Raw genomic sequence first — 57,671 nt, 5'->3', positions numbered from 1 at the left:
CTGCTCGCTGTATTCGCTCCGTATGGCTAATACGCTCGCCTGTCACCGGATTTGTTGATGCCTCCAAAAAAGTACTGATACCAATTTCCATAACTGGTCGATCTGTCATCGAGTTCGCCCCCTTATACATTAATTATACTATACAATATAAAGTAACATAACTTTTATTAGTTTAAAAGGATACAAAATGGACCTTTGTTGTTAGACCTTTTGGCTAGCAGAAAAAGTAGAGGTTATAACTGCAAAAAGAAAGGCCGTCAGCTGCCGCGATACTGGAGACGACCTGATGGTAATTAGGGCTCCAAAGGCGGCGTGACGACCTGTTTTTGCGATGACAATCTTACGTTACGTTAAAAGGAGCGACAGGAAAGGCCGAAGTTGGTGATGATGTCACCTCTTCGTTTTGATCTGCCTCGAACTTAACGTGTAGTGTTGGCGTTAAATCATGGCCAGGAACGTTCGCCCTTCATAACTTGAGCGCCCATTTCCAGATCACTTGTATTTTTGAAGTTCGGATGAGCTTTTTGCATTGCTGCAATTAGATCAGTAGAATTTTTGGCTTGTTTTGCAGCAGCTTCAAATTCTGCAATATAGTCACGTGTAAAGGTGACGCTGGATGTAGCTTCGGAGCTTTTGCCTAAATAATGGCCTGGAATAACACGCTCCGGTTTTAAGTCAAGAATGCGATCCAAAATTTCACGCCAGTGGTCACGACTTTCTGGAGTTTGGTTGTCTGCCATCCAGACATGCAAGTTTTCGTAGATGGGCACACCACCCAGAATAGTCTTTTTGGACGGAACCCAAAGAACCGTGTGAGACGGATCTGAACTGTCGAGACCGATCACTTGTACGGTTTCACCGTCAACCGTCAGTTTATCTCCGTTAAGGACCTCAGGGACGATTAGTGCGCTCGGAGCGTTTTCTTTTAGAATAGGACTCCAGAAATCGTTTTTGATTTGAATCGTTGCTTTAATTCCTTCCACAGTGGCTGGAGTGGCAACGATTTTAACGTCAGGAAATGCCTCGCGGATCGCGGATAGGCCGAAATAGAAATCGGGATCTTTGTGACTAACATAAACGGTAGTCAGCTTTTTGCCAGTGTCGCGGATCATTTTGACTAGTTGCTCGGCGTTGCTTTTTTCGAACTGAGCATCAACGAGCAGTACCTCGTTTGGTCCTTCGATCAAGCTCGAAGTGACGGAAAAGAGGCCTTTTTCTCCAGGGTTAAATGGTGTAACCTTAAGCTCTGCCGTTGGCGTCTGAGTTTGAGTTTGAGTTGCTTCACTTTCAGTATTGGTCGTATTTGCTTTGCCGGAGCATGCGCTCAACAATAAGGTAAAACAAAGCAACAAAGTAACTCCTATCGATAATTTCTTACTGGACATAGACATCATCAAATCTCCCTTATTTTTAAATGGATAACGATTGTTGAAACGATAACATAACGCTGCTAACATAAGCTGCATGCTCTAATTTGTTCGCGACATTCCACTTTTATTGGCACTAAGCCCAGCTTTTTTTACCATGCGAACTTGCGAACTTTGAACTTTGGCGGAATAAGCATCGCCAGCAAGCACCGTGAGTGCTTTCTCGCGATACAGCCCGACTTTAGACCTGAATTAACCCGTCTTCTGTGGTCGTTCTAATTTGCAAGAAGATTAGGTAAGGTATGCCCTTAACCGTTCTTGTGCATGCGGATGTAGCTTGCACGTCGTAATCTGCATCTCCTTTCTATAGTGCTTCGACATCCTTGGTTGTAACCGTAATTATTACAACTATTCCAAAAAAATTCACTCTTCCGTATAATATGTCCGGCATGCTCGGAAAGTCAGCTCCAATCCAAAATCGGATACGCTGGCTGCCTCGCACCAGTAAGCCGTTGTCGGTGTACAGTGTGCTTCCTTAGCTGTAACAAACTAGGAAAGAAGGTGAACTGCGATGGAAAAGTTGCTGCTGCGTGATTACGGAAACGCTCAAGATGTAACCATTATAGTTACAACTCAAGGTTAGTGTCAAGAGGTATTTAAAAATGGTGTAAATCGTCAAAATAATTAGCCCAGCCCTATATGAAAATCATTAACGGAGATTAAGATGCAAATTTCTATTAATTCCGTTACAATACGTTATAATTATTTGGAAGACGTATATCTTCACTATTTTCAGTAATCTACTTAATTTATCCGTACTAACGAATTTTTGCAGCCCCAATATAAGTTCTCATTAAAATATGAGAGGATGAACTTTATATGTTCTACGATTTAAAAGGTGAAGCTGACATGACACCCATTGTTGGTATGCTGTATTGTGCTGTGAAAGAAAACAGCAATCGCTTACACTTTATTACGGAGGGGATGTCGCAAGCAGAAGTAGACTATAAGGGGCCGCAGAACAAAGATAACAGTACCGCTCAAATCATCAAACATATTTTGTATGTGGACCTCAACTGGGTGTATAGGATCAAAGGAATTACACTTCCTCCAGCTCTAAAGGCACAGCACGGCCCTATGATAGATGCAGATCATAAGCTGCCGATGGTTAAAGGGAAGTCCTTAATTACATTAATGTCTGACTATAAAGATGTAATCCATATGTTAAAAGACACATGTACACAATTAACAGATGACGATTTGGATAAGGTTGTAACTTTCGGACATGAAAATGAAAAGCAAGCAACGATTCGTTGGGGGTTGTGGCATATGGCTGATCACAGCCGTTATCACCAGGCTAATATTAATCAGCTTCGGAAGCAGTTTAAAGAAAATGTTCGTTTATACTCATAAAGGTAGCCCGACATTCGGCACTAAATTTGATCCGAATGTCGGGCTACTTTAATTAAAATGGAAACGCTTCCATTATTGTATTTTTGTTACAATATGGAAGAGAATGCGCGTTGTCTGCGCATATTATTAAATGATAAAATGTACATAAGGTATACAATAGATGTACTGGGAAGGATGGATAACCATATGAAAAAACTTATGAAGGTCACCTCAGCAGCTTTAGTAGCTACCGCTTTTGTCACAACTAGTCTTCTGCCTTCAGCCGTTTTTGCCGCAAACAGCGAGAACGTACATCCATTAGCGGTAACGGAGAACTCCATCCCATTACAAAGTAATATGGAAAAAGCGATTCATGCAGCACTAACAGGTCCTGAAATGAAAAAGTTAAACGTAATGGGTCATGAATTTAACGTGAAGCCTGCCTCGATTACAAAAAAGGACAACATAACGAATGTATTTGGACAACTATCTCATCACTTGAGCTACCGTCCAGATGACCAGTTGTTTTATCGTATTGTGATCGAAAATGGAGAAGTAAAAAATGTGGATATCAAAATTGATCGTGGTGGATGGACGAGCTTATCCGCTCCATTTCTTGCTACGCTAGCCAAACAAAATGATATTCCCGTCACGCTCGATACTTTGCAATCACTCGGGCAGAAACTAGGAAGTTACATGGATGGCAAATGGGAACCAGCAGCAGAAGCTATTATTTCTTCTATTGCTTTATATGTTAAATAGTCGAGTTGTAGTGGTTATTGTACCGTTACCGTCGATCCTCATCTAACGATCTATTCTCACTGCACCTTTCCTTAAAAATGACATAGGATCAGATCAAATAACCTCTTACACGAAGCCTGACGTAAGAGGTTATTCGTTGTTCTCTTCATTGTTTTCCTTTGTTGCAAAAAGCTACAACAGAGAAGAAGTCCAATTACAGATGGGACCCGCCGCTTGCATCAATCCATTGACCAGTTACCCAACGGCTGTCCGGCGAGGCAAGAAAAGCGGCAATATCCGCAACATCTTCAGGCTCGCCCCATCTTTTGAAGGTTGAAAGTCCGGCGGCAAATTTTTGTCCATTCGGATCCTTTAACGTTCCTTCATTCATCTCCGTATTAATAATACCGGGTTGAATGGCGTTTACTGTAATATTTCGGCTACCAAGCTGTTTAGCCAGCACTTGCGTAAAAGTATCAATGGCCCCTTTCGACATGCTATAGGCGAACACACTAGGGGAGGCTACACGTGTCACAAACGATGAGATATTGATGACGCGGCCGCCATCATTCAATCGCGGCAATGCTTGCTGGGTAACAAACAGCGGCGCTTTGACGTTCATGTTCATAACCTCAGTAAAAGATTGTTCCGTTGTCTCTTCCAATGTAACGATCTGACCAATTCCCGCATTATTCACTAAAATATCAAAGCGATTATGACCAGTCCGCTCCTGAAGGATCTCATCTAATGTCGCATATAAGTCTTTAATGCCATTAAGGGTGCTTAAATCAGCACCAATTGCAAATGCACTTCCTCCGGTTTGTTCAATTTGATGAACGACTTCTTTAGCGGCAGCTTGTCTTTTTCCATAGTGTATGGCAACGAGTGCGCCCTCCTGTGCTAAACGCAGCGCAATGCCGCGGCCAATTCCCCGACTGGCGCCGGTTACTACTGCAATCTTACCTTGTAATTTACTCATATGCTCATCTCCTCGTTTATAACTCATAATTATTTTTATCACAAGGTGATGTTTGAAATGTTGCGCTCTCATTCGGAATCCATAACAGATTGTGATACGATGGAAGTAACGAACATGGCTTTATACTACGAAAGGAGGATACAGCATGAAAAAAATCTTGTTTGATTATTTGACTACATTTACTTCCCTTAACGAAGAACAACAGCAGGCTATTGTTCAACATATACAGATCGAAGAATTTAAAAGAGGAACCGTCCTCCTTAGACAAGGAGATGTTCCTACCCGATGTTATTTTGTATTAAAAGGATGCGTAAGGCAGTATTCGATCGATAAAATGGGAAAAGAGGTTACATCAAATTTCTATACAGAAGAACAAGCGATTTCGATTTTTAATCATCACAAGCCAGACAAGTCATCTGAGTACACCATCACGTGTCTTGAAGACTCTGTATTGGTCGTCGGCGACCTAGAGGTGGAACAAGACATGTACAACAAATATACGCAATTGGAATCCATGACACGTAAGATGATTGAACAAAACTTTGGCCAAGTACAAGATGACTTCGCGGCCTTTATTGCTTCCACACCAGAGGAACGCTTCAAAACGTTATTGCTGAAACGGCCTCATTTAATCGATCGTGTGCCCCAGCATCAATTGGCGAGTTATCTCGGTATTACACCGGAGTCATTAAGCAGAATTAAGAAGCGGGTTTTTAACGATACATAATAGAAAGTGATCATCCCTTTACGGTGCATTTTCCTCCTCTTATTAATAGCCATATGCCAAACCCCAATTCTCCTACGATCATGGGCACCGTAAATATGAATTTAAGGATCGTCATGACCTCATTTAATTGTGGAACAAACGTGTTGCAAAGATGAATAACGATGTAGCCAAATGCAGCAATAAATAAGAAAATGCTGATTGCTTTCGGAATGCTGTCTGATTTGAAAGTCAAACTACCAACAAGTAGTAGATGCCCACCAAATACAATTAAACCAATAGACCAGATCGTATCAAATGCTCTCAAATAGAGCATCACTTGAGCTTGAAGTTGCTCTGTTTTTGACCATAATACAGGTTCGGTACTGCTCGTTAGAAGCATCACCCCTATTAGATTCAGGATGGCGATTCCCAATATTGCCGTATAAATAAGTCGGAACCATGCCCCAAGTAGGGAAAGGCTTTTATTGATCGGCTTCAGGAAGTTATAAAAGGCCCAAGCAACCACGATGTCACAGATCAGGATGATGATCCAGCCTAAGATCTCCGCTTTGAAGAGTACATTTGATGAATGGAGGTTTTGATAGGTGGTGATGGCATCCTCTTGCAGCACAAGGTTTCCGTGGACAAAGCCGAATGAAAAAAAGGCGGCAATTGTCATTATGAGTAGGGAGATGGCAGCAGTGAGCGCCATTGTTCGCTGTTCCGGTAGTTCTTTTCTTGAGAAAACCATAGCATTACCTCCTAGATGTGATGTTGTGTTGATTTCATTGTAATAGGTGGTAGATGACGGCTCATTGACTTAAATCAAGAGATTTAGTCTTTCTTAGGGTTATTTACTTTTAACAGACAGAGCTCTCTTTGGTTTTGTGATGTTAAAAGTGGTGGGCACTGATGATGCCAACAATACAGCCATCGATGATCCTGCCCCTACGATTACCATTACGAATACGGATGACAGGGAAATGCGCCATTTTAAAATAACGACTGATTTTACAATTAACAATGCTCCGCATACAGACTATGAAGTAGTGGACCAGTTTGATCAAAACATTAATATGGATTTTAATGCAAGAAACGGCTATTGGAACGGGTCGTATTGGCAAGTTGATTTCTTGAAATGAACTGTCGGAGGGATAACATGATTTACATCGAAACATCAAGATTGAACTTACGTGACTGGGAAGAACGGGATGTGGAGCCATTCTGTCGGCTAAATGCGGATGAACAGGTTATGACCTATTTTCCTAAAACGTTAACCCCAGATGAAACGATCAGTTTCTATCACGCCATTCAATCTGAATTTGAAGCGTGCGGATTTGGGTTATATGCCGTGGAAACCAAGCAAAACAAGGAGTTTATCGGGCTTATTGGATTTCACAAGGCCACATTTGAAGCTGATTTTACACCCTGCATCGAAATCGGCTGGCGGCTGAAAAAAGAAGCTTGGGGGCAAGGGTTTGCAACAGAAGGAGCAGCAGCCTGCTTGCAATACGGATTTAACGAATTAGGCTTTAGTGAGGTGTATAGCTTTACAGCCGAGGTGAATAAGCCGTCGCAAAACGTGATGAACAAAATTGGAATGAGCTATTTGAACACGTTCGATCATCCAAAAGTTGAGCCTAATAGTCCACTAAGAAAACATGTGTTATATCATGCCAAACCTTATTCTATCCGGCTGTAATGACAAGTAAATGAAATGATAACACAAAGCCGGAATAAATGAGAGGAAGAGGTTCTCCGTCTAAACGTACGAGAAGAACCTGATCCAAGCTCCTGTGTCTGAGGATTAAGACAATCTCCGTTGCAGGGGCTTTAGGCGGTTTCAGCTTGAAATCCACTCATATTATTGAAGCAATGCAAGTGTCGCTTTTACCGCGTTATCAACAAATGCTCGTTGAGGGCGAGACTTCATCATGACGGTTAACCCAATTAACGATATAATGAGCGCCTGCGATAATGCTCTTGCGTCTACAGTTGCCTCAAGTTCACCTGATTGTATACCTCGTTCAATCGTTTCTTGGAATATAACAGCTAGGTACATTTGATGTTCCCTGGTCAAAATTTCAAATTTCTCATCATGGGGCGCAAGCTCCACCATCGTATTGATGCAAAAGCAGCCCCGACTGCGGTCCCCTACATACTCCTCCGAAATTACATCTTCAAAAAAAGTGGAAAATGCTTCTTTTACAGAGGAGTGGCTTTGAAGTCTGGCACGTACATCTGAAGCACGGGACATCGTATATTTACGCAGCGCGGCTTCGAACAATTCTTTCTTATCCCCAAAAGCGGAGTATATGCTAGGACGTTGTATGCCCATTCTGGCTGTTAAATCACTTAATGAGGTCGCCTCATATCCCTTCTCCCAAAATAGCTGCATCGCTGCATCCAATACTTTTTCTTCGTCAAATTCGCGAGTTCTCGCCATCTTGAATACCTCTCGTTACGATTTATTTTTCATTTATGACTAGAAATTTAAATCCTAAATCCTGGTCAATATTTACTTACTGAACAGTATATTATTATTGTATAATTAGCAGTTTAATTTGTCAAAGGAAGCCTGCCTTCACGTAATTGGAATAATGATGAAACGTAATGAATCACTTGTTTTACTAAATAAATGTGTTGACACAAATCCCATCTGCGCGTTATATTTACTGGGCGTTATAACGTACTGATTGGTATGTTATTATGCGTATTAGGCAAAGGGAAGGAGGCTATATGTGTATAAAATAGAGGAGGGTATAGACAATGGGGCAGTAAACGTCAATCGAAATGCGGATATGTCGCAGAAGGCGTTAGAAACATCTGACTTGGATCATCGTGTGCCCATGTCTCGCTATGTGACTCTTTTGTTTGCAGTTGCTTGTGGCATGTCAGTTGCTAATATTTACTTCGCACAGCCACTTCTCGATCAACTGTCGAGTGAGTTTGGTATCGATTACTCCACCATTGGTATGGTGATTACCATCACTCAGATCTTTTATGGGGTGGGACTGCTGCTGCTGGTGCCGCTTGGAGATTTACTGCACCAGCGCCGCTTGATTATCGGTCAGATGTTACTATCTATGCTGGCTCTCGTTATCGTGGGAACAGCCTCCACCAGCACAGCGCTATTCGCAGGTATGGCAATGGTGGGACTGCTTGCTGTAGTGACCCAGACGCTTGTGGCGTTTGCAGCAAATATGGCTGCTCCAGCCGAACGAGGACGTGTTGTTGGCATCGTAACAAGTGGAATTGTAATCGGCATACTGCTTGCACGGTCCATTTCAGGCATACTTACTGATCTTGCGGGTTGGCGTTCCGTATATCTGGTTTCAGCTGCGCTTCTGTTTATTATGATTTGTATGTTTTTTAAGGTGCTGCCTCATGTTGAACGTGAGGTGCAATCACTGACCTATCTGCAACTGCTTAGTTCGGTCTTTAGGTTGTTTGTACAGGAAAGGGTGTTACGCATCCGCTCCATTTTGGCCCTGTTGATCTTTGCTGACTTCAGCATTTTATGGACATCACTCGTGCTGCCTCTTCATGCACCGCCCTTATCTCTATCCCACAGTGCCATTGGGGCATTCGGGCTTGTAGGAGTAGCAGGAGCGTTGGCCGCAGCACGGGCAGGGAAGCTGGCTGACCGAGGTTACGGACAGAAAACGACAGGTATTGCTTTGATTCTATTGTTGGTGTCTTGGCTGTTGATCAGTTATACAGAGCAGTCTTTGATCGCTTTAGTGATCGGTATTGTTCTGCTTGACTTGGCCGTACAGGCAGTACATGTAACGAATCAGACGATGATCCTTCCTTTGCGTGCGGAGGCGCGGAGTCGGCTTACTGCCGGATACATGGTGTTCTATTCTATTGGCAGTGCAAGCGGTTCAATTGCTTCAACTCATACTTATGCGCACTATGGTTGGGGGGGAGTAAGCTTGCTTGGGGCGACTGTTAGTGCAGCAGCTCTTCTATTCTGGATTGTGACCAGTCGTTCTACAACCACAGCATCAGCCTAAGCAAGTGTCCTACGCTATTCAGGTGAAGAAACAAGCATCGGGGGGATTGTCCGTGTGCCGCAAAGAACGGATTAATAATTTGAAATAGAGATATATGAAATCGAATTAACGAAAATCAAACTATAGACTGTTATTCAGGTTCATGTACGAAGGAACTTTATGAAGGAGAGATGACTTGTGGAAATTGGGATTACTTCGTTTGTAGAAACAAAACCGGATATTCAAACGGGTGAAGTGATCAGCCACGCGCAGCGATTGCGTGAGGTGGTTGAAGAAATGATTTTGGCCGATCAAGTCGGGCTGGATGTGTTTGGGATAGGCGAACATCACCGTGAGGATTATGCAGCGTCTTCACCAGCGGTTGTACTCGCTGCCGCTGCATCCCAGACGAAACGGATTCGATTGACTAGTGCGGTGACAGTGCTGTCATCAGCTGATCCTGTGCGGGTGTTTCAGGATTTTGCGGCATTGGATGGACTTTCAAATGGACGTGCGGAGATTATGGCGGGGCGAGGCTCTTTTGTTGAATCATTTCCGTTGTTTGGCTATGACCTCAATGACTATGATGCGCTGTTTGACGAGCATTTGGAGCTGCTTCTTAAAATACGTGCGTCAGAAAAGGTAACCTGGAAGGGCGGACATCGGCCAGCGATTAACCATTTGGGCGTATATCCACGACCTGTTCAAAGTTCTTTGCCGATATGGGTTGGCAGCGGGGGAAATCAGGAATCGGCTATTCGTGCCGGTCTGTTGGGACTGCCACTGATGCTCGCTATTATTGGTGGAAGCCCGATGCACTTTGCACCGCTGGTGCAGCTTTATAAGAAGGCAGCGGCACACGCAGGTCATGATTTATCGCAGCTTCGAGTCGGTTCACACTCAATCGGATTTGTGGCAGAAGACACGGAGCTGGCGGCCGACACCTTTTTTCCATCTACACAAGCAGGTATGAATAAGTTAGGCAAGGAGCGTGGATGGGCGCATTATGATCGTGCCAGCTTCGATGCAGCACGCAGCTTTGATGGGGCGCTGTATGTAGGTGATCCGGACACGGTTGCGCAGAAGATTATTCATCTGCGCAAACATGTCGGGATTACACGCTTTATGATGTATGTGCCATTAAGTACGATGCCACATGATCAAGTGATGAAAGCTATTGAACTGCTAGGGACTGAGGTAGCGCCGCGGGTTAGGGCAGAAATAGCCAAGTGGGAATTAGAAACGGGGAGCGAAGCCCTATTGTAAGTTACATTCATAAATGTGGATTTGATTCGACATGACATTCTACTAGTGGAGGAATACATATGCATTTTGAAAAACGGGTGTTACCGGAGTTAAAGTCGGCGTTAGCGCAATTTCCTGGCTTCCAGTTGGAAGCGAACTTGCAGGGGAGCAGAAATATGCTGTCTGGTCCTCCTATTGTGGCATCGGAGCATGTTCGCACGATAAGCAAAATGATTAGGGGCGCAGCAGATGAGATGTTAGTCAAAATTTATGAACCAGCAAACAGAACGGATGCAAAGCTTCCCGCCATGCTGTGGATACATGGAGGTGGCTATGTGCTCGGTCATCCAGATATGGATGACGCATTGTGCGAGCGCTTCGTGCAGGGGGCTAATTGTGTTGTCGTGTCAGTTGATTATCGACTTGCTCCAGAGCATCCTTATCCAGCCGCCATTGAGGACTGTTATGCCGGCTTGGTATGGATGACGGACAAAGCGGAGCTGCTTGGCATCGATGTGGATCGGGTTGCGATTGCTGGTGCAAGCGGGGGTGGAGGTTTGACTGCTGCGCTTGCACTAATGGCGCGGGATAAAGGAGGGCCTGCACTTATTTTCCAAATGCCGCTATATCCGATGATTGACAATCGTAATACGACGGCATCCAGCTATGAAATCACGGCGGAAAACGCTACCTGGAACCGAGCAAACAATTTGGAAGCTTGGCGCATGTACTTGGGCAAGGAGGAGGATACTCACGAATTGTCTCCATATGCGGTACCCGCGCGAGCGGATAGCTTGGCTGGACTGCCGCCGACCTATACGTGCGTGGGGCAGCTAGATCTGTTCCGCGATGAGATTATCGAATATGTGACACGTCTTGCACAAGCGGGTGTTGACGTTGAGTTTCAGATGTATCCAGGGAGCTTCCACTGTTTTGAAGTGTTTGTGCCAGAAGCGAAAGTGAGCCAACGTGCTATTGAGAGCTATGTGGACGCAATGGCCAGAGCGCTTAATCCTTCAATTTGACGCCTCAGAAATAAAACACAATTCGTAATAACGTGAGTTGTGTCTTTTAATCAAGTACATCTAGTTAGCACACATGCGAGGCTGCAAAATAGAACAATTTGGATTGACCTTCTTAACTGCACTATGCTATGCTGACTGACAATAAGTTTGGAAAGGGTGACCAAAAGCCAATGATCTACTAATCCGATTCCACAAAAGAAAAATCGTAACATACGAATTTTCTGGATAGGATTAGTGCGGGCTTTTTTATATGGACGATAAGATAGTTGCTCTTTGACGCGAGCCGTGTATCTTTTTGTTCGTATTTCTACATCGCTGCCTCCTATCCCGTCATTCGTGGATAAGGAGGTTTTTTGCATTTCGAATATCATAAATTCAAAAGTCACATATAGGCAATTAACAGATATTAAAAATTGCTGTGCTGCAAGTGAGGAGGCGTAGTATGGTTACATTAACAAACCATAAAAGTGTACTCGTGATTCTTATGGTTAATATATTTATTGTTATGGTAGGGGTAGGGTTAATAACGCCTATTTTGCCAGAGTTAATTATTGAATTTGGAGCAAGTGGACAGTCGATGGGATTATTGGTGGCAGCCTATGGGATTACACAGTTTTTGCTATCTCCACGCACAGGACAATTATCGGATCGGTATGGTAGGAAGCCGTTTATTATTGCAGGTGTTATTGTCTTTGCTGTAGCCAAGTTTATATTTGCTATTGGAGATGCGCTATGGATGTTGTATGCTTCAAGGCTGCTCGAAGGTGTGGCTGCGGCCTTAATGATTCCTCCAATGATGGCTTATGTAGCTGATATTACAACTACCGAAGATCGCGTAAAAGGAAATAGCCTGTTATCAGCAGCAATGTCCTGCGGATTTGTAATCGGACCTGGACTGGGAGGATTTCTTGCAGGGTATGGAACGAGAATGCCACTCTATGTAGCGACTGGTGCGGCGGTTGCTGCCGTTATTTTTTCACTCCTTTGTTTACCAGAAAGTTTGTCGCCAGATCAAATGAAATCAGCACGGGAAAAGAATAAACCTCGGGAATCTATTTTGAAACAGTACGCCCAATCTATAAAATCCAAGTACGCGCTGCTCTTTGTGCTCGTCCTCGTGATGACGTTTGGCATCGCAAATTTTGAATCCGTGCTAGGTTTGTATGTAACGAATCGTTTCCAGTTTACACCTCAGCATATTGCTATCATTTTAACGACAGGTGCGATTATTGGAGTGGGCATGCAGGCATTAATGGTAACAAAAGTGGTGAAGAAGTTTGGCGAACACAACGTGATAAAAGGATCCTTGCTGTTAACTTCATTTGCCTATATAGGACTTTTATTGGCCGTTAATTTCTGGAGCATCTTTCTGGTCACCTCATGTATTTTTTTGGCTACAGCTATGCTTCGACCTGCACTTCAAACACAGCTTTCTAAAATGGCGGGAAGTGAGCAAGGTTATGTGGCGGGTATGAATAATGCCTATATCAGTATCGGGAATATTGTAGGTCCGACTTTGGCTGGAAGTTTATTCGATGTACATGTATTTGCGCCATTTATAGCAGGGGCTTGTATTCTGTTTCTCACTTTTTTGATGGCGTTTAAATTGAAGTAAAAGCACGTGTGTCACAAAACCATATGGGAACGGAATCTAGTGTGCACAGATAGACGATAATGTTGTAAATTAAGTATAAGCAAAAGTTAAAATGTAAAAAATAGTATAAACATAACAAGCAGAGAGGAAGTGAAGTAAATGATTACTAAAGTGGGTCAAATTATGGTTTATGTAAACAATCAGGATGAAGCAGTGAAATTTTGGACAGAAAAAGTAGGGTTTAGTGTCATTTCGGAAGAGGATAATGGGCAAGGTTTGAGATGGATTGAAATTGCACCTTCTAAAGATGCAGCAACAAGCATCGTCCTGCATAACAAGGAACTGATTGCCAAGATGCAGCCTGAATTAAATTTGGGTACACCTTCGCTGTTGTTCTTTGCAGATAATCTTGATCAACTGTACAAAGATTTTGCGGATAAACAGATTACAGTTGGTGAAATGGTTAGCATGCCTTCTGGTAGAGTGTTTAACTTTGCAGACGAGGAACAAAATTACTTTGCGATCATGGAGAAAAAGTAGTTAACTTTTAGTTTGACTGTCATGGGGTTACTGTTCGTTCTTTTCGAGCAGTAGCCCTATTGCCGTTTCGCATGATATAGTTATATGGATAAATGTGTTAAAAGAAAAAGGGAGTGTATCCCATTCACGGCAGAGCAGCAACTTAGAACAGGAGTGAGACGATGGATTTTCATATTAAGCGTGAATCCAGTAGCACGGACAAGCAATACGTACGAAATGGACTTATTTCATTTAATGCACGGCATTTCCCAGAACATTTAAAAGGCAGAAATGAAGAAGTAAATCTGTTTGTCAAAAATGAGAACGGTCAAGTACACGGCGGTATTGTAGGTGAGATCTGCTTTAATTGGCTAGAGGTGCATTATTTATACGTAGACGAAGCGCTGCGGAAACAAGGCTACGGCAGCAAGCTAATAGCCGAAGTCGAACAGATTGCACGAGATAACAAGTGTGATTTTATTAAGCTAGATACGTTAAGCTTTCAAGCGCTGGATTTTTATAAGAGACATGGCTTTGAGGTGTATGGGTCCATTGAAAATGCGGGGACGTACACACACTATTATTTGAAAAAAGACTTATATTAAAAGGAGCATAAATGATGACTCATAATCAGGAAGTATCCGATTTTCTAGCTGAAATCAAAGAACCTTGGCAAAGGGAATTAGCAGCTCGACTCCGTGAAGTTGTTCATCAAGCACTGCCTGATGTGTTGGAGCGTATTCAATACAAAAAGCCTCATTTTTTGAAAAATGGGAAGTATGCAGCCGTGATCTCAACGTCAAAAGATGCAGTGAGCTTCACCATATTTAACGCAACGGGGCTTATTCTCCCAGAAGGATTGTTTGAGGGGCCTCCAGAACGCAAAACGATCAAAATACGGCAGGGGCATGAAGTAGATACAGATCAATTGTTGAGTTTAGTAAAACAGGCAGCTGAGACACTGTAGTGGTTTACGTGCTATTCTGCTTTCTAAAAGGTGGGGCTTCCATGCTGCAAGTTTAAGCTGGAGCCCCTTTTTAGTTGATTTATATGACGGGGAAATGTAAACAGTTTCGGATAAAAAATAAAAATAGGGGTTGACAACGAAGTAGTTAGGTACCATATTATATATATGACAAATGAACATAATATTCCAAATGAGTATGAAGCCATTCCTTCGCTTGCTCAATTAAAGCGTCAGATCGAACGTTACGATTTGGATGTAGACGCACAGACTGTACTTGTCGCAGCGAGATTAATGGCAGCGGGAACGAAGCTTGGTCATGCGGCGGAAGTCCATTTCTCCAAATTTGGCTTATCGACGGGCAGATACCGTTTACTGGCGGACCTTGAAGATAACGCAGGGGAGGAACTGCCATCGCAATTGGCGGAGCACCTCGGCGTTACAAGAGCTACCGTAACGGGGCTGATCGATATATTGGAGCGCGATGGTCTTGTATCCCGTCGGACCAGTTCTGTTGATGGTCGTCAGCGTTCGGTTGTGTTAACGGAGCTTGGAGCGGAGAAGCTGCAGGACATGGCAGAGGAGCACTTTGCCAGAATGGAAGCGATTGTTGGCCTGCTAAGTGTAGAGGAGCGTAGTCTATTCCTTGATCTGTTAAGTAAAGTGACACATGGAATCTCATCGCTAACGGAATAAGGACCCTAATTGTATTCCATCGCATCAGTAAGCGTAAAATGGGCTAGTGAACCTAGCTCCTTTTTACTCCGATATAGTTAGGTTCCTAATTATATGGGTGAACTAAAGTTGAATGAACCAGAAGGGAGAGAATCAGAGATGAACTACCAAAGCCGTCCAGACATTAGGCGAGTGAAGGCAAGACCATCACGACAGTTCGTATTATGGCGTGAAGTGATGATGGCTTATGCTGCCCCTGCCATTATGGCAGGCATCGGTGGGGTGATAACTGGTGATAAAGGGCTCCAAATAGGCGCATTATCTTCTATTGGGGGGATGTCCGCATGCACAGCTTTGCTGGTTGGATTATGGCTGCAAAGCCGCGGTATTCATAAACGCTGGCTTATAAAGGCACCGCAAGTTGCGGTCGTTGGAGCCATTGCCTGTTTAGGTACCGCATTTGGGCTGATTGCAGCAGAGGCAGCCTCCTGGCTGCATGACTTGTGGTGGCCGCACAGCTACATGATGTGGTTTAGCCGGATTGGTATTGATTTTCCGTTATCTACTACGATTGCGTGTGTAAGCGTGAGTTGGCGATGGTACAGTGCCAATCATACCAAATTTTCTAAAGGGGAGACAAAAAAATGATTATTATTGTTGGTGCAACTGGAACAATTGGGCATGCTCTGTTAGATCGTTTCGTACAATCAGGAACTCCCGTTCGAGCTCTAAGTAGAGAACCTGAGAAGCTAGCAGTCCGTCTTGGCAAGCGGGTTGGGAATCTGGAGCAGTCAAAGATTGAAGTTGCTGCTATGGATGCCTCTGATCCACAATCAATGCGTTGTGCCTTTGCAGGGGGCAGCCAACTGTTTCTTGCGCTGTCCAACAGCCCGCAGCAGGTTGAATGGGAAACTTCGATTATACGTGTCGCCAAAGAGATGGGGATCAAACATATTGTAAAAGTATCAAGCCCTGTGTATGAACGAAGCGCACCGGTGGAAGTAGCAAGATGGCATCATGAAATTGAAAACGCTCTGTATAAGTCAGGTCTCGCCTATACCATACTGCGGCCCTATGCATTTATGCAAAACTTATTGCAGCAAGCGTCTTTAGTGAAGACTACTAATATGTTTTTTGGATCAATGGGAAATGCAGCATGCAACTTTATTGATTGTCGTGATATTGCTGATGTTGCGGCCCAAGTATTAACGAGTAAGGAATGGGTGGGACAAGTGTACACCCTTACTGGCTCAGAGGTGTTCAGCTACCCCGAGATTGCAAACAAGTTGACGTCATTGCTTGAACGATCCATTCGGTACATAAACCTTTCGTCTGCACAACACCGCATAGATCTAATCGAGCGGGGACATATGCCGCCGTGGCTTGCTAATCATGTGGTTGAAATACAAGCGATGTCTGTGGCGCTGCCAGAGAGGCCAACCACTGCGGTGAAGCAAATACTAGGAAGAGAAGCACGTACGTTAGATGCATTTCTTCAACAATATGTGGAACATTTCCGGTAGCTTCGTCGCCATACAGAGAAGAATAGAGACTTGAACGGAATTGAGGACATATGTCCTTTCCCAAATCCCTGAACATATCTTTTAATTATAAATAAATCGATTTCGGGGGCGGAGATGAATGAAAGGAATTGTATTTGCATTATTAGCGGGTGCATTTATTACGCTTCAGGGAGTTGCCAATTCTCGAATCAGTCAAGATATCGGTACTTGGCAAGCGGCGACAATAACCCAATTTACCGGTTTTGTGATCGCCTTGTCTATTTTATTGTTTGTCCGTGATGGGAAATGGCACCGATTTAAGCAGGTGAAGCCGTTGTATATGGCAGGTGGTGCTTTTGCGGCGATTATTATTTTCAGCAATGTCACCGCAATCCATCAAATTGGTGTTACCCTAACGATATCCGCTTTATTGATCGCGCAATTAAGCTTTACCTTTATTGTGGACAGTACCGGATGGTTTGGCATGGTGAAGCAAAAAATGCGACTGCCGCAGTTCGTCGGGATCGGTATGATGATTGCGGGTGTATTAATATTAAGATTCTAAACAGCAGTAAACAGCTTATAGATTAGGTGAAAAAACAGGGAGGTCGTGAAATGAAGGAAATAAAAGATCGTGAGCTGTTGCTTCATTATTTGCATGCATTTCAGCTTGACTCCATCTTTCATGAAGAGGGGATGTCTCACTTATCCCTGTGCAGCTTTCATCAAGGGGAGGTGATCTGCTCTCAAGGAGACCCCGCTCAACATTTACATCTGCTTGTAAAAGGAAAAGTTAAGGTGTACACCACCTCATCTGAAGGTAAAGCATTGATTCTATCCTTTAAGACGCCATTAGAGGTGATTGGTGATATTGAATATGTGCGAGGTATGGACATTGTGAACACGGTCGAGGCGGTATCTCCTGTCCATATGATAGTGGTTCATCAACGGTGGCTGAGCAAGTACGGGAAAGATAACGCACCACTGCTTCGTCTATTACTCGAAATTATTACACGTAAATTTTGTATCAAATCTAATTCTTTAAGCTTTAATTTGATGTATCCCGTAGAAGTGCGGATTGCCAGCTATTTGTTGTCTGTTTCCTTCGATGAGTCACACACCTTATTAACCGAACAATTAAGTCCTATCAGCCTGAAGGACGCAGCCAATCTAATTGGAACAAGTTACAGACATTTGAATCGGATTATTCACAAATTTTGCGAAGAAGGTCTGATCGAACGTCACAGAGGGAGCATCTTGGTTAAAGACCGGGAGGGATTAAGCGCACTTGCTAATCATAATATTTATGAATAAACGAGGTTTTACAGCGCAGATCGACGAGTCACAACTAAGGTAACCTGATAAGGACTACACTAGCAGATGAGAGGGTTTGTTATGATCATCGGATTGTTATTAGCCTGTATAGCAGGCGCGTTAGTAGGTTTGCAAAATATTTTTAATAGTAAAGTGAATGAGCAGGCGGGCTCTTGGACAACAACAACGTTGGTGCTAGGGATGGGTTTTCTGGCCTCGTTGACGATGGGACTTATATTTGAAGGGAAAATGTTATTAACTTGGCATCCTATGCCTTTATGGTACTGGTTCAGCGGTATCATCGGTGTTGGCGTTGTAACTTGTCTGGTGCAAGGGATAAAGCGGCTAGGGCCTACTTATGCCGTCTCGATTATGATGACCTCACAATTAGGATTTGCTTTGTTATGGGACTCGTTAGGTTGGTTAGGCTTGGAGAAGGTTCCGTTTACCTTTAATAAGTTAATAGGTGTCTTAGTCATTGTAGGAGGCATTGTTGTTTTTAAATTAGGCGGGAATACGCTAAATCATCGTTCTAATAAAATGATATCTGATGGCTCATCAACGTAAAGAGCAGCGTGTTCATTGTTATGTTTACATAGAGCACTTGACACGCGGCTCTTTGTTTAGATTACGGAGATGATTAAATTCTTTTATTGCATACAAAACTTTCATATAAAATTAACTGACTTTCTCATTTCGGATATCCGTTTGCACATAAGGTAGTAGCAGTTGTTCAATTCCTAATTCGTCCTGGACGTTCCCTTTCCCGATAATCATTCCTTCTTGGGATAAAATATAACAAAAAGGAAAACTAAACGTACTATATAAATTCATCTCATTCATCTCGATTTGGTGTATAGGGATTTCGATTTCATAATTCTCTTTTAGTTGGAGGATATCTTCTTTTGGCCCTATCATGACAGATAAGACTTGGTAGGATGAAAAATGTTTGGCAATGTTATTTATTTTGGGGTACATTAACTGGCATCCACTACAGCCTGAAACGCTAAATAATAAAATAGAACCGTTAAATTGGGTTTGGCGTAGTTGAATATCGGCATTATTCATACTTGTAACGGCCAATCTTGGGAAATAGGAGCCGACTTCAAGACTGTTACCTTTCAGCAGAGGAGGTTCATGCTGCACAACAACATTCTGCTGTCGATTTCGGATCAAATAGGTCACACTAAAAAGTAATAGTAAAATAAAAACCCATTGAATAATAAAGGAAAGCTGCATAAAGGATGACATTATTTATATCCTCCTACTTCACGGTGAGAAGATGTAATGCTAGCTAGAGCCTTAACTAAGGCGTACATTCCTATAATGCCTAAACTAATACAAATTGCACTTAACAGTTCTATGAAAGCAATATGATGTAAGAATGTAGGGGATAAAAAAACGACTAAACAACAAGAGAACACCATAATAATTCTGATGACGGTGCTTTTTCCTAACGTATCAGGCAATAACTCTCCGAAACAATTACAGTTGATTTTAGTTGCAGCCCGTTTCGCTTTCCATACCGCCCATGCGTAACCGAAGGTCAATAACAGCACTAGGCTTGCTCCAATTAACTTATAGGGAACCATTAATAAGGAAATACCCGCAACTAGCTCCAGAAGTATGACAAACATAGATCCGTACATCCCATCACCAATCGAAACGCCTATTTCACGCATGGTGGTGTTAAACGATTTTAAGGAGAAGACTTTAAATAGTGCAGAAGCTATCATTACAGTTGCCAGAAACAGTTGGACAAAAAGGTAAAGTGTCATCATATGCTCCTTTCTGTTGTGGTTCATTATTTGTTTTAAACTTCACTCATATAACACATACAATTGCTAAAATATCACGGAATTTATTTTAATTACTCTAAAATCTTTATAAAACCAAACTATGATATGGAATTTAGGCTAAACCTCCCATTCTTTTTCAAAGCTTATTTTGATCTTTTCTCTTGCTCGTGCAAGTTTTTGTCGTACAGCACCTTCTGTCGTTGCTAGATTTGCAGCAATCTCTTTATAAGACATATCGTGATAATATTTCATAACGACAATTTTGCGATACTCCGGATTTAATCGATTAATGCAAAGGGTGACCAACTTGTTTTTATATTTTTTCTCAACCACTTGCTCAATGGAGGGGGAACGAGTAAATAGGACACAGGTATGGTCAATCACAACAGAGCCGACAATTAATTCATTGCGTGTTTTTTTTATTTTCCGAAAATAATTTAACGCAGTGTTTTTGGCTATTTTTTTTAGCCAGCCTTCAATTTTGTCTTGCTCCTGATACTTATGCGCATGATTTAAACTTCTTATAAAAGCTTCTTGAATAATATCTTCTGTAGAGGCATGCTCCTTAATAATGTACTTGACCATATCGTAAACCAAATAATAGAATTCCCAGTATAGTTCCATCTGTACCCTTTTATCCCTTGGAAAAAGACTAGCATTATATAATAAGTTAAGTTTCTTGGTCATGTTATTAGTTATCCTCCTAACATCATTTACATCCTTCATACAAAACGATACAAAAATAATGAAAACGAACGTTAATTATGCTGATAAGGAAATGGAGAGTATTCATAATAAAATATGGAAAATTAGGATGAGGTTACGAAGGGGGATATACTTAGAGTGGGGATGATCGGAATATGTCTTATGTACGGATTAAAAAATTAGCTGTGCACGATATCCGGTTGATACTTTTGGGACTGAAGCCTAAACATTTCTGCATAATTGCCATTATTAATTAACATGAGCTCCTCATGTGTACCTTGCTCTACGATCTTCCCATTGTTCATAACCAGGATGAGATCGGCGTTGATACAACTGCTCAATCGGTGTGAAATCAAAATGGTAATCTTCCCGTTTGCTAGCTCTGAAAAGGTATTATAAAGAACATCCTCAGCATACGGATCTAAAGATGCAGTCGGTTCATCCAATACAACAATATCTGCATTTTTTATAAAAGCACGACTCACTGCTAGCTTCTGCCACTGTCCTCCAGATAGTTCAGTCCCGCCATTAAACGAAGTTCCTAATTCTGTTTCGTAGCCAAGCTCTAGTTTTTGCACAAAAGAATGTGCGTCACCTTTCTTAGCGGCAGCAAGTATCTCTTCATCCGTCATTCTATCCATGTTTCCATACCCAATATTTTCTTTTACAGTTTGTTCGTATTTCACAAAATCTTGAAAAACTGCGCTAGCATTACGAAGTAATACCTTTGAAGGAATTTGTTTTAAGTCAACATCTTCATACAGTATGGTTCCTTCATAGGTGCGGTATAAACCTAATAAGCATTTAATCAACGTGCTTTTTCCGGCGCCATTGTTACCAACGATAGCTATTTTTTTGCCGGGAAGTATTGAAAAAGAAATATCTTTTAATATCCAACTCGTATCTGCTGAATATTTAAAACTTAAGTTATGAACGGTAATTCCCTTTTTACGTAGAGCAGGAAAGGGGATGGTGTCATCCATTTCTTCGGAGGCGCATACTTCGCTAGGCAGTTCTAAAAAACGGAACATATCTCGTAATGACAATGTATTCTCATAGATGCCCGAAATAGATAGTGCAATGCCAAGCATAAGACCTTGAACGGTAAGATAAGCTTGGGATATAGCTACGTATTCTCCCAAACTGAGTTTTTGATGCACTCCCATCCAAATAAACCACGCTAAAATGATGGAAACAAAAATCGTGTTCAAAGCTTCAACCAATCCCTGATAATAACTGTTTTTACATTCAAATGTTAATTGTAAGTTTGCAGAGCGATTGAACAGAAGCTTCCACCTATTCAAAAAATGACTCTGTAATTCAAATAAACGAACCTCCTTTGCTGCCGTACGTCCAATAAGTAAGTTGAAATAATAATTAATTCTTCTGCTTAAGGGGGTAAGTTCTGTCAGTAGCTTGTATCTTAATTTACCTTCTCGAAGATGAAGTAGTAGAGGAGGAAGTGACATCACGACCACAGTAACTGCTGCTAGCCAATGGAAGTGGGCTAAAATACCAATAAGGGTGGCAAGTGTCAGCGTATTTTGAACAATTTGCATGGGCCCGTTCATTAGGTCTACTACTCTTTGACTTTGACCAGAAGAAGCCCTTAACAAAAGATCGTAGAATTCACTGTTATCGAAGTATGATAGGGAAAGTGACGAGGTTTTTGTGGCGATATTTGTTTCTATAAACAAGTTGATTTTTTGCTGCATTTTTATTTTGTTTATTTTTTCTATTATTAAGCATAATTGAGAAAAAAGTAAAAGTAAAGTTTGTAACATTAAAAAGCTGTAAGTGGATGAGATATGCATGCCCCCGTGTTTAAATGCTTCCGTGATTGAATCTATAAGTTCTTTCGTAATAAACAATTGTAGGCTTGGAACCGTAGATTGAAGCAATCGGATAAACAGTAGAAGCGATAAATGGACAGGTGCTATTTTCCATGTGTACAATAAAAATTTCAATATGTATTTACTCACCCAAATAAAACGAGTTGAGGAGTTTGGCAGTGAAGCCTCTTCTTTCATTATCATATTAACACCCTATCATTGAAGTAATAAAACATCGCTGATAAACGAAATTCATACGTTTATCAGCGATGTATGTTGTCGTTCCCGCAAAATGGTTCTAATACATGAAGGTTTTAAGCTGAATTAACAGTTACCAAAGAAACATTCTGTGCTTGGTGCAGATAGGTTAAACCGATTTCTACCAGACGAGGCCAACAATCCGTACTGTTTCGGGTCACTGCACCCGCAACAAGTGTATTGTGCATAATCACAATACTTGTAACTTGAATTACTAGAATCAATAACACAATTGGTATAATACGTGCACGTGTACTTCGTTGCCAAAACACCGTTCTCCATTAGATTTCCTCCCTTAATTCATCATTTGTAAAAAGACTTGCGGGAACTCTTGGAAGACATTCTAACTAATAAACACAACCAATTTCGTTTTTGTCACTCTTATTTCAATTTTTCAATGTTAAAAGAAAATGAAGGGCATACGTCGGCTTTAATCCAACAGATCGAATTATCGTAATGGTTTCAAAAAATAAAGGAGATAAATGGGGTGGAATGGAGTTGGGGGATGATAACGAGAAGGCGGATTACGTATAGCAGGGAGAAGGGTGCTAATCGCACCACTTCTCCATCCAAGCTTTGTATTCAGTGATTACAGGGGCTGAGTTGAGACGGCTGACCATTTGCAAAGAAGAGCTTCGATCGTACTCATAGTCTGTAACGGAGAACAGGACGATAATGTCGCGTTTGGTTATATCAGCAAAGAAGTTGGCAAGGACTAATTCCTCCAGCACTTCGATACATGTACGATATAAAGTATCTCTGAACGAAACGAAGCTGTCATCATGATCATCATCAGATTGTTCTGCATTTAAAATGTAGTTCCGTAGTTTTGTGCAAATGTTGTTAAATGCTTCGTCCGCTCCGGTTCCTTCAAATGCCCATTCTGCTGGCTCGTACTTGTAATAGAGGGCCTCATCGGGTTCTTCTTTCACCATATCATTTAAATGCTGGTTCGTATTTGTGGACGGGCATACTGTCATAGCACCTTCATCACTATACAGGGCAAAACTAATGACTGGATTGTGCGGGTTCGTTTGGTTGTAGATTTCACTGAAGGCTTGCATGGCTGCTTGTTTAATCTCTTGCTTAAGCAAGACAAAATCAAATTCAGCTTTCATTGGGGTATCTCCCTTTCATAAATATGGTATAAATGAGTTGATCACCTAATTCCTAGTATTATAGTATCATCATTTAACTAGCCTCGCTCAAGGAGATGGAGAGTCATGAGCCGATCCTTCTAAAGAAGCTTAGTGGCTTTTTAGTTCGAAAGAGCTGAGCATATTTGAACAAAGGTCAAACCATATTGTTTGCGCTTACCAACATGTATTATACTTTGAGAATACGTCTGATCGGACAAAAGTCCGCCTTGCATAGGTTTAGAATTTAGAAATTATTGAGAAGATTGATGTAGAAGGTTCGACCTAAAGGGGGAAGCTTGTTATTAAACTTGTACAAAAATGGAAGGGTGGTCTGTACGGTGGTACGGATTAGTAGAGGGGCAAACTACTTCATAATTAGTATCTACCTGATGGTGTTTATCGGTCTATTGGTTGCATTTTATCCTAAGTTTTCCCCACTCTTTACGGGAGTCTCCACTAACAAAACTTCGCATGATCAGCAGCCGGTCTCTATTGTCATTAATAGTCTAAGCTTTACTTATCCAGACGGTTTGGATGAAAATCATAATCCTTATTTGACTTATATCGAAGAGCAAACGGGGTTAAACATCGACGTTTATATGCCGCCTGTAACAAGTTATGAGAATACACTTCACACCTTAATTTCTTCGGATACGAATCTTCCCGATATGCTAAGTATTTATTCTAAAGTTCGTCTATCTAATTATGTCCAGCAAAATAAGTTAATGCCGCTTGAGGATTGGATCGAGAAATACGGCCCTGATTTAAAACGGGTTATCCCGCAAGAGGCATGGGAGCAGGTTACTTTTAATGGGCACATTTATGCCATACCTAGCAGTTATCTTGTTAATGGAAACGAGCTGATGTATGTACGGCAAGATTGGCTGGACAAGCTGAAGCTGCCGCGACCTGTCACACTTGAGGATTACAAACATGTAATTAAGGCGTTTGCAACAAATGATCCGGACGGCAACGGCAAACATGATACTTACGGATTATCTATGATGGGGGGCTTGCAGTACACGTCACCCTTGTTTGGTGCGTTTGGCATTCAACTGAATCAGTGGACCGAACGAGGTGGTGAGCTTGTATTTGCCAATACACTTCCTGAGATGAAAGAAGCATTGGCCTTTTTTAAGGAGCTGTATCAAGAGAAATGGATCGATCCTTACTTCCCACTTCACACAAGACAGACGATGTTAGCGAACATTGAACGAGGGAAAGTCGGACTGTTTGCTGGTGCCTGGTATGATACACGCGGAGCGATAGCTAATAATAGGAAAAGAGAACCCGAGGCACACTGGGTTTCACTTGAATATCCGGTCGGTAAACAAGGTAGACAAGGTGTTGAAGGTTCAAGGCTTGTGCACGGATACCAAGTCATTACACGTGGAAGTGAACGTGCGGCTGATGTAATCAGGCTGCTGAATTTTATCGCAGGTAAGGGAAGAGAGACGCTAATCTTAGGGTTTGAGCATCAAGTGTGGACACGAAAGAACGGGGAGATGATTACAAATTTTAAAGAGCATGACAAGCATCTATATAGAGGCATTTATTCTTCATTAGTAAATGTCCACGATCCAACGCTGCAGAAATTGCGTTTGGATTCTTACGGCAAGCATTATCAGCTCTATGACAACATTCAAAAGGTGGAAAAGCATGCGGTCCGCGACCTGTTCTGGGGTCCAGCTACACCTACCATGCAAAAAAAATGGAATGAACTAAATGAATTACAGTACAATTTCATTCCCATTATTGTTGGGGTGGAGCCGATTGAATCTTTTGATGCTTATGTGGAGCGATGGAACACGTCTGGTGGCCGCCAAATTACAAAAGAGGTTAATGACTGGTATAAAATAGTGTCGAAAAGGATTCAGAAATGAACATGATCAGGTATGCCTACGATAAGTTTCTTCAGAACTCACATGTACGACTCACCGCATATTTTCTCCTCGTGCTTCTTCCGCTAGTCATGGTAAGCCTATACGTGAATAATCGGGCCAATCAAATTATTGTCAAGCAAGCAAATGAGCAAAATATGCACAAGCTCGAGTCAGTAATGAACAACTTGGAATTGACTGTACAGCATGTGGACGTGTTATTTAATCTGATTGCAACAAATACTAAAGTGCTTGATATTATGGCGATTAAAGAGGCAGAAATGTCACCGTTAACGATCGTCAAGTACAGTGAACTGCTGAGAGAGCTCGGTAATATAACGGCCGTAAGTCAAGTCGTCTCGCAAATTACGATGTATCATGCAGAAACCAACACAATGATTTCAACAGTGTTCGGTGGACGGCACGTAGAAGAAGCAGCGGAACAGACATGGATAGCAAAACTAGTGGCGCAAGCTAGTTCACAAACGAGTGTGATGATACCTGAACGTACAAATGGAAACCTAGTGTCCGCAGGGCAATCCCTCACACCCGATACCCTTTCATTTTCTCGTTTATTAGATCGAGCTGAGAGTGGGCAAACACCAAGCCTCATGATGATGACCTTGCACAAACATAAGCTTGCAGCCATTTTTAAGCCTTTGCTAACGTCTCAGCATACGAACGTTGTATTAAGAAATAGAGAGGGCCACGTAATAGCGGCGGTTCCAGATACGGTGCAGGGGAGTAACACGAAGACCGAACTGGAGAGGCTGAAAGTAAGTGTGGATTCCCCACAGTATGCATGGACTTTAGAGGTGATGCAGCCCTATGAGGACATTTACGAGGAAACGAAACCGATGCGCCAGTACACGTACTTAATTATTATAAGCAGCCTGCTGTTGGCGTTGTTTATTTCGTGGGGAATCTACAATCGCATCGCTGCTCCTTTATGGCAGCTAACAGATGCTATGAAAAGTCTTATTGGAGGCCATTACGATATTCAATTAAAAACGAAAAGAAAAGATGAGTTTGGATACCTTATGCATGCCTATAATCGGATGGCTGCACATCAAAAGCATCTTATTCAGGATCATTACGAACAGCAGCTGCGAATCGTAAAAACGGAGCTTTCCTTCCTGCAATCCCAAATTAACCCCCATTTTTTATATAACACATTAAATTCGATATACTGGACGGCAAAAAATTACGAAGCGGAAGAAATTAGCGAGATGGTGCTGAACTTGTCTCACTTTTTTCGTCTGAGTCTGCATAAAGGCAAAGATACGTTTACAGTTGCTGAAACGATTGAGCATCTCGATTATTATATTCGAATTCAGCAGGCGAGATTGCTAGATAGTTTCCAAGTAAAGTACAAGGTTCAAGAAGCATGCAAGTCCATTTCTGTATTAAAGCTGCTCCTGCAACCTTTAGTTGAAAATGCGGTTATACATGGACTTGAGAAAAAGCAGGGCGGAGGGTTATTGATCGTGTCTGGTTCTATCCAGAATGGATTTCTAATGCTGTCTGTGCAGGACAACGGGAGTGGAATACAAGGAGACAGGCTCCACATGATCGAGCAAGCTTTACATGAGATTGCTGCGGAGGTCAGCCCCTTATCTTATTTGAAAGCATCTGATATAGGCTTATATGGACTTCGTAATGTATGCTCACGCATGAAAATGTATTACGGCAAAGAGGCACGGCTTATATGTACTAGCGCGTGGGGGGAAGGCACCACAGTGACGATGATGCTGCCCGTGCATGAGGGTGAGTAGACTTTCACACCAACTAGCCACAACTATTTATGATCAGGAGTGCATCATATGAAGCTACTTATTGTGGAGGACGAAATTCGGTTATTGGATAATTTAGCCCGCATGTCATGGGACGAGCACGATATCGACATGATAGGGACGGCTCGCAATGGAGAGGAAGCTCTGCTGCAAGTCAAGCGTAAGCAGCCTGATATTATGCTTATGGATATCCAGATGCCGGAAATGGATGGACTTTCTCTGGCACGCCAGATCGGTTGTTTATATCCGCATATCAAGCTCATTATATTAAGTGGCCATGACAATTTTAATTATGCCCAGACCGCAATTGAGTTGGGGGTATTTAAGTACTTGCTGAAGCCGGCAGCCGAAATGTCCATTTTACAGGCTGTGAAGGAGGCAGCGCATCTGGTGCAAAACGAATTCATAGAACGGAGCAACCGTGTCTGGTTGCAGCAGAGATGGACACAGTTTTTGCCGATATTAAACCAGCATTTCTATGAAAACTTGATAGATGGACATTATGTTCAAGAGGAAATAGAGGCGTTTAAGGAATCGTTAAAGCTCGATATCGATGTGTTTGCTCGGTATGCGCTAATCATTTTGGATATTGATCCAATGGAACGATATGAATCGGGTGAGAGGATGCTCACAGAGCCGTTTATTTATCTGATGAAAGAGTTGCTTCCTGCTGCCACTTATCATTTGTGCAAAGACAAGCAGGGTGCAGTTGTAGCTATCGCTAAAATCAAGGAAAACGAGGATGTTCACCAAGCGCTCTTGCACATACACACCACAATTGAAAAGCTGCTTAGCAACATCACTCAATGCTTACCTATTTCTGTTAGCGCGGGGATTAGCGCCAAAACGGGGCATCTTCATGAATTGAACCCTTTATACGTTCAAGCTTCAAAGGCCTTACAGCAGCGAATTGTTTATGGTGGAGGTATAGCGATCCCTTACGTGGAACCGGATATTGGTGCAAGTGCTGAAGCAAGCACATCTCAACAAGCAGATAAGCGCCTTGAGCTGGCACTTCATTCAGCAGATGAGGTGTTAGCCATGCAAGCAATAGCTGATATGTGGTCAAATTTACATGTGACCAAGGCGTCCTATGAGGTGATCATGGAGCAGCTTATGTGTATTACAGGGATACTGACCTTATTTATACGCAAGCATGGCTGGTCCGTACAGGAAGTAGTGGGTTCAAATTTTAAGTATTTTCATGATTTGAAGCTGTTAACGACTCCTGAGCAGATGTATCAGGTGTTGCAGCATGCGGTAAACCAGATTGTAGCCTATTCGTTGTGCCACGGCAAAAAAGCTGTTCATAAAACGGTACAAGCCATCATGGACCTACTAGATTCTGACCTGGAGCAAGAGTATACGCTTCATACCGTCGCTGACCGATTCTATGTTAATTCTTCTTACTTAAGTCGGTTATTTAAGCAAGAAACGGGTGTATCCTTTTCAGCATATGTATTGGAGCGGAAGATGGAGCGAGCCAAATTTGCCTTGCTGAACGGAGCGAAAGTATATGATGCGGCCTCGATGACTGGGTATCGGGATGTCAGTTATTTCACGAAAATTTTCCGCAAATATTGGGGAGTAACCCCCAGTCGTATCAAGCAATAGGAGGATCGAAAAAAGTATGATCTTGTCATCATAACACCGAATGATGTCATCCCTGTCTAGTATGAAGCTTGGGCGAATCCTAGTAAGCTTTAGGTATGCGATTCCTCCATTCGGACTTAGGTGAATCGCAAGTACATCATTTTATCATTCTACAAAGGAGCCGAAGCTATGAATACAAAAATTTCAATTCGGAAAGCCAAGACAAGGTTTGCCATGATGCTGACTGTTATGTTGACACTGAGCTTGTTTTCAGGCTTGTTTGGTGGCCTAGAAGCCCAAGCCGCCAAGGAAGAACGTGCAAACGAGGAAATGGAGAGTCGGGCTAGTAGTTCTCTTTCCGCAAAAAATGCTGTATTTTTGTATAGTGGATATTATCAAGATAATACGTATTATGCGCCATATGACACCAAGGATCTAACCCGATTGGACACGGTCAAACGATTTATTATTGGCAGTGGTTTTCAAAATACGATCGACAACTATGAGGAGCGTAAATTGATTAAGTATGTGGATCAAACCGTGGATACGATTACGGAAGCGAATAGCTCTTACCGGGCCATTCTTCCGCTACCTGTCCATGACAAGAACATTAGTGACTCCGAGGTAGATCGATTATTCGACAAATATGTGGACTATATGAATGAAATAAAAAACAGACTGGGATCGAATTGGGACACGATAGCGGGGTTCTATTATCCCAATGAAGCTATCTATTATTTTGCTAGTAAAGACTATCGTTACTCCCAAATCAAAAATCAACCACAAGTCAAACTGCTGGAGAAGATTTCAAAGTTTATTAATAACAGTGCTGAAATGAAAGGCGCAAGAACATTGGTGTGGGCTCCTTATTTTGGCTATGGGGTCAACAACACAAAAGTTGTAGAGACGATTGCTTATATGGTGGATGAGACGGAGATTTTTGACCGCGTGTACATTCAACCCCATCATTATTTCGAAAATACACCTGAAAATTTAGATCCGATCTATGACAGTGTCAAGGCGGATAAGATCTATGGTTATAATGGTGAATTAGTTGCTAAGAAGCATTTAGGATATACGACGGTTGGTATACAAATGGAGATCGACCGAAATTATTTTAAGTCTTCCAGCTTCAAGAAGAGATATCAGGATACGACTGATAAATTTAAGCGCTTAGAAGATGATGATAAATATTTCAGCTTCTATTTAGGTGCCAAAGGTACAGTTGATCGAAATGGAAATGCCGTACAAACCAATGAATATTTCAAAGCCACTATTGATGAAATTAACCATTTTTATAATTAATTCTATCTTTAGTTCTACTTTGAAGAAGCGAGCTCTTGTAATAGGGGCTTGCTTTTTTTTCGTGCTTCAAGTGATATGGATTAGGCGAATGTTGCTCTGGTGATAATGTGAGCGACTTGGGGAAAAAGGACCCGACCAATCACGATTCACCCGATGCTACGTATATATAACACGTCAAATCAGTCCGTCCTGTTGGCGGATGTGAAGGTTCGTTAATATTATACGGCAGATTTGCAGCAGATTTTACGGATGTATGTTGGGATTCCTTTAACCGATTTCATCTAGCTTTACGCACTCATTTCAAAGCTAACTTTTGTTTTCAGGAGAAAGGGGTCAGCTTAATGGAAATATCAAATGCAATTAGAACAGTGTTAAGAAATTATGAATAACATATTTATTATTGCTTATACTGGAATATTATGGTAAGTTACAATAACTAACCGGTTAGTTATTAATTTAAGAAGGAGATTACAGCAAAACATATTCATGAATATCCCACATGATTACTCCAATTACTAAAATGTAATAACCACTCCTGCCCAGAAATTGCTTATTAGTAGTATCCTCACTTAAACCTACACCTGAGATTATGTTAATGCTTTGTGCATTTCTTGATTCTTACTTCTGATGATAAAACACAAATAACGTAGCTTAAATTGTGAAGAATATCAAATCTGGAGGTATTTTCAATGATTAAACTGATTAAGGGTGTGGCGGCATTTAGTTTAGTTACTTCGCTGATTTTTTCATCCCCTGTGTATGCTGACGCGGCATTAGGTAACAAAGTCTCTATTGACGCGGTTAGTCAAATGAGGAAAGCGGGAATGACCGAAAGTGATATCAAGCGTATTCAGCAACACAACAAGGATGAGATCGAATTTTAAAAAAACGGTGGTTTGGACAAAAAGTACGAGTCAGATCAACGGTTAATTAAACTTGCTAGACAAGGTTCTAGCCTTGGGACAGTTAAGGGGATCAAACCGGATCATATTAGTAGTGTTAGCTTGTTAAGTAATAATCTAGGCACCTATGGCGATATTCTGATTGCTTTCAATGCAAGCTTCTGGGGCATTGATTTTGGATACCCTGGGCATGCTGGTATAGTTTCTAATGTTTCTGCATTGACAGTGGAGTCTTTTCCGGCAGATGGCGTGCAAAAACATACAAATGATTGGCGTGGGCGTACTAACGTTTATGCTTTAAGTGTCAAAGGGGCTTCCAGCAGTAATTATGCAAATGCAGCATCTTATGCAGAAAATCAAGTCGGTAAAAGTTATAATTGGTGGTTTATAAATCCTTGGAGGGATGATGCTTTTTATTGCTCCCAGCTTGTCTGGAAAGCGTGGAAATCTCAAGGAATTGATGTAGACTACGTTACAATTGACCCGATAGTAACTCCAATAGAGATTGCTAAGTCCGGAAATACAGTCATCTATTATCGGGCATAAACTAGAAGTAGTGGCTAGTGGATATATTTAGTGGGTTCACTAGCCACTATTCCATACAAAATAACTTAATAATGGGAGTCGGTATGTTGACTAAAAAAGCATTCTATATTTTAGGTGGCATATTGTTAGGTGTGTTGTTAGTTGTTATGGTTGCGAGACTCTTTTTTAACAACAATAATTCTAGCTCTTCTATGCCAACCAATTTAGATGTGGCGAATAGCAATGAAACGATGGCTTTAGGAAATGATACTCACGATTTTAATCTTAAGGGCGCTTCATTTTTGGTTTTATATTCCAATATGTTAGAGGAAGGTGTGGAGTTGGTTTCCTATAGCTCTTCGGGAGCCATATTAAGTCAACTTAGCCTGAATGTAGGAAAGAAGTTAGACTTTGCTGCCAAAGTGAAAGGGAATATATATATTGCATCTGAACGACAGCATCATCATTTTCAAATTAGCCAAGATGGGAAAATAAGATCGTTTTTTGGTCCTAGTATATATGAGCAAGATAGAGCAATTGGAGCAACATTTATACGTAATTCCAATGGCTATTTGTTATTTTCTATGAATATGGGTGCACATCCGGACTATTCTCCTCATGAATATGGAAATGAGCTAGTTTATTGGAATGATGACGATCATGTGTATAATCATTTGAAATTGACAGGTTATTTTATGTCAGCTGTGACGATCCATAATAAAGCATACGTGTTGTACTCTAACGGAAAACGAAATTCAAATGGTATATACGTTGTTGATCTGAAGACGAACAAGCTAGTATCCGATTACCCTCTTAGAAGTATAGATAGATATTATCCAGTAGGTAGAGAAAATGGCTCTTCTCTGCAACTATACAATAATCGGCTGTTAGTATTTATGACAGGTGATGACCCATCGCAAAAACAAGATCAGCCCGTCATGCTAGTTATTAATCCTCAAAATGGCACTATTGAACAAACGATTAAAGTGTCCAATAAATCGTTCGATTTGTACGGAACATTTGTGCATAACGGAAAAGTATATGTAGTTTCTTACGAAGGAGAATTGGTTGTATTTAATCAAAAGTTCGAAATTGAAACACTAATCAGGCTTGAGCAGGGCTCACAATTTGTAATGAAAAGAAAGGAGGAAAGTGGCTTGATTTCAGGGGTACAAGTTGATGGCGACTCCCTATTTATTCTATATGACTTTGTTAAAAATGCCCCATTGGACAGACAGAAAGAAATTCACCAATACCATATAGACACGGGTAAAGAACTGGCAGTCATTCCTTTATCGCATAAAACGGACAGGGAGATGGTCAGGTTCTTTATAACTAAATGACGAGGGATGTGGGCGGCAATCGTCAAGATAGATCTATTATGTTGATGAATAATGTAGAGATCTTGAGGGGCTTGTCCTTCAAGGTCTTTCTTTTACCCCCACCCCCTGCCGAATGAATCGGCGTATTTTCCCCACAAGGAGATGAATCAGCTCGAAGCGGTGCTGAAGCAATGCGACTCGTTCCGTCAGAAGATTGTTGTGACGAGCGTACGCAGAAGATAAAGGTGTCACGCTAAGTCGAGTTGCCAACAATGCAGCATTTACACTTGATAATACGGCTAACTACATAAAGGATGGACTAAAAATAGATTCACCAGTGGGTACATTAAACACCAAAAAATTCTCTGACTACAAATACGAATGGCATTGGATGACTATAACCAAATATTTTAGGGACTCGGCTGATAATAGGTGAATTGCTGTGTCTGCGTGGGGAGAACGTCGTAGTATTGATTACCGTGTTGGTCACACATCAAACGGCTTTTCGGCAGGAAGTAGTACAAAACTTATATATCAATAAATATGGTAATGGTTCTAGTGAGCCTCATGTATCGGTTAGTTTTGATATTAACAATGACGGTGAATCCGATTTTGAATTTGTTTCATCGCTCAACAAGGGGATAGGGGAGTGGTACTTCAATGATTATAAAAGCGACCCAGTGAAAGTAAGATAACAAGTAAGTGTCGCTGTCGTGTAATACCCGGAAGAGATTCTCTGTTTCACACAGCAATTTGCTTTTATCGGGTCTTTAATGACCAGCCGCTAATCCCCTTGGGTTAGCGGCTGGTTGTATTTTTGGAGATGAGCTTCCCTTACGTGCGGCTTAAATCAAGATATGTCCGCCTTCGACATGGAGCACCGTACCGGTTACAAAGCTATTTTGCAGCAAATAAAGTACGCTTTGTGCAACGTCTTCCGCACGACCGACACGGTTCACTGGCAGCTTGCTGCCAAGCGTCGCATAAAATTGATTGCGAGCTTCTTCTGACATTTTGCTGCGTGCAGGTGTATCAATGATACCGGGGGATACGACATTTACCCGCAGGGGAGCCAGTTCTAAAGCTAGCGTTTGCCCGAGATTCGATACCGCGGCATTAACAGCACCAAGCGCTGAGGAGCCTACCATTGATTTGTAGGCGACTACACCCGAGAACAGCGTAATCGAGCCGCCAGGGCGAATGTGAGGCGCAGCATATTTTGCAGCATAATATTGCCCCCAAAATTTATTTTCGAACAATTGTCTGGACTGCGAGGTATAGGTATGAAGGAACGGACCGCCTGATGTTTCTGCCGCGGTTACTACAAGGTGATCGAAATGGCCGATTTGATTAAATAAAGCTTGTACTTGTTCCTCCTGTGTTGTATCAACAGTGAGGGCAGTAACTTGAGGGCCTAATTGTGCTTGAGCCGTTTTTAATTTTTGATCAGAACGGCTGGCAATAATGACCTCTCCGCCTTGAGCTATAACTTGTTTCGCTGTTTCATATCCGATACCGGAGCTGCCGCCGATTATGACTACTTTTTGACCTTGTAACATGTTAATTCCTCCTAAAGGTTATATAGTTATCCGTTCATCAGTTATCCGAGTGTCGCTTGCAAATGCTGTTCAAGATTTGTAACAAAAATATCAATTTGCGGATTTTTGATGACGTCATAACAAGTAAAACTCTCGATAGGTGTCATACCAAGGAAGCTATGGATACGATGCAGATGACTTAACGCTTCGTCAAGGCTGCTTCCATTAAAAAATTGAGCAGGATCGTTAAACGCTTTTTCTGGTGCGTTCCACGTTGTAGATAGCATATATTTTTTATCTGTTAACATGCCGCCTCTGCCATATTGGTCTGCACCTTTGAAAAAAGTACCGTAAGCGTACACCTCATCCATGTACGTTTTTAATAAACCGGGGACACTAAACCAATAGATCGGCGTCTGATAAATGACGATATCCGCCCACAGAAACTTTTGCTGTTCCGCTTCGATATGGTATCCCTCCTGAATGACAGTCGTTTGCACCTGATGATGTTTACTTAAGAAACTTGCCATGTGTTCGAACAAGGTATGGTTCAGCTTGCCCGCTGATGATTCATATTTCTGATGACCGTTAATGATAAGTATATTTTTCAAGTGGATCAGCTCCTTGTGTAGTGGGTAATTGTAGTATATGGGTAGTTAATATATTTTGGGAAGTAGTGATATATATGTCACATAGTTACCGAAAAGAAACTATTGTGTTACAATTAGCTTTACGAAGATTAAAAAGAAATGGGGAACACTGATGGTTGATAAAGGACAAATTACTTTGACCAAAGGGACACCCGGTCAGCAATGTCCAATCGCGAAAACACTCGACGTCATCGGAACCAAATGGACGTTTTTAATTATCCGCGATTTGCTTATAGAAGGAACGATGCGGTTTAGCGATTTGCTCCGATCTATGGAGGGCATTAGCCCCAAGACACTTTCCTTGCGCCTCAAAGAATTAGAAGAGCATGGCGTAGTCATAAGAGAAGTTTTTCCAGAAGTTCCGCCGCGTGTGGAATACACGTTAACGGAGAAAGGCAAGGGGCTGGAGGGGATTTTTATTGAGCTGAAGCGATTTGGACTGGAGTTGTAAACATTCCTTTTTAAGTAAGCTATTGTTATGACCAATAGTGTTATGACCAATAGGCACACAAAACCGCTTGGACGAGTTCCAAGCGGTTTTAGCATTTAGGTTATTAAATTCCGGATTGCCTTTTATAATTCCTTACGATCATCCCGTTTGTACGAGTCATGCCGAACTTGTCATAATAAGGAACGACGTCATCGTCACAACATAAATCAATCATATATATGTCATCGAGTTCTTTTAGCATTCGGCTTACTAATTCCGTGCCTATACCTTTATTTTTGTACGCAGGAATAACTTCAAGGAATGGAATATAAGCCGATAAAATACCGTCGCTTATCGCCGTAATAAATCCAACAACTTGATCTGTTTGCTCATCAATGGCCAGCATGACGTGACTGCTGTTCTTTAACAATTTGAGATGAGTTTCGGGAGAGGGGGGATTAGGCCAATCCACAAAAAAGCCATGTAACCTATCAGCAGAAATACTGTCGAGTGAGTTTGTATATTTCACTATAAATCAACTCCTAAGAAGGTAATGTTATACAAGTGGTACCTATCAAAAGTAAAGTAACAAAATTAGAACCTCCAAATGTTCAATAAGCAATACTACAAGTGATATTCGATTTCAATTGCTGAATTCCTTCTATTTCCCGCTTAAAAAGGGGCAACTTGAAATATCCATGTAACCTTTAACGCCAAAGGTGGCACTATGATCGTGTACAATCGAAAGGAGGCAGCAAAGGACGTGTTGCAGTGGATTGATGAGGCCCGGCAAGGAGATAGGACCGCATTTGAGCAGGTTATGTCGCATTATTCCGTCATGGCATATGCCATCGCCTATGATAAGCTGCGTGATTCGTATTTGGCGGAGGATGCGGTACAAGAAGCGTTTACGGAAGCGTATCTTCATTTAAGTAAATTACGGGAACCGGCTGCTTTTCCCGCATGGTTTAAAACGATAGTGATCCGCCAATGTCACCGCCAATACCGCAGAAAGCAGCTTCAATTCGTGCCGATGGATGATACCCTTCAAGTGAAGGCGCAAGGTTCTGACGTAGCAGAGATCGCAGAACAAAGGATGCTGTTGGAGCAGCTGCATGCTTGTGTAGCGCAGCTATCAGCTAATATGCGTATAGCCGTGCAGTTATTTTATTTTCATGGCTATTCCTTACAGGAAATATCCGCTTATTTGAATATACCTGTAGCTACGCTCAAAAAAAGATTGTTTGATGCACGCAGCAAATTAAAAGGGACGCTGCCGATAGCTGATTTTGTGTCCATGTTTCATCATCTTTACGAAGGAGGGACTCGAATGCTTCATATTGTAAATGGGGATCACGTAGCTGAGACGCTGCGTCAAGGTGTCGTTCAGGGAGATATTTTAGTCTGGAGAGAGGTGTATCCGGAAGGTCCTGTATTTGTGGATCCTGCGACATATCCGAATCGCTCGTTGCGTGCAAGCTATTTAGAGCAGGCGCTAGGTATTCCTAGACTAGAATTTATTCGTGGAAGTGAAGCACAGGAGAACCAGTTGGCCAATTTTCATCAATATGATGAGATTGTGCTCTGGTTTGAGCATGATTTATTTGACCAGACGATGTTATGCTGCTTGCTGCACTGGTTTGCGGAAAGACCGCTCGGAAATACGAAGCTCAGCTTATTATGTATGGGGGCCTATCCTGGTATTCAGCTCTTTAGGGGGCTAGGACAACTGTCCGTTGATCAAATGAAAACACTATCGGGTACTTGGCAAGCTATAGGCCAAGCAGAGCTAAAGACAGGTGTGAACGTATGGGAAGCGTATTGTTCATCTGAGCCAGATCAACTTTTTGCCTTACTTGAAGGGGAGCAGACGGCAGCGCTGCCGTTTGTACGTGATGCATTTCGCCTTCATTTATCACGGCTGCCATCTACCTACAACGGCCTCGGCGTCGTCGAGCAGGCAACGCTGGAGTTGGTCAGCAGTGGCGTAAGCGCCCCGACAGAACTGTTCCGGCAAATTGGGGACACATTGAATGGGCTGGGGCTGGGAGACCTGCAATATTGGCGACACATGGCGGGCTTGTTACAAGGAGCATATCCGCTGCTGCATATTGAAGGGGGAGAGGGGCTTCCGGATTACAGGAACTATCCGCCGACTTTTCAACATTGCCAAGTGAAGCTGACCGAACGGGGGCAACAGGTGCTGGCGGGGAAAAAGGACCGCGTACATTTAAATGGAATAGATGAATGGTATGGAGGCATACATCTACACGGATCAGCTAGTCGTTGGCGTTGGGATGTGGATCGGGGGCAGTTGGTAGCGTGTGGTTCAGGTGAATGAAGCTGCTGCCGTATCACGTCTGTTAACGTTTATGCTCACCCATTAAATTGGAGCTATAGAAACGGCTGTCGGTTGCAGCTATGGATAAGTAGGATGGCTGGCGTATAACATCATGCCTGTTTATCAGGTTAAGGAGATTGCTTAATGTGCATCAATTAACAAAACAAGCTAGTTTGTATCAAGAGATTACAGTGTGTGAAGTGAATCAATTGTATGGTGAAATGGGCAAATTTAGATGTATGCAATTTTCGGATGAGGCTGTTCAAGGGGCAATAGATCTTAAAGATCCCAAACGAATCGTGCTGGAATATCCACGCGCCATTATCCATTTAATAGAGTGCAACTCTTTCTCATTTAAAAGTTTGTTTATGATCGGACATGGGATCGGGACGATTTCGGGCTATTGGGCTGACAAACAAGTGACGGTTGTGGAATTGGATGAGCTGGTGTTGCAAATGAGCAGAGATTATTTTAATTTCAATAAATCTAACGTTGTTATTGGGGACGGGCGTTCCATACTTGGCGAGCAAGCACCTCATACGTTGGATTACATTGTTTTAGATGCTTTCACCAAAGAGGGGACGCCACATCATCTGACAACTTTGCAATTTTTTGAATTAACGAAACAAAAGCTTAAATCTAATGGAACCCTCATTATGAATCTAATGGGAAAAGCGAAACGAGATAAATATATGGAGGCAATCCATACAACATTGTGTGAAACGTATGCCTTCACGAAAGCATTTCTGCTACCTGGTGGAGGCGAGGGCGATATGCGGAACATTATAGTGATAGGTAGTAATCATGAAATTGATTATTTGCCGCAAGCGATGGCAGGTTTTGTAGAAATAGAGATCGAACCAGGACATATAATAAGGGACAAAATATAATACACGCCCTCCTTTGTCAACCTTATTTATACTGGCTTAAATTAAGCTCTAACATGTCCACTATCCTTTTTTGTAGCTGCACAGGGGTGATAACCTTCACTTCAGGACCATATGAGAGCAGTCTCCGCGCTATAAATGGGAATTCATCTGGCGGAACCTGTCCACGCCATTCTTTGTCTTGAACAGGCGTAAATAGCGTATCTGATGCTGCAAGTCTTGCTCCAAAATCAGTAAAATGCAGCACCACTTCAACACCTTCTCTTTCATCATTTGAACTCAACCACTCTTTAAGTGTCGGCAGTTCCTCATGAGATGGCTCCAAGACGGTTAACTGCTTCATTCGATCTACGCGATAAACAAGTATTCGATCCTGATGCTTAGCTGGCATATACCAATATCCATTCTCATAATAAATGCCAAGAGGATACGCAAGCACCAACTTCGTCCCACTGCGTGCCGCATAACTGAACTCAATAGCTGATTTTGCCACCGCAGCAGTTAATATTGGAGTAGTCAATGGTTCTTGCTGTACAGAGTGATGCTGAAAAAACGTAATGTGCTGCTTCATACGAACGATCATATCTTGAACATCATGCGGTAAGCTTACAAAATAATGCTCCGCTAGCTGCGCACGAATTGAACCATAGGGGAAATCAGATACCTTTTCCAAGTATTCAACCATCATATACAAACCAAGCGCTTCCTGCTGATGAAGTTGCAGGGGGGGTAATATTCTGTTCGGCAGAACACGGTATCCTCCATTTACGCCTACCTCCGTATAAAGTGGAACTCCGATCTGCTGCAAATAATCGAGATCACGCTGAATGGTACGAACGGAAACTTGAAAATGTTCAGCTAGTTCACGAGCGGTACATTTTTTCCTGGAATCTAATAACCGCATGATCATTAATCTACGATTATTCATATACATCACCTAATTACGTCATTATTTGTCGTAGTTTAATTGTATCATAAGTATATGGAAGGGAGCGATCGAATATGAAAAAGAATAAAGTAGTGCTTTACATCGCTATGAGCTTGGATGGCTACATTGCAAGGCCAGATGGGGCTATCGATTGGCTTAATGACATCGAGATGGACGGTGGTGATGGGGGCTATAGTACATTTTACAGCACTGTTGGAACTGTTGTAATGGGGCGACTCACTTACGATGTGGTGCTAGGGCTATCCGATGATTTTCCTTACGCCGATAAACCTTGTTATGTTCTGTCCAGAACGGCACAGCCACCTGCTCCACACGTGACATTTACGGATGAATCAATACAAACTTTAATACCAAGGTTAAAAGACACATCAAACGGAGATGTATGGCTCGTAGGGGGAGGGCAGCTTGTTCATGCATTTCTGGAAGCTCAATTACTAGACGAACTACGTATTACGATCATCCCAAAAGTGCTAGGAGACGGCATCCCCTTATTTCCACAAGGAACTGTGCCCTGTACTTTCCACTTAACGCAGACTGAGAAGATAGGCCAGATGGTTAGTTTAAGTTATTCAGCAAACGAGCAATAACCTAAACTTTATCCCCTGCTAATTATGAAGTGTGTATTAAACTAAATCTGCTTATAGGAGCAAAAGGGGCTTTCGATATCGAAAGTCTCTTTTGCTTGTCGTGTAGTTTCTTCGCTTGTATCCATGCAGACTGCTTATTATAATTTTCCATAGGAGGTGGCATATGGACATACAACCGCATTTGGATCGAATAGCAGCTTTATTTGAGGAAGAACTCACGGATAACTTAGTAGGCATCTATTTACACGGTTCAGTAGCGATGGGATGCTACCACAAAAACAGCAGTGATATAGATTTTTTAGTCGTTGTAGCACAGCAATTATCCGAAGCGACCAAGAGAAAGATTGTCAGTATCGCCTTAACGCTGCATGAAGAAATAGGCAGTGTACGCGGCATCGAATTTAGTGTAATTGTGGAGCATTATCTCAAATCGTTTGTATATCCGACTCCTTTTGAGCTGCATTATTCGGACTCTCACCGCGAGCGATATATAACGGATGAGAGCTATTTATGCGGCGGATATGAAGATCAGGACTTAGCGGCACATATTACGGTAGCTTATTATCGGGGAATTACCTTGTATGGCTTACCACTATCCGAGTTGTATGCGCCAATTGATCGTTCCTTTTATGTTGACGCGATGCTGTACGATATGGAAGACGTCAGGCAAGTCATTTTGGACAATCCGGTCTACTTTACACTTAATTTGTGTCGAATCGTAATGTATTTGTCAGAGGGAACCATTGCTTCCAAACGAGAGGGAGGCGAATGGGGAATGAATACGCTGCCGCATCAGTATCGTTTACTGGTCCAGCAGTGTCTGGAGCATTATAATGAGGGGACGAGTGCCCGTGCAAAGTATGAGGTAGATGTGTTACGGGAGTACAGTGATTATATGATGCGTGAGATCCGTGGGTTGCTGTCCGCAGACGGTGTTTGATATCCATGTTATCGTTCTCTCTTGCAGCAGGTATTTGGTTGTTCTGTGCCGAAAGAGGTAATATATTTTGTAAAAGGAGCAATTACGATGGATGAAATGACACTACGTATGAAAACGCTAACGGAGGTTGACGGAGTTCCTGGACATGAAGGGGCTGTACATAACAAGATGCAGCAATATTTGACTCCGCTTAGCGAAGAACTGCTCAAGGATCGTTTGGGCAGCTTGGTTGGCAAAAAGACGGGGCAGGAGCAAGGTCCTAAAGTGCTTCTGGCGGGACATTTAGATGAAATCGGCTTTATGGTCACTCAAATAACACCCAAAGGCTTCCTTCGTTTTATCCAATTGGGCGGCTGGTGGCCGCATAATGTATTATCTCAGCGAGTGACCGTAAAAACACGCAAAGGCGATCTGCTTGGTATTATCGGTTCAAAAGCGCCGCATGTGCTAGAGCCGGCTGAGCGCGAGAAAGTGATGAAGCTGAAGGACATGTACATCGATATCGGGGCAAAAGATGAAGCTGATGCCAAAGCGATGGGGGTTCGTCCGGGCGATTGGATCGTTCCGGTCAGTGAGTTTACGACGATGCGGGAGGGCGAACTGTGGGTCGGCAAAGCGTTGGACAATCGCGCGGGATGTGCGCTTGCAGTGGAAGTGCTGAAACGTTTGCAGGACGAGGAGCATCCGAACATCGTTTACGCCGGAGCGACAGTGCAAGAGGAAGTTGGCTGCCGAGGCGCAGGACCAGTAGCGAAGCTTGTTGAGCCGGATATTGCTTTTGCGTTAGATGTGGGCATTGCATATGACACGCCAGGCAGCGAATCCCAACATATGACGTGTAACGTTGGAGATGGACCGCTTGTGTTGTTATTTGACGCAACGATGATCCCCCACACGGGATTACGTGATCTAGTGATGGACACAGCAGAAGAGATGGGCATTAACGTGCAGGTAGATGCGCTTGCAGGCGGAGGGACAGATGCGGACAAGTTCCATACGAATGGTATTGGCTGTCCGTCACTCGTCGTAGGCTTTGCTACCCGCTATATTCATAGCCATAATTCAATTATGGCAAAAGCGGACTTTGATCAAGCAGCTACTCTATTAACGGCTGTAATTAAGAAGCTGAATTGGGACAAAGTGAACGAGTTGATCGGGCGCTAGCCGCACAGGGGGATACCCTAAACATTTAACAGTTGAATAAACAGAGGTAGGGGCAGTTCATGATGAACTGCCTTTTTATTATGGCGAAAAAAGAAATATTTAGGGCGTAATTTGTGTCTATAAAAGAAAGAATGACGATTATTGGCAGGTAATTGACTTATTAAACGCGAATACACAAATATATATTTACAATTTTTCCAATATAAATAGGTTGGGGCGAACTATGGAGCGTAGAATTAAAGCAAGATCTCTCTTGTTAATGGGGTTATTTATTTTAGGTTTTATTGTTCTCATTTCAAGAATATTATGGTACCAAGTCATTAACGATGAATTTTGGATGGATAGAGCGAGACAGACGTGGTCAACGGAGAAAGCTTTAAAGGCTAAGCGAGGCACTGTTATGGATCGTAATGGCGTTATTTTGGCTGTTGAGGTTCCGGCTTACACGGTAGCTGTTAATCCTAAGCTTATTCAACAACTTAAGGCAGATGCAACGATACGGGAGCAGGGGATCGATATCGAACGAGAGATTGTGTCTGGTTTGTCTGCACTGCTGCGGAAGTCGGAATCCGACTTGTATAAACTTGTGTCTGCCCAAAATAAAAAGGGCGCTTATTATGAACAGCGTGAAGTGAGAATGGAAGGGTATAAGATGGACCAGGCACGAGCCGATCGTGTTAAAGCATTCGCCCTCGAACTGGGAAAGCGAGCGGGAAAGAAGGATGTTGGTGTTTACTTAATTGATGAGGTGAAGCGTTTCTATCCTAAGGGGCGTTTGGCAGCGCACGTCCTTGGTTACATCAATTTAGAAGGTCAGGCAGTTAGTGGAGTAGAAGAATTCTACGATAGTGAACTGCATGGAACGGATGGCTGGCTGCAATATGAAAAGGACAGAACAGGCGTGAAACTACCCGCATCCAATGAAGTGTATCGCCCGAAATTAGATGGCAAGGATATTTATTTGACGATTGATGCTAGGATTCAAACGATTATGATGGACGCGATGCGAATGGTCTACCAAAAGTATCAACCACAGAGTATAACGACGATCGCGATGGACCCCCGTACAGGGGACGTGCTTGGGATGGCCAATATGCCCGATTATGATCCTAACCGTTATTGGGAAGCCGACATGGGCGATTTTTATAATCATGCCATTAAGTCCAATTATGAGCCGGGATCTACGTTTAAAATTATTACACTTGCTGCTGCCGTTCAGGAAGGTTTATTCCAACCAGAAGAGCGGTTCCTATCTGGCAAAATTACGGCAGGTGGAGAAACGATTAAGGACATTAAACATGAGGGCTGGGGAACGATTTCCTACTTGGAGGGACTTAAGAGGTCCAGCAACGTTGCGTTTGTGAAATTAGGATTTGAGAAGCTGGGCGGTGACAAGTTATCGTCTTACATTCAACAATTTGGCTATGGTCAAGGGACTGGTATTCAGCTGCCAGGTGAGTTGGTCAAGCCAATTGTATATCAATATCCCGCTGATTATGCAGCCGCTTCCTACGGCCACGGCAAGGTATGGATTACTCCAATTCAGCAGGCTGCAGGCATTTCCGCAGTTGCAAATGGCGGCCGGTTGATGCAAACTAATTTGCTGCATAAGATGGTGGACCCAACCAACAAAGGTGTGAGTCATGCCCCACCAGTAGTTGTACGAGACGTGATTTCTCCGAAAACCGCCACTCAGGTAGGCCATTACCTAGAGCAAGTGGTGTCTGATCAGAAGCTAGGAACAGGCAAGCATGCGTACATCGAAGGATACCGGATTGCAGGCAAAACAGGGACAACGATTAAAGCGAGCGAAGGTAGATACGAGGGAGATAAGGACATGTTTTCCTTTATTGGATATGCGCCAGTAGATGATCCCAGGCTGCTGCTCTATACGATCATCGATAATCCCCAGCATGCGGAGGGAGAAGGCAGCAAGATTACATCGCTTCTATTTAGGGAGATGATGTTGAAGTCATTACAATATTTGCGGGTAGCTCCAGAACTTTCTTCTTCACCTCATAAGCTTCAACCATCTGCACCCATTTCAATAAATAACATAGATGAGGATAAGTCATTATCGATAACCGTTAAGCCTAGACACAATACGAGTGGGATCATACCAGATTTGACTAGTAAACCTATAGAGCCTGCGCGCAAAGAGCTGGACAAGCTAGGTGCGAAGGCGCTCGTGCTGGGGAAAGGAACAAGCGTCGTAGCTCAATATCCACAGGCAGGCGAAAAATATAAAGGAGATATGATTTATTTATTAATGGAGCAAGCAGCAGATATCACGATTCCAACGATGACAGGCAAGTCGCTCCGCGATGTGCTGCAAGTATGCTCCATATTGGATTATCAGTGCAAGGTGGAGGGGGAAGGATATGTCGTAAGTCAGACTGAGGGCCAGATGAGTAGTGGTCGCACTGCTGCATTTGTGTTAAAGCCCAGAGGCGCTCCATCCAAGCTGTCCGTATCCAGTTAAAGTGACTCGGTTATTGTTCATATTTACCAACCGTGTTATACTTGCGTCGGTTACTAGAATGACGAGGAAGTGTCTTGCACGTGATACAGCTTGCAGGGTGGTTCCTCTTTCTGTTGAGCAGTGAAGTGTTGGAACTTATAGAGCAGGGTGAATTTATAAAGGCGGAACAAAAAATGAAGTCGATCTCTAAGATCATATCTAATATGAAATCAGTGTATAAGGTCGCTGCTGCGAAGGAGCAGAAAGAAAAACAAGCTGCGGCGCGTGACAAAGAGGAGCAAAAACGCAAAAAAAAGACGCTAAAAACAAATGAAAATCGCAAAATGGTATCGGCTTTAAATACATTTGATTATGACGATGCGAACGAAGATGAATACATAATAAACGTAACGTCCTGAAACACATGAAAGCAAAGTTTATAATATGTTTCAAAAAGATGGGTCGCCATAGAGGCGGCCCTTATTTGTTATGGAGTATGCATACTGCCATTCCATAAAGTCTGTCCTGTTATGCATCCCTGTTGCCAGAATCACTATGATCAAATGCTTGCTTCAAATGATACCGAAGCTTGGCACAGGCCAGCTTCAGCGGATAGTTTGCTGTTTTGCACAAGATACCAAACGTAACTGTGATCGGGTAGTCGTTCATCTTCCGTGCGACGGATCGTGTGCCGTCAACTGTGGCCATGCTTTCAGGAACCAAAGCAATGCCAAGTCCACTCTCCACGTATGATTTAAGGGCGGACATGCTGCTAATATCCAGCGTGTCTACTTGATGGCCGCACGTTTCACGCAGCGCAAGCTCGATGCGCTGACGATACGTGCACGTTTTGGAAGTGAGCAGGATACGATGATGGCGTATATCAGCAAAAGAAATGGCCGATTGCGCAGCCAAAGGGTGATTTGCAGGTATGAGATATACCAGGCTCTCCGTAAATATTGGCTCGAAGTACAAATCGCTGCCAATAGCTGGAGCCGAGCATATAGTCATATCCAACTCCCCTTTTAAGACACGATCTGCTAAAACAGGTGAATTGGCAATATCCACGGACAACTCGATTTTCGGATAAGTTTCCAAAAAAGAATAGAGGATCGTGGGCAAGTGATAACTTGCAATCGGCTCTACCGCTCCTAACCGAATGCTGCCAGCTTCTCCTAACAGCATGTCTGACATGTTAGCTTGAAGGTGTTCCACATCTCGTATAATATGTGCGCTTTGCTCGTGAAATAAGCGTCCTGCCTCCGTTAATTGAAAGACTCTACCGCGTTCGATAAGCTGGACGCCAAGTTCGGCTTCGAGCTTTTGAATTTGCATCGTCACAGTGGACTGGGCGTAATTCAGTTCCTCGGCTGCGCGGTTAAAGCCCCCTAAGGAAACAATTCTATGAAACGTGTTTAATGATTTGAGATCCATTTTTGACCACCTTAATTCAAATAAAATGAATTCATAGTTCACTTAATTCAATTATACAAAATTTCGGAACGATTATACAATAACATCATGAACAGAACACAATGGTCTGGGTAGAGTACAGAAGCAGCACAAATCGTACTGAAGTAATGTTACATCGTATAGTAGGAGGAAAATTAAATGCCATTTATCCGTATTGATCTCATCAAAGGTAAAGAAGCAGAAGAGCTTCTAGTCATTAGTCAGGCTGTTCACCTTGCCATCACGGAGACGATTGATGTTCCCATGGACGATTATTTTCAAGTTATTACGCAGCATGAACCATATGAACTCAAGTATGACACGCAATACATGAACATCTCTCGTACGGATGGACTGGTATATGTCCAGATTACTTTAAAAGAGGGACGATCGTTAACGAAGAAAAAAGCTTTGTATGCACGTATCGCACAGCTGTTACAGGAGCGGGCTGGAATTAGGCCAGCGGACGTGATGATTATTTTGCTGGAAAATACGGTTGAGAATTGGTCGTTCGGTAATGGAATCGCACAATTAGCTCCTGCAAATAACGGCTGAGGAGAAGCAGAAGCCTTGCAACACAATGGAATCGGATAGGTATGTTATCGGTGATTGTATGCTATTGTACTTTATCCATACAGAATGTTCAGACTGATGTGAATAGCGGACCAAGCTCGATTTGATCAAAATAAGGAAAATACAACCTAGAGATCGGAGCGATAAAAATGGAGTTAAGAGATAAAGTAGCACTGGTAACGGGTGGAGGTACTGGAATAGGGCGTGCAACAAGTGTGGCATTGGCTGAGCGCGGCGCGATTGTTGCGGTCAATTATTCACGATCGGAAGCAGCTGCGATGGATACGGTTCGTCTCATTAAGCGTAACGGTGGACAAGCATACGCCTTTCAAGCGGACGTATCCAAGGATGAAGAAGTTCGGGCAATGGTCCATGCAATTGTCAAATGCTGCGGCACGGTGGAACTGCTTGTAAACAATGCGAGTATTACACGTCACCTCCCACTGGACGACTTGGAAGCAGCCACCGATGACATCTGGGACGAGTTATATGATGTAAATGTGAAAGGGATGTTCCACTGTGCACGAGCCGTTGCTCCTTTAATGAAGGCGAGCGGGCAGGGGGCAATTGTGAACATTGGCAGTATCGCGGGGCTGACGGGCTCAGGCTCATCCCTTCCTTATGCGGTATCCAAAGCAGCAGTGCATGGACTGACCAAGTCATTGGCGCGAGCGTTAGCCCCAGACATAAGCGTGTGTTGTATCGCGCCTGGGGCTGTAGCCACCCGCTGGTGGGAAGGAAGGGAAGCGCAGATGCAGCAGCTTATTCCTCAACTGCTGCTGAAGCGTATCTCAACCCCGGAGGATGTGGCCAAGCTGGTATGTGCAACGCTAGAGCAAGAAGCGCTGACGGGCCAGATTATAACGATAGATAGCGGGCAGACGTTGTGAGTAGTGAGAATGGAGGTTTAGGCACGTTAAAATTGAGAAGGTATTTGAAGCTGGTAAGGGACCGAGTAAGGGGGCCTTTGTCAGCTTTTTTATGTGTTCAAATAGTCATACTTTATTGATTTTATTACATAATTAATCATTCTCCTTAATAATGGGTTCGGAGTATAATGTAGGTAAGAGATTGGAGAAAGGATAAGGTGTTTATGAGTCACAAGTTGCCTAAAGTAGTAGCTTTTCTAGTATTTGTTGTGCTTTTGATAGGAAATTTTGCTGGACACGTACAAGCGGTTCAATTGTCAAAACCTTATGTAGATCGTATTAATGGAGATTTTGAGAAAGATGTGAATGCTAACCAACTACCTGATTTTTGGGAATTAAATTGGAGAAATGGCACGAGCTTAAACCCTGCTGCCTTACTGGCCCCTTATGAACCTGTCAGCGGCAAATACCATCTTCGTCTCTACAATGGGACCGGTGATACCACCGCAGCACAGTATATCTTGTCGGATCGGATTGCTGTTACAGGAGGAAACGCATATGAGTTAAAAGCACAGTTAAGGTATACGCTGCCAGTTGGCCTGGCACAGATCTGTATAATTCAGATGGATAGTCAAGGTAACAATATTGGAGAAATTCAATATGTTTATAACAACGGAGCATGGAAGTGGGAAAGTACAAATAATAGATTTGTCCTTCATCCAGAGACAACATCCGTGCGCCTTCGACTTGGAGTAGGATGGGAAGAAGGGGCTTACTTGGATGTAGATCAGGTTGAATTCAAGCCTCTAAATGTATATGGAGAATTTGAAGAAGACGATAATCACAATAATTTGCCAGACTTTTGGGAGTTACATTGGCGTAATGGAATTAGTGACCAACCGCTTGCGACGTTAGCACCTTACGAACCTATTGCAGGAAAATACCATTATCGTCTGTATAGTGGAGTGAAAGATGCTGCTTCTTACCAGTATGGTATGTCTGAATCCATCCCGGTTATCAGTGGGGCTACGTATGAGTTGAGTGCCTATATGCGTTACGCGATGTTACATGGAAGAGTAGAAATGAGTGTAATTCAAAAAAATAAGCAAGGTCAAGGCATTGGCGAAGTTCATCATGTTTATCAGCATCAAAGCTGGCAATGGAGAGAAGCTCGCGAGTACGTTGTGATCCGTCCTCAAGCGGTGAGCGTAGAATTACGATTTGGTGTTGGTGGGCAAGAAGGATCTTTTCTAGACCTCGATAACGTTAAGTTCAATTTTATGAATACGACAGGGAATACTAAATTTGCGAAATATACATATGACAACAAGGGACAATTAGCATTGGTCACGTATCCGAATGGGAAGACGATTAAATATACATACGACGACAATGGTAATTTGGTAGGCAAACAATAATATTTTGATGCTAAAAAGAGCTGATTCTATTTCCAAAAGAGTCAGTTCTTTTACTCGAAATTACAAATTTATCAAGGACAAAGTTTCCAATTATGAATAATATTAAGTATGATCATACAATTGTATATACATTATAGAGCATTGAAGGGGAAGGAAATTTGAATGAATATGTGGGAGGAAAATAGATGACGTTATTTTTCAATTTGGGTAGAAAGAATGTTTTATCCATCTGTTTTCTATTTTTTATGATGTTTATTTTTCAACACACAGTTGAAGCTAAGGAGGAGGTAGAACAACCTTCAAAGAATGTAGATATAGGTTTAAAAAGTGGTCAACTAAAGTTGAATATGATGGATCCAAGTATTGGTCATCAAATTGGTAGAGCAGTAGGAGATGGCTGGTTGGCAAATCCAGACAAAGATAAACAGGGCTATGTGAGTTATGGACCTTACGTAAGTAATCTAAATTTAGGGGAATGGGTCACATCATGGTCATTAAAAATTGATGCTAAATTGCTAGATAGCAAAGAAGTGGCCAGATTGGAGGTTTATGATCCTGATACATTAGAAATCTTAGCATTTCAAGATATAGGAACCTATCAATTTAGAAGTAGCAGCATTTATCAAGATTTTCACCTGAAATTTACAAAGAGTAAGTTGGATCAACGGTTGGAATTTAGAGTGTATTGGTATGGTGATGTTCCATTACAAATTAATAGCATAACAACTAATCAGATAACGAAAATTCATGCTTTGAAACAATGGAAAATGACTGATGATGGAATAGGTCATAATACAGGGAAAATGGATGGAGCTAACTGGTCAGCAAATCCACAACAAGATAAAGCAGGTTACTTGAGTTATGGACCCTATGTTAGAGATTTAGCAGTGGGAAATTGGGAGACGAACTGGTCTTTAATGATAGACAACACATCAGTTGATAACGCAAAAGTGGCGCGGCTAGAAGTATATGATTTCGATGATAAAGAGATTATATCTTCGCGTGAAATAACTAGGCAGCAATTTTTTCAGCCTAACACGACTCAAATCTTTGCTTTAAAGTTTTTAAATATTAACCCCCATCATCGGTTGGAGTTCAGAGTGTATTGGTATGGTGAAGTTCACCTAACTGAAAAGAGCATATCTACAATGAAGACGAAGGTAATAGATTATGAGAAAAGCTGGCGGATGGATGATCCCTCAGTTGGACATAGAATTGGGAGAATCGAAGGTGAAAGTTGGGCTGCTAATACAGAACAAGATAAAGAAGGATATTTAAGTTATGGTCCTTACGTTAAGGTTTTATCTGCAGGTACATGGAAAGTTAGTTGGCCTCTAATGATAGACAACAATTCAGCAGATAATGCAAAGGTAGCTAGACTTGAGGTGTTCGATTTTGAAACTGGCGAAATATTATCGTCCCGGGAAATCACTAGACAGCAGTTTGAGCGTCCTATGCAGTATAAAAATTATAATTTAAATTTTCTACACACAGATCCTAGCCATAGACTAGAATTTCGCGTGTATTGGTACGGGAATGCTTACATAAAAATGAGTGATATTCAATTAAAGGACATTGACCCCAGTCTTTCAGGTAAAGTGTGGAATATGTTTGATCCAATAATCAGTCATCAATCAGGTAAGATTAATGATGAAATATGGGTAGTCAATCCTGAACAAGATAAGCCAGGCTATATGAGTTACGGTCCGTATGAGAAAAAACTGGATGAGGGAACTTGGATTGCAACCTGGTCGATGAGATTGGTGAGCTCTTCAATGAATCATGATAATATCGTAAAGATTGAAGTATATGATTCTACAACAGGTGAAATTCTTGGATTTGAAAATATTAGTAGTCAGAAGTTTATAAATAAAGATAATTTTCATAACTTTACTCTCCAATTTAGGAACATGAAGCAAGGACATGCATTAGAGTTTAGAGCGTTTTGGTATGGGAAAGGTGCTGTTCAACTAAAAAATGTAAAAGTTAATCGTGCCAGGATCGTAGAAATGTTTATATATGACGAAAGTGGACGTTTAACTCAATGGAGTGAGTCCAAAGGTAAACAAAAACATTTTCAGTATGATACCAATGGAAACTTGTTGAGGACGATGGTTATTGAAGAGTAAAGACGATTTATCAATCTACTTGTTTTAACGCAATTTCAGTAACGGATCATATGTAGTGCCACTTGTCTAATTTCTTAAGTAGCCTAATAAAAAAGGGGAAAAATTTAAAATGAGAAAGATATCATGGATCCTAATCGTCGCACTTTGCTTAGAGATATTGTCACCTGGCATTCTAACCATGCAGCAGTCAGTTCAGGCATTGGAAGGACAGCAGCAGGGAGAGTTGCTGACCATTGATAGCTTGGCAGCGAAATACAAAGTGTCACCGTCGAGCATTATTGAAATGCTGAATGCGGGTTACAGCTTAATGGATATAGCTGCTGCACTAGACAAAAATGAAGACGCTTCGAAATTATATGAAACGCTATATATGTTATTCCCGGGTAAAGGGAAGCCGTATGAGCCACCGACAGTCACGGATGTGACTTACCATTTAAAGGATTTACCTCAAGAACAACTGAATAGGATAGAGAGTGTGCTAGAAGCAGTTTATGGTAATCAATCTGTAACGGATTCCGTGTATAGGCGGTCTAAAAGAAGTGCTAGCAGTGAATATGATAAATTAGGTTTAATAAATCAACATGTGAAGTTGGATCAAGCCCCATATAGCGTGAGCACGGGTATTGAGAATATATCAACACAAGACGGATCATTGAACTTGAGAGCAACAGATATAGGTTTGCCCGGACGCAATGGCCTTTCCTTTAACTTGACACGTTCCTATAATAGCAATGCAGCGGAATTTTATGAGAAAAGTATTAAACAATCTGCTATGTTTTTGGCTGATTTTAATGTTGTGTATAAAGTGAAGGTTAAGGTATTAATTCCAGGCGATAATCCGCAGTTAATGGATGGTGGGGAGTTCTACACGCAATATACACAAAACTTTCCAGGTCAATTTAACTACGCAGGACAATGGGTGACTGTACCTGGCAGGTTTCGCACGACAGACATAGGATTTAAGCATGTTAATGAAATGGTGCAACAAGCTTATCCAGATCAAAATGTGTCAGTAGGGACTAGCAGTGTGCGGGTTGGTGATTATATTCATATTTTAGAGTTATACCCTACGCACTCTTTCTTTCTGAATAGTTATGATCTGGTAACGATATATGCTTATGAATCCGCAACCAAGCCTAATGTAATGGATCAACGAGTACAATTGGGTAAAGGATGGTCTTGGGATATTCCCTATGTGATGTTGGGAGACCAGATTCAGTATGTATCGCTGCCCGGTGGTGCTGGAGTATACAAGGTTGGAACAGACAATTACTTAGAGAATTACCCGTTTAAGGATGTTACGTTTTTTAGAGATAATACGAAGACCTTTGAAGGTGTAACCACGGAATACGTTTTAAAATACAAGAGCGGAATGACGTACTATTTTTCAAATAAAGGCTATTTGATTCGCCAAGAAGATGGCTACGGTAACTTCCTTAAATATGTGTATGAACAATATGGAACAGAATATGTTCTGAAGCGAGTGAGTGACAGTATCGGGAACAACTTGACTTTATCCTATTTATGGAACCAAATTGTTGCTACAAACGGTACGGATAAGGTCACTTATCAGCTTGGAAGTATTTCTGGTACAGATTTGAAATATTTGCAGTCAGTTACGGATATATCAGGTAAGTCAACGCATTACACCTACCAGTTTGCCGAATCAAAGTTTACGGTTATGGGAGAACAAAAACCTGATGTGCGTAACGATTTCGCGCTTATTAATGGAATACATCATCCGACAGGAGCTAAAACACATTTTACATATGATTCACTAGTACGTAGTCCTAGTAGTGGGACAAAACAAATTCAATATCGAATTGTTGAGCGTAAAGATGTGACACAATATGCAGATGGTCGTGTAGTGGATAGTAATAAAAATATGTTTCGATATGAATCGGATCCTTATGCATATGCGGGAAGTCACCAGTATCAAGTGATTATATCTAACGATGAACAGACCACTATGGTTAAATATAAGAAAGCAAATGATAATGGTGATAATAAATTTTACAATTTAGAAACGATTCTGGACGGAGGAATTACGCAACAGATTACACAGCAAACTTATGATGAAAACATTGGCAACCCGTATCCGATCCAGATCCTGACCAAGAAGCGAAGCGGTGGCGCCGAAAGCCCGTCTCTAACGGTCAACCGCCAATATGACCGTAATGGTAACATTACAAGCGAAACTAACAGCATGGGGGCCAGTACCGTCACGACTTACGACCCCACCTTTGCTTTGCCGCAAACGGTAACGACCAAGGTCGATGCTATCCAGCAGTCCGTAACCCGTTATGTACGGAACGGGCAAGGTTCAGTGACCGAGTCAAAGACGTATGCGAATGCCGAAGGCGGACCGCTGCTGCGGCACACGAACTTTGAGTATGATGGCTTTGGCAATGTGACAAAGGTGACTGCCAATAACAACGGCAAGCCGACGGTATTCCGATACCAGTATGGGCCACAGTATCAGCATGCGTTCCTCACGCAGCAGGATGTGGAAGTGACCAATGCCGACGGACAGAAGAGTGTTGTCGTGGAGAAAGCACAGTACGATCCGTTGACAGGTCGATTGCTTGCGTACACGGATGGTCTCAATCAGACCACGTCGTACACTTACGATCGCCTAGGCCGCACAACCTCTGTTACGATGCCGAACCAAGCGCAGGCCAGCTATGTGTATAACGACAACACCAATCATATTATGGCTAAAAATACGTTAGGTGAAGTCCAACAGGTTTGGTTTGATCCACTTGGCCGCAAAGTGAGAGAGACAGAAGGCTTGGGCGAAGTAAAATATGGTTACGACGAGCGCACAAGCCGTTTGTTATGGCAGGACGATGCCTATGGCAATAGGACGTGGTACAGCTATGACGCCTTTGGTCGCCTCAAACAGACGACATATGCGGATCAGACATCATCCAAGGTGGAGTATGACGACGTCGGCTCAAGTGTAACAACGATTGATGCGGAACAGAACCGAACACGCTCCACAAGTGATATACTCGGTCGTGAACTGATGATCGAATCCTTGCAAAACAAGCAGAGCTATGTGCCGATTCAGAAAAAAGAGTACAACTTGGCGGGAGCTGTTGTAGCCTCTACGGATGGAAACGGGAACCGGACGACATACAAGTATGATACGTTAGGTCAACTGTTAGCCGTTGTTGACGCAGACAACCAGCAAACGAGCTACGAGTACGATATGCTTGGGAACTTGGTGACAACAACCTATGGCAATCAGCAAAGCACCAAGAAAGAGTTCGATGAATTGGGGCAGGTCATTAAGAGTATTAATGGTACGGGGCAAGTACAGAAGTTCTATTATGATGCCAACAGTAACCCGGTGCGTTCCATCGATCGCAGTGGAGTGGCGACGGATAACCATTTTAACAATATGAATCAACTGGTGCAGACGGTAACAGGGAATGACAATGTGCAATACGCGTATGATACCGAGGGCAGACGCCTGAGCATGACAGATCATCGCGGCACAACAAGCTATAAATATCAGCCGATATCCGGATTTCTAACGGAGATTCAATACCCGGATGGCGTACGGCTGACGAATAGTTATGACTTGAACAAACAGACAGGTTATGAGCTTCAGGCTTCACAAACCAACGTAAAAGTGGATGCAGGCTACGACAACATGAACCGTTTGAAAACGTTAGGTGTAACGAGCGGCGGTTCCGCTGCCAAGACATTTGGTTACGATTATCTTAGCAACGGGCAGTTGGCGCAGCAAAGCTATGGTACGGCTTTTGTATCGCAGTTGCAGTATACCGATGTGAAGTTGTCCCAATTAACGTATACGAGAAATAACGCTGCGATGAATACGTTCCAGTACGGCTATGATGCCAATAGCAACATTACAAACCGGAATGAGAACAACTATGCGACGCATTTTACGTATACACCGTTGAACCAGATCAAGACGTCCAGTGAATTCGACGAACGTTATTCCTACGATGCGCGTTACAATCGATTAACGATGGAAAGCTCCCGCGAGCTGCCGATTCAAGAAGCGCAGTACGAATATGATGTGAAGAATCGGCTTGTAAAGGCGGCAGGGGATCACAATCCAGTCACGTATTCTTACACAGGAGAGGGTCTGCTGTACGAACGGACGGAGAATCAGACCAAGAGCCGTTATTACTATGATGCGAAGAGCTTATTGTTGGCGGAAGCAGCAATAGGTGCGGATGGTAAGGCGCAGATGAAGTACGTATACATTCATGATCTAAACGGCAAATTAGTCGGCCGTCAGGATGCTGCCAGCGGTAAAATGCAATATTACCAACTGAACGGGCATGGTGATGTGGTTGCGTTGGTAGACGAACAAGGGCAGAAACTGAATGAATATCGCTATGACATTTGGGGCCAGCCGCTCGAAGAGAAGGAGACTGTACCGAATATCTTGAAGTACTCAGGTGAGTACTGGGATAAGACAACGGGACTACAGTACCTGCGAGCCAGATGGTACGACCCAAGCATGGGGCGGTTTATTAATGAGGATACGTATGAAGGGAAAATGACTTCACCTGAGACACTAAATCGTTATGCATACGTGGTAAATAATCCATTGATATTCAAAGATCCATCCGGCAACTATTGTGTTTCAGGAGATTTGAAATACTCCCATTTAGGAGCATGTGATTATGGCGGAAGTCGTAATAACAAGTCTAATTCAACTTATATTCCTGATTTTGACTACAGCCATGCAAACAATAAGTTATTAGGTATGATTCGAGCGGAGTTCCCAGCATGGAAGAATGCTGCATCTGCAATAATGAATAACGCGACTGGTGCTTTAAGAAGTAACACGGGAGATATTAAGCATTATGCAGGAAAGTATGGAATACCACCTGCTTTAATAGGATCAATCATATTTAGAGAACAATATAGTAGAAAAGACATGGATATTGTTGGGGATAGTGTAGGTCTAGGGGCAATAGTACCAGATACAGCTGCTAGTGCTTGGAAGTCCATTGATGGTCTTAAAAATTTACCTGATCAAGCTGGACTAAGAAAAATGTTGAAAGATAATGATTCGTTTAACATTGAAACAATTGCAGTTATATTAACATATAATGCATATCAAGTTTATGGTAGGGAAGTAAATATATCAACGCTTTCATTGGATCAATGGAAGCAAGTAGTGCCCTATTACAATTCATCAATGAGAACTCAGGATGCCATAAAAAAAGGGAGTCAGTACGCGGATGGAATCTATCAATATCTACCTTACACTCATTTCCTCATGTCAGAGTGGATGTTACCTGTAAAATAAGAAGGGGGAGGAAGCTATTGAAAAAATGGTGGTTTTATATACTAGGAATAGTAATCATCTGTTCAGGAAGTCTATTCTTCCTTTTAAAAGAGCCACAGCATATTCAATTAAATATACCACTCCCGAATGGTTTAAATACTGTAAAGGGAATTCAGAAACTTGTAGAGACAGAAGTTAATAAGTATTTTGGCTTAGACCAATATCATTTGAGTGAAGTTGTAATTACGCAAAAAAAAGAGAACAAGGGGAATTTATTTTACTACTATATAGAAAAAAACAACGAGAATCCAAAAGTTTTAGAGGCTGTAGTTGATACTGATTCTAGCGAATTAATTAGTATAGATAGTATAGGAAGAAATAATACCAGAATGCCGTACGAAATCCATTTAGCCAAATGGAAAATAGATAGTAAGGAGGCCTATAACATTGCACGAACACGATTAACAAGTAAATCTCAAGACGTTTATAATGGAATTAGTATTATGACCAATAACTTTAATAATAAAGAAGAATGGATTGTACAGTTGTACAATGAAGAAAAAATGTATTGGTGCGACATTGATCCCTACACAGGTATTGTTTTAAAAGATGGGATTAGAGATAAGATAAAATAATCAAGACTCAACCGACAGATTAACTTATTGGACGGTGGCTCTCAAGAGACATCGTCCATTTTTATAGAAATGAACGGTTTATTAGCTAGGATACGTATGAAGGGAAAATGACCTCACCTGAGACACTAAATCGTTATGCATACGTGGTAAATAATCCATTGATATTCAAAGATCCATCTGGCAACTACTGTGTTTCAGGAGATTTGAAATACTCCCATTTAGGAGCATGTGATTATGGCGGAATTCGTAATAACAAGTCTAATTCAACTTATATTCCTGATTTTGACTACAGC

55 protein-coding genes (1 of these 55 running past the window's edge) are annotated in these 57,671 nt (G+C 42.2%); 40 read left to right on the top strand and 15 right to left on the bottom strand.

Going from position 1 to position 57,671, the window contains the following annotated elements; genetic code table 11:
- On the bottom strand, positions 1 to 109 hold the 5' portion of the coding sequence (locus H509_RS0100280; protein ID WP_028543300.1) for an LLM class flavin-dependent oxidoreductase. Its footprint begins 971 nt before the window's first position; the window shows 109 of its 1,080 coding nt (coding positions 1–109); the start codon lies at positions 107 to 109; its stop codon lies beyond the left edge, outside the window.
- 334 nt (positions 110 to 443) lie between these two features.
- On the bottom strand, positions 444 to 1,466 hold the full coding sequence (locus H509_RS0100275) for an MBL fold metallo-hydrolase (RefSeq protein WP_245595949.1): 1,023 nt from the start codon (positions 1,464 to 1,466) through the stop codon (positions 444 to 446).
- A 780-nt stretch (positions 1,467 to 2,246) separates the two neighbouring features.
- Between H509_RS0100275 and H509_RS0100270 the strand changes: the two genes are divergently transcribed.
- Complete coding sequence (locus H509_RS0100270) at positions 2,247 to 2,780, top strand: DinB family protein (protein ID WP_028543298.1); 534 nt, start codon at positions 2,247 to 2,249, stop codon at positions 2,778 to 2,780.
- 186 nt (positions 2,781 to 2,966) lie between these two features.
- Positions 2,967 to 3,521, top strand: coding sequence for a hypothetical protein (locus tag H509_RS0100265; protein ID WP_028543297.1), 555 nt, complete (start codon positions 2,967 to 2,969; stop codon positions 3,519 to 3,521).
- A 193-nt stretch (positions 3,522 to 3,714) separates the two neighbouring features.
- Here the strand turns inward: H509_RS0100265 and H509_RS0100260 are convergent, their stop codons facing one another.
- Positions 3,715 to 4,479, bottom strand: coding sequence for an SDR family oxidoreductase (locus H509_RS0100260; RefSeq protein WP_028543296.1), 765 nt, complete (start codon positions 4,477 to 4,479; stop codon positions 3,715 to 3,717).
- A gap of 145 nt (positions 4,480 to 4,624) precedes the next feature.
- Between H509_RS0100260 and H509_RS0100255 the strand changes: the two genes are divergently transcribed.
- Positions 4,625 to 5,206, top strand: coding sequence for a Crp/Fnr family transcriptional regulator (locus tag H509_RS0100255; RefSeq protein ID WP_028543295.1), 582 nt, complete (start codon positions 4,625 to 4,627; stop codon positions 5,204 to 5,206).
- A 10-nt stretch (positions 5,207 to 5,216) separates the two neighbouring features.
- Here the strand turns inward: H509_RS0100255 and H509_RS0100250 are convergent, their stop codons facing one another.
- Positions 5,217 to 5,936 carry a DUF4386 domain-containing protein gene (locus H509_RS0100250; protein ID WP_028543294.1) on the bottom strand — a complete coding sequence of 240 codons (720 nt, stop codon included), beginning with the start codon at positions 5,934 to 5,936 and terminating at the stop codon, positions 5,217 to 5,219.
- 136 nt (positions 5,937 to 6,072) lie between these two features.
- Between H509_RS0100250 and H509_RS0100245 the strand changes: the two genes are divergently transcribed.
- Together H509_RS0100245 and H509_RS0100240 are read left to right on the top strand one after the other, a co-directional pair.
- Positions 6,073 to 6,327, top strand: coding sequence for a hypothetical protein (locus H509_RS0100245; protein ID WP_028543293.1), 255 nt, complete (start codon positions 6,073 to 6,075; stop codon positions 6,325 to 6,327).
- Between the two features lie 17 nt (positions 6,328 to 6,344).
- The gene (locus H509_RS0100240) at positions 6,345 to 6,887 is read left to right on the top strand and encodes a GNAT family N-acetyltransferase (RefSeq protein ID WP_028543292.1); all 543 of its coding nucleotides are present in this window, start codon (positions 6,345 to 6,347) and stop codon (positions 6,885 to 6,887) included.
- A gap of 162 nt (positions 6,888 to 7,049) precedes the next feature.
- On the opposite strand, the gene H509_RS0100235 is transcribed toward H509_RS0100240, so the two are convergent.
- A complete protein-coding gene (locus H509_RS0100235; protein WP_028543291.1) occupies positions 7,050 to 7,631 on the bottom strand; it encodes a TetR/AcrR family transcriptional regulator in 582 nt (193 codons plus the stop codon).
- Between the two features lie 355 nt (positions 7,632 to 7,986).
- Here H509_RS0100235 and H509_RS0100230 point away from each other — a divergent pair, with 355 nt between their 5' ends.
- The 13 genes from H509_RS0100230 (at position 7,987) to H509_RS0100170 (ending at position 18,588) form a co-directional block, all read left to right on the top strand.
- Complete coding sequence (locus tag H509_RS0100230; RefSeq protein WP_157277392.1) at positions 7,987 to 9,204, top strand: MFS transporter; 1,218 nt, start codon at positions 7,987 to 7,989, stop codon at positions 9,202 to 9,204.
- 177 nt (positions 9,205 to 9,381) lie between these two features.
- Positions 9,382 to 10,449, top strand: coding sequence for an LLM class flavin-dependent oxidoreductase (locus H509_RS0100225; RefSeq protein ID WP_028543289.1), 1,068 nt, complete (start codon positions 9,382 to 9,384; stop codon positions 10,447 to 10,449).
- 59 nt (positions 10,450 to 10,508) lie between these two features.
- On the top strand, positions 10,509 to 11,453 hold the full coding sequence (locus tag H509_RS0100220; protein ID WP_028543288.1) for an alpha/beta hydrolase: 945 nt from the start codon (positions 10,509 to 10,511) through the stop codon (positions 11,451 to 11,453).
- Positions 11,454 to 11,895: 442 nt separating this feature from the next.
- Positions 11,896 to 13,068 carry an MFS transporter gene (locus H509_RS0100215; RefSeq protein WP_028543287.1) on the top strand — a complete coding sequence of 391 codons (1,173 nt, stop codon included), beginning with the start codon at positions 11,896 to 11,898 and terminating at the stop codon, positions 13,066 to 13,068.
- A 138-nt stretch (positions 13,069 to 13,206) separates the two neighbouring features.
- Entirely contained in the window at positions 13,207 to 13,587 is a 381-nt protein-coding gene (locus H509_RS0100210; RefSeq protein WP_028543286.1) for a VOC family protein, read from the top strand.
- A gap of 161 nt (positions 13,588 to 13,748) precedes the next feature.
- Positions 13,749 to 14,171 (top strand): GNAT family N-acetyltransferase, encoded by a 423-nt coding sequence (locus tag H509_RS0100205; RefSeq protein WP_028543285.1) that lies wholly within the window; start codon positions 13,749 to 13,751, stop codon positions 14,169 to 14,171.
- An 11-nt stretch (positions 14,172 to 14,182) separates the two neighbouring features.
- Entirely contained in the window at positions 14,183 to 14,533 is a 351-nt protein-coding gene (locus H509_RS0100200; RefSeq protein WP_028543284.1) for a DUF1801 domain-containing protein, read from the top strand.
- 165 nt (positions 14,534 to 14,698) lie between these two features.
- Positions 14,699 to 15,226 carry a MarR family winged helix-turn-helix transcriptional regulator gene (locus H509_RS0100195; protein ID WP_028543283.1) on the top strand — a complete coding sequence of 176 codons (528 nt, stop codon included), beginning with the start codon at positions 14,699 to 14,701 and terminating at the stop codon, positions 15,224 to 15,226.
- A 138-nt stretch (positions 15,227 to 15,364) separates the two neighbouring features.
- Positions 15,365 to 15,853: a hypothetical protein gene (locus tag H509_RS0100190; protein WP_051286733.1), complete on the top strand. Its 489-nt coding sequence runs from the start codon at positions 15,365 to 15,367 to the stop codon at positions 15,851 to 15,853.
- Positions 15,850 to 16,728 (top strand): NmrA family NAD(P)-binding protein, encoded by an 879-nt coding sequence (locus tag H509_RS0100185; protein WP_028543281.1) that lies wholly within the window; start codon positions 15,850 to 15,852, stop codon positions 16,726 to 16,728. The genes H509_RS0100190 and H509_RS0100185 overlap by 4 nt, the downstream gene beginning before the upstream one ends.
- Before the next feature lie 118 nt (positions 16,729 to 16,846).
- Positions 16,847 to 17,272: a DMT family transporter gene (locus H509_RS0100180; protein WP_028543280.1), complete on the top strand. Its 426-nt coding sequence runs from the start codon at positions 16,847 to 16,849 to the stop codon at positions 17,270 to 17,272.
- A 50-nt stretch (positions 17,273 to 17,322) separates the two neighbouring features.
- Entirely contained in the window at positions 17,323 to 18,021 is a 699-nt protein-coding gene (locus H509_RS0100175) for a Crp/Fnr family transcriptional regulator (protein ID WP_028543279.1), read from the top strand.
- Positions 18,022 to 18,102: 81 nt separating this feature from the next.
- Positions 18,103 to 18,588: a DMT family transporter gene (locus tag H509_RS0100170; protein ID WP_028543278.1), complete on the top strand. Its 486-nt coding sequence runs from the start codon at positions 18,103 to 18,105 to the stop codon at positions 18,586 to 18,588.
- Between the two features lie 111 nt (positions 18,589 to 18,699).
- Here the strand turns inward: H509_RS0100170 and H509_RS0100165 are convergent, their stop codons facing one another.
- The 5 genes from H509_RS0100165 to H509_RS0100140 form a co-directional block, all read right to left on the bottom strand.
- Positions 18,700 to 19,272: a thioredoxin domain-containing protein gene (locus H509_RS0100165; protein ID WP_028543277.1), complete on the bottom strand. Its 573-nt coding sequence runs from the start codon at positions 19,270 to 19,272 to the stop codon at positions 18,700 to 18,702.
- Positions 19,272 to 19,826, bottom strand: coding sequence for a MauE/DoxX family redox-associated membrane protein (locus tag H509_RS0100160; protein ID WP_157277370.1), 555 nt, complete (start codon positions 19,824 to 19,826; stop codon positions 19,272 to 19,274). The genes H509_RS0100165 and H509_RS0100160 overlap by 1 nt, the downstream gene beginning before the upstream one ends.
- A 111-nt stretch (positions 19,827 to 19,937) precedes the next feature.
- Complete coding sequence (locus H509_RS0100155) at positions 19,938 to 20,507, bottom strand: RNA polymerase sigma factor (RefSeq protein WP_028543275.1); 570 nt, start codon at positions 20,505 to 20,507, stop codon at positions 19,938 to 19,940.
- 197 nt (positions 20,508 to 20,704) lie between these two features.
- Positions 20,705 to 22,555, bottom strand: a complete 1,851-nt coding sequence (locus tag H509_RS0100150) for an ABC transporter ATP-binding protein (protein WP_169450834.1) — start codon at positions 22,553 to 22,555, stop codon at positions 20,705 to 20,707.
- 608 nt (positions 22,556 to 23,163) lie between these two features.
- The gene (locus tag H509_RS0100140; RefSeq protein ID WP_028543272.1) at positions 23,164 to 23,733 is read right to left on the bottom strand and encodes a DUF4303 domain-containing protein; all 570 of its coding nucleotides are present in this window, start codon (positions 23,731 to 23,733) and stop codon (positions 23,164 to 23,166) included.
- 359 nt (positions 23,734 to 24,092) lie between these two features.
- On the opposite strand from H509_RS0100140, the gene H509_RS23870 reads away from it, so the two are divergent.
- From H509_RS23870 to H509_RS0100100, 8 genes are all read left to right on the top strand, one after another.
- Positions 24,093 to 25,637: an extracellular solute-binding protein gene (locus tag H509_RS23870; RefSeq protein WP_036695711.1), complete on the top strand. Its 1,545-nt coding sequence runs from the start codon at positions 24,093 to 24,095 to the stop codon at positions 25,635 to 25,637.
- Between the two features lie 104 nt (positions 25,638 to 25,741).
- Complete coding sequence (locus H509_RS0100130; RefSeq protein ID WP_245595948.1) at positions 25,742 to 27,409, top strand: sensor histidine kinase; 1,668 nt, start codon at positions 25,742 to 25,744, stop codon at positions 27,407 to 27,409.
- Between the two features lie 48 nt (positions 27,410 to 27,457).
- Positions 27,458 to 29,041 carry a response regulator transcription factor gene (locus H509_RS0100125; RefSeq protein WP_028543270.1) on the top strand — a complete coding sequence of 528 codons (1,584 nt, stop codon included), beginning with the start codon at positions 27,458 to 27,460 and terminating at the stop codon, positions 29,039 to 29,041.
- 168 nt (positions 29,042 to 29,209) lie between these two features.
- Positions 29,210 to 30,325, top strand: a complete 1,116-nt coding sequence (locus H509_RS0100120; RefSeq protein WP_028543269.1) for a hypothetical protein — start codon at positions 29,210 to 29,212, stop codon at positions 30,323 to 30,325.
- 689 nt (positions 30,326 to 31,014) lie between these two features.
- Entirely contained in the window at positions 31,015 to 31,209 is a 195-nt protein-coding gene (locus H509_RS0100115) for a hypothetical protein (protein WP_028543268.1), read from the top strand.
- Between the two features lie 12 nt (positions 31,210 to 31,221).
- Positions 31,222 to 31,773: a YiiX/YebB-like N1pC/P60 family cysteine hydrolase gene (locus tag H509_RS23865; RefSeq protein ID WP_051286732.1), complete on the top strand. Its 552-nt coding sequence runs from the start codon at positions 31,222 to 31,224 to the stop codon at positions 31,771 to 31,773.
- A gap of 86 nt (positions 31,774 to 31,859) precedes the next feature.
- Positions 31,860 to 33,095: a Kelch repeat-containing protein gene (locus tag H509_RS26535; RefSeq protein WP_157277368.1), complete on the top strand. Its 1,236-nt coding sequence runs from the start codon at positions 31,860 to 31,862 to the stop codon at positions 33,093 to 33,095.
- A gap of 449 nt (positions 33,096 to 33,544) precedes the next feature.
- The gene (locus H509_RS0100100) at positions 33,545 to 33,769 is read left to right on the top strand and encodes a hypothetical protein (protein WP_028543266.1); all 225 of its coding nucleotides are present in this window, start codon (positions 33,545 to 33,547) and stop codon (positions 33,767 to 33,769) included.
- Positions 33,770 to 33,919: 150 nt separating this feature from the next.
- Here the strand turns inward: H509_RS0100100 and H509_RS0100095 are convergent, their stop codons facing one another.
- Positions 33,920 to 34,633, bottom strand: coding sequence for an SDR family oxidoreductase (locus H509_RS0100095; protein ID WP_028543265.1), 714 nt, complete (start codon positions 34,631 to 34,633; stop codon positions 33,920 to 33,922).
- 41 nt (positions 34,634 to 34,674) lie between these two features.
- Positions 34,675 to 35,223: an NAD(P)H-dependent oxidoreductase gene (locus tag H509_RS0100090; RefSeq protein ID WP_028543264.1), complete on the bottom strand. Its 549-nt coding sequence runs from the start codon at positions 35,221 to 35,223 to the stop codon at positions 34,675 to 34,677.
- A 151-nt stretch (positions 35,224 to 35,374) separates the two neighbouring features.
- Between H509_RS0100090 and H509_RS0100085 the strand changes: the two genes are divergently transcribed.
- A complete protein-coding gene (locus H509_RS0100085) occupies positions 35,375 to 35,713 on the top strand; it encodes a winged helix-turn-helix transcriptional regulator (protein WP_028543263.1) in 339 nt (112 codons plus the stop codon).
- A 103-nt stretch (positions 35,714 to 35,816) separates the two neighbouring features.
- On the opposite strand, the gene H509_RS0100080 is transcribed toward H509_RS0100085, so the two are convergent.
- A complete protein-coding gene (locus H509_RS0100080) occupies positions 35,817 to 36,221 on the bottom strand; it encodes a GNAT family N-acetyltransferase (protein ID WP_028543262.1) in 405 nt (134 codons plus the stop codon).
- A gap of 204 nt (positions 36,222 to 36,425) precedes the next feature.
- On the opposite strand from H509_RS0100080, the gene H509_RS0100075 reads away from it, so the two are divergent.
- Entirely contained in the window at positions 36,426 to 38,033 is a 1,608-nt protein-coding gene (locus H509_RS0100075) for a sigma-70 family RNA polymerase sigma factor (protein ID WP_342663626.1), read from the top strand.
- A gap of 146 nt (positions 38,034 to 38,179) precedes the next feature.
- Positions 38,180 to 38,923 (top strand): spermidine synthase, encoded by a 744-nt coding sequence (locus H509_RS0100070; RefSeq protein ID WP_028543260.1) that lies wholly within the window; start codon positions 38,180 to 38,182, stop codon positions 38,921 to 38,923.
- Between the two features lie 22 nt (positions 38,924 to 38,945).
- Here the strand turns inward: H509_RS0100070 and H509_RS0100065 are convergent, their stop codons facing one another.
- Positions 38,946 to 39,848 carry a helix-turn-helix transcriptional regulator gene (locus H509_RS0100065; protein ID WP_028543259.1) on the bottom strand — a complete coding sequence of 301 codons (903 nt, stop codon included), beginning with the start codon at positions 39,846 to 39,848 and terminating at the stop codon, positions 38,946 to 38,948.
- A 74-nt stretch (positions 39,849 to 39,922) separates the two neighbouring features.
- Here H509_RS0100065 and H509_RS0100060 point away from each other — a divergent pair, with 74 nt between their 5' ends.
- The 5 genes from H509_RS0100060 to H509_RS0100040 all read left to right on the top strand — a co-directional run bounded on the left by H509_RS0100060 (position 39,923) and on the right by H509_RS0100040 (position 45,440).
- Positions 39,923 to 40,456, top strand: a complete 534-nt coding sequence (locus tag H509_RS0100060; protein WP_028543258.1) for a dihydrofolate reductase family protein — start codon at positions 39,923 to 39,925, stop codon at positions 40,454 to 40,456.
- A 163-nt stretch (positions 40,457 to 40,619) separates the two neighbouring features.
- Positions 40,620 to 41,396 (top strand): aminoglycoside adenylyltransferase domain-containing protein, encoded by a 777-nt coding sequence (locus tag H509_RS0100055; protein WP_028543257.1) that lies wholly within the window; start codon positions 40,620 to 40,622, stop codon positions 41,394 to 41,396.
- Between the two features lie 87 nt (positions 41,397 to 41,483).
- Positions 41,484 to 42,560 carry a M42 family metallopeptidase gene (locus H509_RS0100050; RefSeq protein ID WP_028543256.1) on the top strand — a complete coding sequence of 359 codons (1,077 nt, stop codon included), beginning with the start codon at positions 41,484 to 41,486 and terminating at the stop codon, positions 42,558 to 42,560.
- Positions 42,561 to 42,783: 223 nt separating this feature from the next.
- The gene (locus H509_RS23860) at positions 42,784 to 45,042 is read left to right on the top strand and encodes a penicillin-binding transpeptidase domain-containing protein (protein WP_084159016.1); all 2,259 of its coding nucleotides are present in this window, start codon (positions 42,784 to 42,786) and stop codon (positions 45,040 to 45,042) included.
- Between the two features lie 74 nt (positions 45,043 to 45,116).
- Positions 45,117 to 45,440 carry a hypothetical protein gene (locus H509_RS0100040; RefSeq protein WP_157277366.1) on the top strand — a complete coding sequence of 108 codons (324 nt, stop codon included), beginning with the start codon at positions 45,117 to 45,119 and terminating at the stop codon, positions 45,438 to 45,440.
- A 109-nt stretch (positions 45,441 to 45,549) separates the two neighbouring features.
- Here H509_RS0100040 and H509_RS23855 read toward each other — a convergent pair whose 3' ends face one another.
- Positions 45,550 to 46,455 (bottom strand): LysR family transcriptional regulator, encoded by a 906-nt coding sequence (locus H509_RS23855; protein ID WP_051286729.1) that lies wholly within the window; start codon positions 46,453 to 46,455, stop codon positions 45,550 to 45,552.
- Between the two features lie 177 nt (positions 46,456 to 46,632).
- Between H509_RS23855 and H509_RS0100030 the strand changes: the two genes are divergently transcribed.
- The 6 genes from H509_RS0100030 (at position 46,633) to H509_RS0100005 (ending at position 57,378) form a co-directional block, all read left to right on the top strand.
- Positions 46,633 to 47,028, top strand: coding sequence for a tautomerase family protein (locus tag H509_RS0100030; protein ID WP_028543254.1), 396 nt, complete (start codon positions 46,633 to 46,635; stop codon positions 47,026 to 47,028).
- A 167-nt stretch (positions 47,029 to 47,195) separates the two neighbouring features.
- Positions 47,196 to 47,936 (top strand): SDR family NAD(P)-dependent oxidoreductase, encoded by a 741-nt coding sequence (locus tag H509_RS0100025; protein ID WP_028543253.1) that lies wholly within the window; start codon positions 47,196 to 47,198, stop codon positions 47,934 to 47,936.
- A 203-nt stretch (positions 47,937 to 48,139) separates the two neighbouring features.
- A complete protein-coding gene (locus tag H509_RS0100020) occupies positions 48,140 to 49,333 on the top strand; it encodes an RHS repeat domain-containing protein (RefSeq protein ID WP_157277364.1) in 1,194 nt (397 codons plus the stop codon).
- 185 nt (positions 49,334 to 49,518) lie between these two features.
- A complete protein-coding gene (locus tag H509_RS0100015) occupies positions 49,519 to 51,462 on the top strand; it encodes an RHS repeat domain-containing protein (protein WP_028543251.1) in 1,944 nt (647 codons plus the stop codon).
- Positions 51,463 to 51,571: 109 nt separating this feature from the next.
- Positions 51,572 to 56,764: an RHS repeat-associated core domain-containing protein gene (locus H509_RS0100010; protein ID WP_028543250.1), complete on the top strand. Its 5,193-nt coding sequence runs from the start codon at positions 51,572 to 51,574 to the stop codon at positions 56,762 to 56,764.
- A gap of 17 nt (positions 56,765 to 56,781) precedes the next feature.
- Positions 56,782 to 57,378: a hypothetical protein gene (locus H509_RS0100005; protein ID WP_028543249.1), complete on the top strand. Its 597-nt coding sequence runs from the start codon at positions 56,782 to 56,784 to the stop codon at positions 57,376 to 57,378.
- The last annotated feature ends 293 nt before the right edge of the window (positions 57,379 to 57,671 follow it).

It is taken from the genome of Paenibacillus taiwanensis DSM 18679 (assembly GCF_000425125.1).
GTDB classification, from domain to species: domain Bacteria; phylum Bacillota; class Bacilli; order Paenibacillales; family Paenibacillaceae; genus Paenibacillus_B; species Paenibacillus_B taiwanensis.
The sequence above is the reverse complement of the archived record's forward strand: the minus strand, read 5'-3'. Positions and strand labels throughout refer to the sequence as shown.

Bases quoted from the DNA above. Each gene is read 5' to 3' on its own strand.
- H509_RS0100020 (WP_157277364.1), top strand. From the start codon at position 48,140: ATGAGTCACAAGTTGCCTAAAGTAGTAGCTTTTCTAGTATTTGTTGTG.
- H509_RS0100085 (WP_028543263.1), top strand. From the start codon at position 35,375: ATGGTTGATAAAGGACAAATTACTTTGACCAAAGGGACACCCGGTCAG.
- H509_RS0100010 (WP_028543250.1), top strand. From the start codon at position 51,572: ATGAGAAAGATATCATGGATCCTAATCGTCGCACTTTGCTTAGAGATA.
- H509_RS0100030 (WP_028543254.1), top strand. From the start codon at position 46,633: ATGCCATTTATCCGTATTGATCTCATCAAAGGTAAAGAAGCAGAAGAG.
- H509_RS0100270 (WP_028543298.1), top strand. From the start codon at position 2,247: ATGTTCTACGATTTAAAAGGTGAAGCTGACATGACACCCATTGTTGGT.
- H509_RS0100180 (WP_028543280.1), top strand. From the start codon at position 16,847: ATGAAAGGAATTGTATTTGCATTATTAGCGGGTGCATTTATTACGCTT.
- H509_RS0100220 (WP_028543288.1), top strand. From the start codon at position 10,509: ATGCATTTTGAAAAACGGGTGTTACCGGAGTTAAAGTCGGCGTTAGCG.
- H509_RS0100205 (WP_028543285.1), top strand. From the start codon at position 13,749: ATGGATTTTCATATTAAGCGTGAATCCAGTAGCACGGACAAGCAATAC.
- H509_RS0100095 (WP_028543265.1), bottom strand. From the start codon at position 34,633: ATGTTACAAGGTCAAAAAGTAGTCATAATCGGCGGCAGCTCCGGTATC.
- H509_RS0100060 (WP_028543258.1), top strand. From the start codon at position 39,923: ATGAAAAAGAATAAAGTAGTGCTTTACATCGCTATGAGCTTGGATGGC.
- H509_RS0100155 (WP_028543275.1), bottom strand. From the start codon at position 20,507: ATGACCAAGAAACTTAACTTATTATATAATGCTAGTCTTTTTCCAAGG.
- H509_RS23860 (WP_084159016.1), top strand. From the start codon at position 42,784: ATGGAGCGTAGAATTAAAGCAAGATCTCTCTTGTTAATGGGGTTATTT.
- H509_RS0100210 (WP_028543286.1), top strand. From the start codon at position 13,207: ATGATTACTAAAGTGGGTCAAATTATGGTTTATGTAAACAATCAGGAT.
- H509_RS0100190 (WP_051286733.1), top strand. From the start codon at position 15,365: ATGAACTACCAAAGCCGTCCAGACATTAGGCGAGTGAAGGCAAGACCA.
- H509_RS0100050 (WP_028543256.1), top strand. From the start codon at position 41,484: ATGGATGAAATGACACTACGTATGAAAACGCTAACGGAGGTTGACGGA.
- H509_RS0100175 (WP_028543279.1), top strand. From the start codon at position 17,323: ATGAAGGAAATAAAAGATCGTGAGCTGTTGCTTCATTATTTGCATGCA.
- H509_RS0100265 (WP_028543297.1), top strand. From the start codon at position 2,967: ATGAAAAAACTTATGAAGGTCACCTCAGCAGCTTTAGTAGCTACCGCT.
- H509_RS0100125 (WP_028543270.1), top strand. From the start codon at position 27,458: ATGAAGCTACTTATTGTGGAGGACGAAATTCGGTTATTGGATAATTTA.
- H509_RS23855 (WP_051286729.1), bottom strand. From the start codon at position 46,455: ATGGATCTCAAATCATTAAACACGTTTCATAGAATTGTTTCCTTAGGG.
- H509_RS0100160 (WP_157277370.1), bottom strand. From the start codon at position 19,826: ATGAACCACAACAGAAAGGAGCATATGATGACACTTTACCTTTTTGTC.
- H509_RS0100170 (WP_028543278.1), top strand. From the start codon at position 18,103: ATGATCATCGGATTGTTATTAGCCTGTATAGCAGGCGCGTTAGTAGGT.
- H509_RS0100185 (WP_028543281.1), top strand. From the start codon at position 15,850: ATGATTATTATTGTTGGTGCAACTGGAACAATTGGGCATGCTCTGTTA.
- H509_RS0100215 (WP_028543287.1), top strand. From the start codon at position 11,896: ATGGTTACATTAACAAACCATAAAAGTGTACTCGTGATTCTTATGGTT.
- H509_RS0100260 (WP_028543296.1), bottom strand. From the start codon at position 4,479: ATGAGTAAATTACAAGGTAAGATTGCAGTAGTAACCGGCGCCAGTCGG.
- H509_RS0100230 (WP_157277392.1), top strand. From the start codon at position 7,987: ATGTCGCAGAAGGCGTTAGAAACATCTGACTTGGATCATCGTGTGCCC.
- H509_RS0100235 (WP_028543291.1), bottom strand. From the start codon at position 7,631: ATGGCGAGAACTCGCGAATTTGACGAAGAAAAAGTATTGGATGCAGCG.
- H509_RS0100255 (WP_028543295.1), top strand. From the start codon at position 4,625: ATGAAAAAAATCTTGTTTGATTATTTGACTACATTTACTTCCCTTAAC.
- H509_RS0100055 (WP_028543257.1), top strand. From the start codon at position 40,620: ATGGACATACAACCGCATTTGGATCGAATAGCAGCTTTATTTGAGGAA.
- H509_RS0100140 (WP_028543272.1), bottom strand. From the start codon at position 23,733: ATGAAAGCTGAATTTGATTTTGTCTTGCTTAAGCAAGAGATTAAACAA.
- H509_RS0100065 (WP_028543259.1), bottom strand. From the start codon at position 39,848: ATGAATAATCGTAGATTAATGATCATGCGGTTATTAGATTCCAGGAAA.
- H509_RS0100115 (WP_028543268.1), top strand. From the start codon at position 31,015: ATGATTAAACTGATTAAGGGTGTGGCGGCATTTAGTTTAGTTACTTCG.
- H509_RS0100025 (WP_028543253.1), top strand. From the start codon at position 47,196: ATGGAGTTAAGAGATAAAGTAGCACTGGTAACGGGTGGAGGTACTGGA.
- H509_RS0100165 (WP_028543277.1), bottom strand. From the start codon at position 19,272: ATGTCATCCTTTATGCAGCTTTCCTTTATTATTCAATGGGTTTTTATT.
- H509_RS0100120 (WP_028543269.1), top strand. From the start codon at position 29,210: ATGAATACAAAAATTTCAATTCGGAAAGCCAAGACAAGGTTTGCCATG.
- H509_RS0100250 (WP_028543294.1), bottom strand. From the start codon at position 5,936: ATGGTTTTCTCAAGAAAAGAACTACCGGAACAGCGAACAATGGCGCTC.
- H509_RS0100195 (WP_028543283.1), top strand. From the start codon at position 14,699: ATGACAAATGAACATAATATTCCAAATGAGTATGAAGCCATTCCTTCG.
- H509_RS0100275 (WP_245595949.1), bottom strand. From the start codon at position 1,466: ATGCAGCTTATGTTAGCAGCGTTATGTTATCGTTTCAACAATCGTTAT.
- H509_RS0100200 (WP_028543284.1), top strand. From the start codon at position 14,183: ATGATGACTCATAATCAGGAAGTATCCGATTTTCTAGCTGAAATCAAA.
- H509_RS0100240 (WP_028543292.1), top strand. From the start codon at position 6,345: ATGATTTACATCGAAACATCAAGATTGAACTTACGTGACTGGGAAGAA.
- H509_RS0100150 (WP_169450834.1), bottom strand. From the start codon at position 22,555: ATGAAAGAAGAGGCTTCACTGCCAAACTCCTCAACTCGTTTTATTTGG.
- H509_RS0100015 (WP_028543251.1), top strand. From the start codon at position 49,519: ATGACGTTATTTTTCAATTTGGGTAGAAAGAATGTTTTATCCATCTGT.